The following is a 40827-nucleotide window of genomic DNA, read 5'->3' as shown; positions in this document are numbered from 1 at the left end:
ATGGTTTTTTTGTGAACGATGTCTGAGCGGAGGGGGATGTGAAGCTAAGGATGTTAAACAATGTGAAGCTGTCACCCTTCCAGATAGAAATGAAGCTCTGGATGTCGCAGTGGGAGCAGCTAATACTAAGGCTGTTCGCTTTCTAGTCGATGTTGCAAAAACAAATGTAAATGGAGTTAGTGGGGATTTTAAACAACAACCATTAATGGCCGCAGCTTATTATGGTACTGAAGAACACCAAAAAATAGCCTCTTTCTTACTTTTGAGGGGAGCAAATATCAACGCAACTGATTTGTCAGGAAATTATACTGCCTTACTAACGGCAATCTGGAAGGGTAATACTGATTTTGCTAAATTTCTTCTTGAGAAAGGGGCTGATCCATCAATCACAGCGCCAAACATGAGAAAGCGCACTGCATGTGAGGCGGCCCTAATATATAAGAGAAAGGAAATTATCCAATTTATCCCAGATTGTCTTTCTTTTGCTGAAAAAAATCTTAATTCGCTGGGTAAATAGTGTAAGAAAGGCAGGAAATCATTGTGCAAATTGGATGTTTTGGAATCAGTCATGGACTTTGCACTGATATATATGACATCTGGGGTGCAAGGGCTTCTTTTAGCGAGTAGTATTTCTGATGACATCGAGGATGTTTAGCATGGAAATGAATGCTAATGTCGGTGGATTACATAATGGACCTGCAGATGCATTAAGGCATTGCCATTGGATGTGTAGTATGACCAAAAATTTTGGGGCATTCATAGCCGATCAAATTGAACAGTATCATGAAACTGCGGGGAATAGAGCTGATATTCCGCAACCGAAAGACGAGGGATTGATGGACCTGGCCAATAATGCTGTAGGTATCTCCTGCGGTAATAATTCCGGATCAACATGTAGTGACTCCTGTATTAGTAAATATAATAATGGTGAACTTTTTGGTTATGGTGGAGGGAAATTATCACCAGACAATAAGACAAGCAGTTGGCCTAATTCACAGGTAAAAAATTATTAAACGTTATCTGTATTTTATTATAATCACTGCTTTTTCTGTGTTTTTCATGAGCAGTATGAGTTTATCTGGTATTGCAAGGATGAATTTTCAGGGGCAAAGGGAGTTTAAAAATATATTAAACTTCTTCACTGAAAATAAGTATCCATTCACAATTATTGAGAATCAAAAAGTTGAAAGAGGAAATGGAAGTTTTATACGTTTGAAAGTAAAGGGGTTTATGACAGCATGTGGCAAGGTTGATGTAGTATTGTTTTTTTTTGGGGAAAAGTTAGCCACAATTTACTTGAAAAAAATCCCGATGGATAAAGATATGAATGTCTGTAGTAAAAAAGAATTAAATAGATATAAAAGTGGAAATGCTGACACGCAGATGTCCGTTGACTCCAAAGGAAGAGATATAATGTATAGTGACCCTGCCATCATCAACAAGATGAATGAATGGATCGAGAAGTGGTCATAGCTATATAGGCAGGCTCCTACGTGATATGGCGCGCCCGGCGCTACCGGATAACCGTATCATCGAAGATGAGATTTCATCTATCACTATGACGTGTATGGCAACGTGGTGGGTGGCAGTAATCCGCAGCGACTGTATCAACCCATCCGTATGCAGGCCAGCATTATGACGATGAACCGGATATTCACTACAACCGGCACCGTTATTATGACCTGGCTCAGGGGCGCTATATCAGTCAGGACCCGTTAGGGCTAGACATTTGGATTGAAGCTCAAGGGTCAGATGAACCTGTACTTCATCAGGGAGTGGTTCTACAGGTGGCGGAATCTCTGGATGAGAAATTTGATATTGATTTTAGGGTTTTTTTTCTATTACTGTATGGATTGCTGACAACATTACTGTAATGAATGAATATACCTACAATATACTTTCCTTTATAGCTATAGCCGCAGTTTTTTATCCATCCTGGTATAGGAGTATTTATCCATAAAAAATGGATGGTTATGGATTTCTCTTTCTTATTTGTATTTGATGGGGTGGGTATTATTTTATCAGTACATCACGATGAGATTATTAATTTTTTATTGAACTCTTACCCTTATCATCGCTTGGTTACTAATGCTACCAGTAGCATGTCAAACCTGGCGCGCTTGCTAAATTACTAAAATTAATAATGCTTCCTGTTCTATTCATTCATTAAGCAAACCACACCTATTTTTGATCCCATCCGTGTATTTACCCCTAAAGGGTGATGCCTCTACTCCCCCTTTGTCACCTATGTTAACACTCATAAAAACCAGGGTTGATGACTAAGCTTATCCACCCAACAAAACCTCATAAAAATTACGGAAATAGCATAATTATTTTGCTGGTTTCGCCGTCGCGACTCCGGCATTTGTGATGCAAGGATGTGCCTTATGGCTGATTTTTCCCGTCGTGGATTATTAACCGGCAGTTTTCGCCGCTCCGGTTCTGCTTTGCGCCCGCCCTGGAGCGGAGACGAAAACCATTTTCTAGTGGACTGCACGCGCTGCGATGCATGCCTGTCGGCGTGTGAAACCCATATATTAAAACGCGGCCAGGGCGGCTACCCCGAAGTTAACTTTACCCACGGTGAATGCACTTTTTGCTACGCCTGCGCGCAAGCGTGCCCAGAAAAAATCTTTCTTAAGCGTGAGGTTTCCCCCTGGGAACATACCTTGTCGATTGGCGATAGCTGCCTGGCTAAAAACAGCGTCGAATGCCGCAGTTGCCAGGACAGTTGCGAAACCCAGGCTATTGGCTTTCGCCCCTCTGTGCAGGGCATCGCACAACCTCTACTCAATCATGCCGATTGCAGCGCCTGCGGTGCCTGTATCGGCGGTTGTCCGGTTTCAGCCATCACGATGAGACATGCAAATGCAAACTGACTGGCACGTCTGTGGCCTGGTCGTTCAGGCCCATCCACACAATATTCTCGCGGTCAGTCACGCATTGAACGAACTTCCGGGCAGTGAAGTGGCGTTAACCGATGCCGGGCTCGGCAAATTGGTGGTGGTTATGGAAGCAGCGCGCAGTGATGTGCTGCTGAATCAAATTGAGTCAGCACGCAATATTGCGGGTGTGCTGGCGGTGTCGCTGGTTTATCACCAGCAGGATGAGCAAGGTGAGGAAACACCATGAAACTCAGTCGTCGTAGCTTTATGAAAGCGAACGCCATTGCTGCTGCGGCGGCCGCTGCGGGTCTAAGCGTGCCAGGCGTTGCCAATGCCGTTGTCGGGAAACAAGATGCCATCAAATGGGATAAAGCTCCGTGCCGTTTTTGTGGCACCGGTTGTGGCGTATTAGTCGGCACGCAAGATGGACGCGTGGTGGCAAGCCAGGGCGATCCGGATGCACCGGTGAACCGTGGCCTGAACTGCATCAAAGGCTACTTCCTGCCAAAAATCATGTATGGAAAAGACCGCCTCACGCAGCCCCTGCTGCGCATGAAAGACGGCCTGTACGATAAAGAAGGCGAGTTCGCGCCCATCAGCTGGGATCAGGCCTTCGACATCATGGAAGAAAAATTCAAAACCAGCCTGAAGGAAAAAGGGCCGGAAGCGGTCGGGATGTTTGGTTCCGGTCAGTGGACGGTTTGGGAAGGTTACGCCGCCTCTAAATTATTCAAAGCGGGTTTCCGTTCTAACAACCTGGATCCGAACGCGCGCCATTGCATGGCTTCTGCGGTGGTCGGTTTCATGCGTACCTTCGGCATGGATGAACCGATGGGCTGCTACGACGACATCGAGCAAGCCGACGCATTCGTGCTGTGGGGCTCGAACATGGCCGAGATGCACCCGGTGTTATGGTCGCGTATCACCAACCGTCGCCTGTCCAATGAAAATGTGAACGTCGCGGTTCTCTCTACTTTTGAGCACCGTAGTTTTGAGCTGGCCGACAACGGCATGGTGTTCACCCCGCAAAGCGATCTGGCCATCCTTAACTACATCGCTAATTACATCATTCAGAACAATGCGATTAACGAGTCGTTCTTTAAGCAGCATGTGAATCTGCGCAAAGGGGTGACGGATATCGGTTATGGCTTGCGCCCGACGCATCCTCTGGAAAAGGCGGCCAAAAACCCGGGTTCTGATGCCTCGGAGCCAATGAGCTTCGAGGATTACAAAGCGTTCGTTGCCGAGTACACGCTGGAAAAAACCGCTCAGATGAGTGGCGTGCCGACAGACCAACTTGAAGCGCTCGCGCAGTTGTATGCTGACCCGAACAAGAAAGTGATTTCTTACTGGACGATGGGCTTCAACCAGCATTCACGCGGCGTCTGGGCGAACAACCTGGTTTACAACATCCACTTGTTGACCGGCAAAATCTCCCAGCCTGGCTGCGGGCCGTTCTCGTTAACCGGTCAGCCTTCAGCTTGTGGTACCGCACGTGAAGTCGGTACTTTCTCCCATCGCCTGCCAGCCGACATGGTGGTGACCAACGAGAAGCACCGTCAAATAGCGGAAAACATGTGGCAGCTACCGGCGGGAACCATACCGGCGAAAGTCGGCTTACATGCCGTGGCGCAAGACCGTGCGCTGAAAGACGGCAAGCTCAACGTTTACTGGGTGATGTGTAATAACAACATGCAGGCCGGGCCGAACATCACCGAAGAACGGATGCCGGGCTGGCGCGATCCGCGCAACTTTGTGATTGTTTCCGATCCTTACCCAACGATCAGCGCGCTGAGTGCTGATCTGATCTTACCGACCGCGATGTGGGTGGAAAAAGAGGGCGCTTATGGCAACGCCGAGCGCCGTACTCAATTCTGGCGTCAGCAGGTGAAAGCGCCGGGCGAGGCAAAATCGGATCTCTGGCAGTTGGTCAACTTTGCCAAACGCTTCAACGTCGAAGAAGTATGGCCTGCCGAACTCGTGGATCAGAAACCGGAATACCGTGGCAAAACGCTGTTCGACGTGCTGTTCGCCAACGCGAACGTCAGCAAATTCCCGATTACTGAACTGGCGCAAGATCAGCTCAATGACGAATCACACGAGTTGGGGTTCTATCTGCAAAAAGGGCTGTTCGAAGAGTACGCCGCCTTCGGGCGTGGTCACGGGCACGACCTCGCACCGTTTGATGATTACCACAAAGCACGCGGTTTACGCTGGCCAGTGGTGGACGGCAAAGAGACGCTCTGGCGTTACAGCGAAGGCCACGATCCGTATGTGAAAGCGGGCGAAGGCTTCAAGTTCTACGGCAAACCAGACGGTAAAGCAGTGATTTTCGCCTTGCCATTCGAGCCTGCAGCAGAGTCGCCGGATAAAGAATACGACCTGTGGTTATCCACCGGACGTGTTCTGGAACACTGGCATACCGGCAGCATGACGCGTCGCGTACCGGAACTTCATAAAGCCTTCCCGGAAGCGGTGTTGTTTATTCATCCGCTGGATGCAAAAGCGCGTGACTTGCGCCGTGGCGACAAGGTCAAAGTGGTTTCTCGCCGTGGTGAAGTGATTTCGATTGTGGAAACACGTGGTCGTAACCGTCCGCCGCAGGGGCTGGTGTATATGCCATTCTTCGATGCCGCTCAACTGGTGAATAACCTGACGCTGGATGCGACCGATCCGCTTTCCAAAGAGACGGATTATAAGAAATGCGCCGTGAAACTGGCGAAGGTGTAAGGGGATAACATCATGAAAAAAACCATCCTGACGAAGACTTTCTTTCAATGGATTGCGGCGTTTACGCTGCTGGTCAGCGGGGCGTTGTGGGCGGCAAACGGGGTCGATTTGACGCCGTCCCCTGAAGTTTCCGGCACGCCGGAAGGTTCAATCCATATGCCGAAACAGCAGGGACGAATGGCGCTCAATTACGTCAACCAGCCGCCGATGATCCCGCATAGCGTCGACGGCTACCAGGTGAGCAAAAATACCAACCGTTGTCTGCAATGCCACGGCGTTGAACATTATCGCACCACAGGCGCGCCGCGCGTCAGTCCGACGCACTTTATGGATAGCGATGGCAAAGTGCTGTCAAACGTCGCACCGCGCCGCTATTTCTGCCTGCAATGCCATGTTCCACAAACCGATGCGGCACCGATTGTCGAGAACACCTTCACGCCGTCTAAAGGCTTTGGAAACTAGAGGCCATTATGGATAAATCAACCCGTAAACCGGGCATCATCCGGCGTGTATGGCAGTGGTGGCGTCGCCCGAGTCGCCTGGCATTAGGCACGTTACTGCTGATTGGTTTCGCTGGTGGGATTATTTTCTGGGGTGGATTTAACACCGGCATGGAGATGACCAACCGCGAAGAATTTTGTATCGGTTGTCATGAAATGCGCGCCAATGTCTACGAGGAGTATATGCAGACCGTGCATTACAACAACCGTAGCGGCGTGCGTGCCACTTGCCCGGATTGCCACGTCCCGCATGAATGGGGGCCGAAAATGCTGCGTAAAATTCAGGCCAGTAAAGAGTTGTATGCCAAAGCGTTTGGCTTAATCGACACGCCACAAAAGTTTAATGACCATCGGCTAGAGATGGCGCAAACCGAGTGGCGCAGGATGAAAAACAACAACTCGCAAGAATGCCGGAACTGCCATAACTTTGATTACATGGACTTCACCGCCCAGAAAACCGTCGCGGCGAAAATGCATGATAAAGCAGTCAAAGACGGGCAAACCTGCGTGGACTGCCATAAGGGGATTGCGCATAAGTTGCCGGATATGAATGAAGTGAAAAACGGCTTCTAACCTGTTACCACCCTCATCCTAACCTTCTCCCTGAGGGAGAAGGGACTGGTTCGTTTTTCTCCCTCTCCTGAGGGAGAAGGGACTGCACGTTTTTCCCCCTCTCCTGAGGGAAAAGGGACAGGCTCGTTTTTCTCCCTCCCTGAGGGAGAAGGGACAGGCTCGTTTTTCTCCCTCTCTGAGGGATAAGGGACAGGCTCGTTTTTCTCCCTCTCCTGAGGGATAAGGGACAGGCTCGTTTTTCTCCCTCTCCTGTGGGAGAAGGCCGGGGTGAGGGGAATCAAATTGACGCCAGACTACGTAGCGGCCTATGATGATCGGCTCCCCTAACTCACTGTGGAGACGGTATGTCGATTAAAATTGAAGTCATCAAAGATAAAATCCTCTCAGATAATTACTTCATCCTGCGCAATATCACCTACGATCTATACCGTAACGAAGCCGACGCTATCCGTCACAAACGAGAAGTCTATGACCGGGGTAACGGTGCCACAATCCTGCTTTATAACCGTGATAAAAAAACCGTGGTCCTGACGCGTCAGTTCCGTGTCGCGACCTGGGTTAATGGCAATGCCGATGGCATGTTGATTGAAGCCTGTGCTGGCCTGTTAGATGCCGATGAGCCGGAAATCTGTGCGCGTAAAGAAGCGATTGAGGAAACGGGTTATGAGGTTGGCGACGTCGAAAAATTATTCGAGCTGTATATGTCGCCTGGCGGCGTCACCGAACTCATTCACTTCTACATGGCAGAATATAGTGAGGCTCAGCGCGACAACGCAGGTGGCGGGATTGAAGATGAAGATATCGACGTGCTCGAACTCACCTTCAAACAGGCCATGGAAATGGTAGCAAGTGGTGAAATTCGTGATGGGAAAACGGTAATTCTGTTACAACAGCTGAAATTACGCGGAATCATGGATTAAAATCATTGAAATTCAATGGGTTGATGTTTGGTTATTTTAACAATATCTATCCGATAAATCCGATTGAGCACAAACGTTAACCAGACGAAGATATCGCCGTTATCTGTACATTAATCTCTCTTCGTCTTCTCAGGATATGTGTCGCCAATGTTTCTGCGCAAACAATCGCTGTTTTTCTTTTTATTCTTTATAGCGAGCTCTGTTTTCGCGGCAGCGTCACAAAAGTCGTTTTCCGACTGGCAAGTCACCTGCAACAACCAAAATTTTTGTTCAGCCCGTAACACCGGGCTGCATCAAGGCCTGGTCATGACGCTGACACGCAGCGCCGGTGCGCATACGGATGCGACGCTGCGAATTGATTTAGGCAACATGACCACTACTGAACTGAAAGCGCCGCCGATTGCCCCACATTTACTGGTCGATGGCGAGCCGCTGGTGCTTGATTTGGCAAAATGGCAGGTCACTCCCCATCATCTCAAAACGGGTGATGCCGACTCGATTAATAGTTTCCTCGATAAAGTCGTTAACGCGGACGCCATTACCCTGAGACAAGGGAAAGGAAATATTTCGCTTAGCGGACTGAAAGCATCGTTGCTGTTTATTGATAGTCAGCAACAACGAGTAGGCAGCGAAACCGCGTGGATTAAAAAAGGTGATGAGCCGCCACTGAGCGTACCGCCCGCGCCGCCACTGAAAGCCGTCAAGCTGACTAACCCAACGCCGACACCTCTCACGCAACAAGAACTCAACGATGTAATGGATTACGGTACCTGGCGCATGAGCAGTAGCCAGTGCTCGTTAGATCCCGCTCGCCGGGATGTGCGCGTGTTTGCCCTCAGTGATGACAAAGCGCTGCTGATGATTGGCTGTGAGGCGGGGGCTTACAATATTGTCGATCTCGCGTGGGTTGTCTCACGCCAGAAGCCGTTTGCGGCGCGGCAAATCCGTCTGAATCTGCCGTTCACGCCAGGCAGTGGTAACACAGAGCTTGAACTGATGAACGTCGGATATGACGAAACCAATAAAGAGCTGACCACCCTTGCGAAAGGGCGCGGTATCGGTGATTGCGGCGTCGCGACGCGCTGGCGTTTTGATGGGCAACGTTTCCGTCTGGTGCGATATGCAGAAGAGCCAACGTGCGATGAGTGGAATGGGAGTGCGGCGTGGCCAACACTTTGGGTAACTAAGTAATAGTACAACCCCCCTCATCCCAACCTTCTCCCTGAGGGAGAAGGAGAAAACCGATCTCCCCCTTTGGCTCAGGATTCGGTTTTCTCCCTGAGGGAGAAGGAGAAAACCGATTTCCCCCTTTGGCTCAGGATTCGGTTTTCTCCCTCTCCCGTGGGAGAGGGGTGGACTAATTGGCCATCGCCGGCTTGTTACGCGGTTTTCCCCCTCTCCCGTGGGAGAGGGTCGGGGTGAGGGCAAAAGTGAGATTACTTCTCCAACACTTTCTTCGCTTTCGCCACCACATTCTCAGTCGTAAAACCAAAGAACGGGAAGAGTTTATCGGCCGGTGCGGATTCTCCGTAGGTAGTCATGCCAACAATCGCGCCTTTCAGCCCGACATACTTGTACCAATAGTCGGCAATACTGGCTTCTACAGCGACGCGAGCGGATACCTCCGACGGCAAAACAGATTCCCGATAGGCTTCGTCCTGGGCATCAAAAATATCCGTTGAAGGCAGTGAAACCACACGCACGTTATGCCCTTCGGCTGCGAGTTTATCCGCCGCCAGCATCGTGATTTCTATCTCAGAACCGGTCGCTATCAGAATGACATCCGGCGTGCCGTCACTGTCTTTGAGAATATAACCCCCACGGCTGATGGCGCTGACCTGCTCTGGCGTTCGCTCCATTTGTGCAAGATTCTGGCGCGACAGGATCAGAGCCGTCGGGCCGTTATGCCGCTCGATGGCAGTCTTCCACGCCACCGCAGCTTCCACCTGATCGCACGGACGCCAGGTACTGAAGTTAGGCGTCATGCGCAGGCTTGCCAGTTGCTCAACAGCCTGGTGGGTAGGGCCATCTTCGCCCAGACCAATCGAATCGTGGGTATAGACCATGATTTGGCGGGCTTTCATCAGCGCCGCCATACGCGCCGCGTTTCGTGCGTATTCAACAAACATCAGGAAGGTCGCGGTATAGGGCACAAACCCACCATGGTGAGCGATGCCGTTGGCGATGGCCGTCATACCAAATTCGCGCACGCCGTAGTGAATGTAATTCCCGGCGATGTCTTCTTTAATCGATTTGGACTCTTTCCAGATGGTCAGATTACTCGGGGCCAAATCGGCAGAACCGCCCAGCAACTCTGGCAAACTTGGGCCATAAGCATTGAGCGTGTTTTGCGAGGCTTTACGAGTCGCAATTTTTTCCGGATTCGCCTGCAATTTCTCAATGTAGTTTTGCGTGGTTTCCTGCCAGCCTTCGGGCATTTCACCGTGCATCCGGCGATTAAATTCAGCCGCAAGTTCAGGATGTGCTTTCGCATAAGCGGCAAATTTATCATTCCAGGCCGCTTCAACTTGCTCACCTTTTTCTTTAGCATCCCAGGCCTGATAAATCTCTTTCGGGATTTCGAACGCCGGATAGTTCCAACCCAGTTGTTTGCGGGCGAGAGCGACTTCCTGTTCACCCAGAGGCGAACCGTGCGCCTCTTCTTTACCGGATTTATTAGGCGAGCCGAAACCAATGACGGTACGGCAAATAATCAGCGAGGGTTTATCTTTGACGCTTTGCGCTTCCTGAATCGCTTTCTTCAGTGCTTCGGGATCGTGACCGTCGATCTCATGCACCACATGCCAGTGATAAGCCTCAAAGCGTTTGGCGGTATCGTCGGTAAACCAGCCTTCGGTTTCGCCGTCAATTGAGATGCCATTGTGGTCATAGAAGCCAATCAGTTTGCCAAGACCGAGCGTGCCGGCAAGGGAGCAAACCTCATGGGAGATGCCTTCCATCAGGCAGCCATCACCCATAAATACGTAGGTAAAGTGATCGACAATTTCATGATCGGGGCGGTTGAATTGCGCTCCTAAAGTGCGCTCGGCAATTGCCAGACCGACCGCATTGGCAAGCCCCTGGCCTAGCGGCCCGGTGGTGGTTTCAACACCGGGTGTGTAACCAATTTCTGGATGGCCAGGGGTTTTGGAGTGAAGTTGGCGGAAGTTTTTTAACTCCGACATCGGTAAGTCATACCCGCTCAGATGCAACAGACTGTAGAGCAGCATCGAGGCGTGACCGTTAGAAAGAACAAATCTGTCCCGATCGGCCCATGTGGGGTTCGTAGGGTTATGGTGCATGAAGTCGTTCCATAACACTTCGGCAATATCTGCCATTCCCATCGGTGCGCCCGGGTGACCTGAATTCGCTTTTTGTACCGCGTCCATACTCAGGGCACGAATGGCGTTAGCAAGCTCTTTTCGAGATGACATGTTTCACTCCGTGGTTGTCGTTCAAAGTTTCGCAGCGAGTAAATCTTCCAGTTTGCGCTGATCGATTGCGAACAGGCGGATGCCTTCTGATAGTTTTTCGACGGCCATTGGGTCCTGATTATGTTCCCAGCGGAAATCAGCTTCACTTATCGGTTCTGGCCGGCGGAAGCCCTGCGAAGTCGGTACCAATTTACGCACGACAGGTTCATCACTATCCTGCAATTGCTGCAGCAGGTTAGGGGCGATAGTCAGGCGGTCGCAGCCCACCAACGCCAGAATTTGCTCGGTGCGGCGGAAACTCGCACCCATCACAATGGTGCTGTAGTTATGCTGCTTAAAGTAATCATAGATATTGCGCACCGATTTGACGCCCGGATCTTCTTCAACCACATACGGGTCCATCGGTTTGCGCGCCTGATACCAGTCGTAGATGCGGCCGACGAACGGTGAAATCAGGAATACGCCTGCTTCGGCACAGGCTCGGGCCTGGGCAAAAGAGAACAGCAGCGTCAGGTTGCAGTCGATACCTTCTTTTTGCAGCTCTTCAGCGGCACGAATACCTTCCCAGGTTGAGGCAAGCTTGATAAGCACTCGAGACTTATCAATGCCAAGCTCTTCATACAGAGCAATCAAATGGCGGGCTTTAGCGATGCTTTTTTCTTTGTCGAAAGAGAGGCGGGCGTCGACTTCCGTCGAGACACGTCCTGGGATGCTTTTCAGAATTTCCGCACCGAAATTAACCGCCAGTTTGTCGCAGGCCTGCACCACTTGCTCTTCCTGGGTGCCGCCGCGTTGTTTGCCGTAAGCAAGGGCATCATCGATGAGTGACTGATAGTGCTCTAACCCCGCGGCTTTCAGTAATAACGAGGGGTTGGTTGTGGCATCAATAGGCTGGTAGTGACGAATAGATTCGATATCGCCGCTGTCGGCCACAACGGTGGTGAATTTTTTGATACTGTCTAGCTGACTCATAACTATCTCCTTGAAATACCCGTCATACTTCAGGATGCATTTGCGTTGGCTACGTTTATTCGCCCGAATCACTTACCTGAGTAAGCTTAGCGGGACTCGTTCACTTGCCGCCTTCCTGCATCACGAATTATTTAAGGTATACATTGTGTTACCTGAATACTCCGTGTCATTCGCGACGAAAATTCATCGTTGGCATAACTAAAAAGCATAGCAGATAGGCATGGCATTGTTGTTAATGACGGGTAACATAGTCTCTCTGATTTACTAACATTTTTGCCAGACGTTGCTGATAGTATGGCGATGTTCAAAGTTTAGAACGCGCGCAAGCGTGATACTACGTGGCCTTACCAAGACCTTATTGACCCTTGAGAGCTATAAGAAAGGAACGAAGAAATGGATGAACAACTGAAGCAAAGTGCCCTCGATTTTCATGAATTCCCCATTCCCGGAAAAATTCAGGTATCTCCTACCAAACCTCTAGCCACTCAACGTGATCTGGCATTGGCTTACTCTCCGGGTGTTGCTGCACCTTGTCTTGAGATTGAAAAAGACCCACTGGCTGCCTACAAATACACGGCTCGCGGCAACCTTGTTGGGGTGATTTCCAACGGCACCGCGGTGCTGGGACTGGGCAATATCGGTGCGCTGGCTGGCAAGCCGGTAATGGAAGGCAAGGGTGTTCTGTTCAAGAAATTTGCCGGTATCGACGTGTTCGATATCGAAGTTGATGAGATGGATCCGGACAAACTGATTGAAGTTATCGCAGCGCTCGAACCGACCTTTGGCGGCATCAACTTAGAAGATATCAAAGCCCCGGAGTGTTTCTACATCGAGAAAAAACTGCGTGAGCGCATGAACATCCCTGTGTTCCATGACGATCAGCACGGGACTGCCATTATCTGTACCGCTGCGGTGCTAAACGGCCTGCGCGTAGTTGAGAAGAATATTTCTGACGTTCGCCTGGTGGTTTCCGGTGCGGGCGCTTCAGCCATCGCCTGTATGAACCTGCTGGTGCAACTGGGTATCCAGAAACACAACATCGTGGTCTGTGACTCAAAAGGCGTTATCTACAAAGGCCGTGAAGAAAACATGGCAGAAACCAAAGCGGCTTACGCGGTGGACGATAACGGTAAACGCACGCTCGATGAAGTGATTGAAGGCGCGGATATCTTCCTCGGCTGCTCTGGCCCGAAAGCCATGAGCCAGGAGATGGTCAAGAAAATGGCGCGTGCGCCACTGATTCTGGCGCTGGCGAACCCGGAACCTGAAATCCTGCCTCCGCTGGCAAAAGAAGTGCGCCCGGATGCGATTATCTGTACCGGTCGTTCTGACTTCCCCAACCAGGTGAACAACGTGCTGTGCTTCCCGTTCATCTTCCGTGGCGCGCTGGATGTCGGCGCAACGGCTATCAACGAAGAGATGAAACTGGCGGCGGTTCACGCGATTGCTGAGCTGGCTCACGCCGAGCAAAGCGATGTCGTAGCATCTGCATATGGTGAAGAAGAGCTGACGTTCGGCCCAGATTATCTGATCCCTAAACCATTCGACCCGCGCCTTATCGTGCAAATTGCCCCTGCCGTAGCCAAAGCAGCAATGGACACCGGTGTGGCAACGCGCCCAATCAAGGATTTCGACGCTTACCGCGAAAAACTGACCGAGTTTGTCTACAAAACGAACTTGTTTATGAAGCCAATTTTCTCACAGGCACGTAAAGATCCTAAACGTGTCGTGCTGGCTGAAGGTGAAGAGGCGCGTGTGCTGCATGCGACTCAGGAACTGATAACGTTAGGTCTCGCGAAGCCAATTCTGATTGGTCGTCCAGCCGTTATCGAAATGCGTCTGAAGAAACTCGGCTTGCAAATGCGTGCTGGCAAAGACTTTGAGATCGTCAATAACGAATCCGATCCGCGTTTCAAAGAGTACTGGAATGAGTACTACAACATCATGAAACGCCGCGGCATCACCCAGGAACAGGCACAGCGTGCGGTGATCAGTAACACTACGGTTATCGGTGCGATCATGGTGCATCGTGGTGAAGCTGACGCGATGATTTGCGGCACCATCGGCGAATACCACGAACACTTTAGCGTGCTGGAGAAACTGTTTGGTTATCGCGAAGGGGTGAAAGCTGCGGGGGCGATGAACGCTCTGTTACTGCCAAGCGGCAACACCTTTATTGCTGATACCTACGTCAATGACGACCCAACACCAGAAGAGCTGACGGAAATCACCCTGCTGGCTGCTGAAACAGTGCGTCGTTTTGGTATCGAGCCGAAAGTCGCGCTGTTGTCGCATTCCAACTATGGTTCTTCGGATTCCAAAGCGGCCTGCAAAATGCGTGCAACGCTTGAGATGGTGCGTGAACGTGCGCCAGATCTGGAAATCGATGGTGAGATGCATGGTGATGCGGCGCTGGTGGAAAGTATCCGCAATGAACGTATGCCAGACAGCCCTCTGAAAGGCTCAGCCAACATCCTGATCATGCCGAACGTGGAAGCCGCACGTATTAGTTACAACTTACTGCGTGTTTCCAGCTCAGAAGGGGTGACGGTCGGGCCAGTATTGATGGGCGTGGCGAAACCGGTGCATGTGTTAACACCGATTGCGTCTGTTCGTCGTATTGTGAATATGGTGGCGTTGGCAGTAGTGGAAGCGCAGACCGTTCCATTGTGATGATTTGGTGGATGACGCTTACGCTTATCCACCCTACATTGGTCTGGTAGGTCGGATAAGCGATTAGCGTCATCCGACTAGGGCAATGTTAAACCCAGTCTTTAACCGGCAAGAAATCACGATACAAGGCAGCCTCCGGGCTGCCTTCTTCTGGCTGGTAGCTATACTCCCAACGCACTAACGGTGGCATCGACATTAAAATCGACTCTGTGCGCCCGCCAGTCTGCAAACCAAATAGCGTTCCGCGATCCCACACCAGATTAAACTCTACGTAACGGCCACGGCGATAGAGCTGGAAGTCGCGCTCACGCTCGCCCCACGGCAAAGATTTGCGACGTTCTACAATCGGCAAATACGCATCCAGATAACCGTTTCCTACGGCCTGCATAAAGCTAAAGCAATGGTCGAAATCTGGCGTATTCAGGTCGTCGAAGAACAAACCGCCAATCCCACGCTGTTCATTGCGATGCTTAATAAAGAAGTAATCGTCACACCACTTTTTGTAACGCGGGAAAACGTCTTCACCAAATGGCTGACACAACTCACGCGCCGTTTTATGCCAGTGAATCGCATCCTCTTCAAACCCGTAAAACGGCGTCAGGTCAAAACCTCCGCCGAACCACCACACAGGGTCACAACCCGGCTTTTCAGCTATAAAAAAGCGCACGTTGGCGTGGCTGGTGGGCACGTAAGGATTCAGTGGATGCACCACTAACGACACGCCCATTGCTTCAAAACTACGCCCGGCCAGTTCCGGACGATGTGCTGTCGCGGAGGCGGGCATGGCATCGCCATGCACATGAGAGAAGTTCACGCCCGCTTGTTCGAAAATAGCGCCGCCGCGTAACACCCGGCTGCGGCCACCACCGCCGCCTTCTCGCTGCCAGCTGTCTTCTTCAAATAAGGCACCGTCGACGGCACTCAGCTGCTGACAGATGGTGTCCTGCAACTGCAGCAGGAATTGTTTTACGGCGTGAATATCAGGCGTGTTCATAGGCATCAACGTTTTTTACTGTGAGCTTTCTGGTTATCAAACCAATTGAAGTAGCTAATGATGCCAGAGGCAATAGCATTAGCAATTTTCTGACGAAACGCGGCAGTGCCGAGCAGCTTCTCTTCGCCGGGGTTAGTAATAAACGACGTCTCGACTAATACCGAAGGAATTGACGGCGATTTCAGCACCACAAACGCGGCTTGTTCGGTGCTGCGGCTGTGAAGTTTATGCACCGGTTTAATCTGCTTGAGGATATGCGACCCGAGCGTCAGGCTATTTTTGATGGTATCGGTTTGCACCAGATCGAACAGAACCTGTTGGAGATACTGATCTTTGTGCTTCACCTTACTGCCAGCAACGTCATCGGCGGCGTTTTCTTTATCAGAAAGATATTTCGCCATCGCACTACTGGCACCGCGATTGGAAAGGGCAAACACCGACGCACCGGCAGCCGTAGGGCTGGTAAAGCCATCGGCATGAATCGACATAAACAAATCCGCACCATGTTTATGGGCGATTTCTACGCGATCGTACAGTGGGATAAACTCGTCACTGGTACGTGTGAGTTTGGCCTCTATTCCTTTGCTTTTTAATATGTTGCGCACATTCTTGGCGATGGCCAATACAACGTGTTTCTCTTTGGAACCATTATGACCAATCGCACCGGTATCAATACCGCCGTGGCCTGGATCGAGCATCACCACCCGACGAGCACCTGATTTTTTGGTCGGTTTGCTGTGGTTAGTGGTGGTTTTGAGAGGTTTAGACTCTGGGCTTGCCAAAGCCTTATTTACACCCGTTAACGTTAAGGCAGCCAATCCAGTAAGCAGTAACTGGCGGCGGGTAGTCAAATGCGTCAGTGATTTAATTTTGCTCATGCGGCTAATATTTTTATCTTTAAAATTGCAGATAAGCATTTATAGCGTATCGGCAAAGGGTAAACGACAAGCATTTTTGGGATTTTCATTACCAAAAATGAATGAGTGGCTAGTATGCCATTTTTTAGCTGGTTATTGGCGAATTGGTCGCTTACCTTCATAATTACTGTTTTTACACTTTCAGGTGGCTAATACCATGGAAATACGTGTTTTTCGCCAGGATGATTTTGAAGAAGTCATTACGCTTTGGGAACGTTGCGACTTACTGCGTCCGTGGAACGATCCTGAAATGGATATTGAACGTAAGCTCAATCATGACGCGGATCTGTTCTTAGTCGCTGAAGTGGGCGGCGCAGTGGTTGGTTCACTGATGGGCGGTTACGACGGGCATCGCGGGTCAGCTTATTACCTCGGCGTTCACCCGGAATATCGGGGGCGCGGTATCGCTAATGCCTTGCTTAGCCGACTGGAAAAAAAGCTTATCGCACGCGGGTGCCCAAAAATTCATATCATGGTGCGTGAAGAAAACGACCTGGTGATTGGCATGTACGAACGCCTTGAATACGAGCAGCAAGATGTGGTGCTACTCGGCAAGCGCCTGATTGAAGATCAAGAATATTAATGTCATTTCTGTATCCACCGTCGGATTACGATACCCACGGTAATCTGAAAACTCCCATTTTGTTCTGGTGCATCCTCCTGCTGCAGGCACGAACCTGGTTTGTATTGGTGCTTGCGGCGGCGTCTCGCCAGCAGGGAGATGCCATTCTCGGCGCGTTCTATCCGGACCGTGATACTTTTTGGTTTGGATTACTGCCCGGCATTCCCGCCGCACTGGCCTTTATGATGAGTGGCCGTCGCCATTTACATCCCCGGTTATGGGGAATGTGGCGCTGGGTGCTGGTGGCCGCGCAAGGCGTGGTGTTGGTCTGGCAACTGTTGTTGTTATGGCAGGGTGAAGAGTTGACCGGCGTGACATTATCGCTGCTGATAGCCGATGTCTTTGCCTTGTGGTGGCTGTGTCGCAGCCGCCGTTTACGCGATTACTTCACCATTAGTGGTGAGTAACCTGGCACTTTTGGGAAAGTTTGCACTCCAAAGCGCGTACCCATGCTTAATAAGGAATTACTGATGAAAACACTGCGCCTGATGTTAATAGGTTTGCCACTGGTTCTAAGCGGCTGTTCGACCTTCGCCTCGGTCAACTGGTCCGCGGCAAATCCATTGAGCTGGTTCGGTTCGTCGCTTGAAGTAAGCGAGCAGGGTGTGGGTGAGTTAACTGCCAGCACGCCAATGGATGAGAAAGCCGTCAGCAGTGGGTTGAACGATAACTATCGTCTGCGTAGCGGTATGAAAACCGATAACGGCGAGATTGTGCGCTTCTACGAAGCCATGACGGACAAAACGGTGAAGGTTGTCGTTAACGGCGAGAAAGGCACGGTCAGCCGTGTTGATGTGCTGGACAGCGATATTAAAACTGACAGCGGCGTTAAGATTGGTACGACGTTTAGCAGCCTGTATGACAAAGCGTTTGGTTCGTGCGTCAAAGCCTCGGGTGATGACAGCGACAGCGTGGAGTGCAAGGCACCCAACAGCCAGCATATTAGCTATCTGTTTAGCGGCGAATGGCATGGCACGCCGGAGTTGATGCCATCTGACGATACCCTCAAAAACTGGAAGATCAGCAAAATTATCTGGCGTCGATAAAAATTCGTCCCAGGTTTGCGTCTTCTCAAGAAGGCGCAATCGTATTTGGGTATCATAAGGGAATAAACGCCACGCATAGTGGCGTGTTTTTTTTAGGAGGATTCATGTCTGGTGTTCAATCTGGCATTTTGCCGGAACATTGCCGCGCTGCCGTCTGGCTGGAAGCGAGTTTTCAGGGCGATTTCGATGCACTTCGTCAGGGCTGCAAAACCTTTAATCAATCGCTAACCACGTTACAGGAAAAATTCCCTGATGCGCATTTAGGCGCAGTCGTGGCGTTTGGTCATGACTTATGGCGCGATTTAAGCGGTGGCGTCGGTGCGACAGAGCTAAAAAACTTTGCGCCATTAGGCAAAGGCCTGGCACCGGCGACTCAGCATGATGTGATGATCCACATTCTTTCCCTACGTCATGATGTGAATTTCTCTGTGGCACAAGCTGCACTCGCTGCATTCGGCGATACGCTGAAAATTGAAGAAGAGATCCACGGTTTCCGCTGGGTTGAAGAACGTGACCTTAGCGGTTTTGTGGATGGCACGGAAAACCCGCAAGGCGAAGCAACGCGTCGTGAAGTTGCCGTTATCAACGACGGTGTCGATGCGGGTGGCAGCTACGTTTTTGTACAGCGTTGGGAGCACAACCTGAAGCAGCTTAATCGCATGAGCGTGAGCGATCAGGAAATGATCATGGGCCGTACCAAAGAGGCCAATGAAGAGATTGATGGCGACGAACGCCCGGAGACCTCGCACCTGAGCCGTGTTGATCTGAAAGAGAACGGTAAAGGGCTGAAAATCCTGCGCCAAAGCTTGCCATATGGCACTGCAAGCGGCCCGCACGGTTTGTACTTCATCGCCTATTGCGCGCGTTTGCATAACATCGAACAGCAGTTGTTGAGCATGTTTGGTGAAACCGACGGTAAGCGTGACGGCATGTTGCGTTTCACGAAGCCAGTGACCGGTGGTTATTACTTCGCGCCGTCTTTAGACAAACTATTGAACCTGTAGAATTAAATGGTGGATGACGCTGGCGCTTATCCACCCTACAAAGGCATTAAACCCTTCATATATCAAACCGATACCCTAAATAATTCGAGTTGCCCAAAGGCGACAAGTCCGTAAGTCCCCGGGAGCATAGATTACTATGTGACTGGGGCGAACGGATGCAGTCAACGCATGTGCAACTTGAAGTATGACGGGTATAGATCCCTTTCTTATTGCAAATCACCAAACGATATATAAAACCGTTACAGCTTTGACACTCGTTATAAATACACTGGTAACCATAAAGTTCGGCGGTTATCACATTTATAAGGGTGCCTAATGGTCAATACGTCAGTCAAAAAAGTCTGGAGTGCGCTGGTTGTTTCTGCGTTGCTGGCAGGTTCAGCTCACGCGACAGAACTGCTGAACAGCTCTTATGATGTGTCTCGCGAGCTGTTTGCTGCCCTGAATCCTGCCTTCCAGAAACAGTGGGCTGCGGAAAATAACGGTGACAAGCTGGAGATAAAACAATCTCATGCCGGGTCATCAAAACAAGCTCTGGCGATTTTGCAGGGTTTAAAAGCTGACGTTGTAACTTATAACCAGGTTTCCGATGTGCAGATCCTGCATGACAAAGGCAACCTGATCCCAGCCGACTGGCAGACCCGTTTACCGAATAACAGTTCGCCGTTCTATTCCACCATGGCCTTCCTGGTGCGCAAAGGTAACCCGAAAAACATCCACGACTGGAGTGATTTGGTTCGTCCGGACGTGAAACTGATATTCCCAAATCCAAAAACCTCAGGTAACGCGCGTTACACCTATTTAGGCGCATGGGGAGCGGCGAACAAAGCTGACGGTGGCGATAAAGCCAAAACCGAGCAGTTCATGACCCAGTTCCTGAAAAACGTTGAAGTTTTCGATACCGGTGGCCGTGGCGCTACGACGACATTTGTTGAGCGTAACCTCGGCGACGTGCTGATTAGCTTTGAGTCTGAAGTGAACAACATCCGCAAACAGTACGAAAAAGACGGTTACGAAGTGATTGTTCCAAAGGTCAACATTCTGGCTGAGTTCCCGGTGGCGTGGGTGGATAAAAACGTCAAAGCCAACGGCACTGAGAAAGCGGCGAAAGAGTATCTCAACTTCCTGTACAGCCCGGCTGCGCAAACCATCATCACTGACTATTACTATCGCGTGAATAACCCGGAAGTGATGGCGAAGCTGAAGGATAAATTCCCGCAGACTGAATTGTTCCGCGTGGAAGATGAATTTGGTGGCTGGCCAGAAGTGATGAAAACCCATTTCGCGAGCGGTGGTGAGTTTGACACCTTGCTCGGCAAGGGGCGTGAGTGATGTTTGCTGTTGCCACAAAGCGGGTGTTGCCAGGCTTCACGTTAAGCCTTGGCACCAGTTTGCTGTTCGTTTGCCTGATTTTGCTGCTGCCACTCAGCGCGCTGGTTATGCAGCTTTCCGAGATGACGCTGGCGCAATATTGGGAGGTGATCACCAATCCACAGGTGGTCGCCGCCTATAAAGTGACGCTGTTGTCTGCGGGTGTTGCCTCTGTTTTCAACGGCTTCTTTGGCATGTTGATGGCGTGGATCCTGACCCGCTATCAGTTCCCGGGGCGTAGCCTGCTTGATGCTTTAATGGATTTACCGTTTGCCTTACCGACGGCGGTGGCGGGTTTAACGCTTGCCGGGCTGTTTTCGGTCAACGGTTGGTACGGCGAATGGCTGGCGCAGTTTGGTATCAAGGTGACTTACACCTGGTTGGGGATTGCCGTGGCGATGGCATTCACCAGCATCCCGTTTGTGGTGCGAACCATTCAGCCGGTGCTGGAAGAGTTAGGGCCAGAATACGAAGAAGCGGCTGAAACCCTGGGCGCAACGCGCTGGCAGAGTTTCCGTCGCGTGATTTTACCCGAGCTGTCTCCCGCTTTGATGGCGGGTGTGGCGCTGTCGTTTACGCGTAGTCTGGGCGAATTCGGCGCGGTGATTTTTATCGCCGGTAACATCGCCTGGAAAACCGAAGTGACGTCGCTGATGATTTTCGTGCGTTTGCAGGAGTTTGATTACCCGGCAGCCAGCGCCATTGCCTCGGTTATTCTCGCGGCGTCACTGCTGTTGCTGTTCTCCATTAACACGTTGCAAAGTCGCTTTGGTCGGCGCGTGGTAGGTCACTGATGACGGACGTAACTGAATTGAAAAGCTATCGCCGCACCGGTTTTAACTGGGGTAAATGGGTACTCATTGGCCTTGGAGTATTGATTTCGTTCTTGCTGCTGGTGGTGCCGGTAGCCTCTATCTTTGCCCAGGCCTTCTCAAAAGGGTTGATGCCTGCGCTAAACAATATTGTCGACCCGGATATGCTGCACGCTATCTGGCTTACGGTGATGATTGCCCTGATTACCGTACCGGTAAACCTGGTGTTCGGTATTCTGCTCGCCTGGCTTGTGACGCGCTTTGATTTCCCAGGCCGCCAGTTGCTGTTGACGCTGCTGGACATCCCATTTGCCGTTTCACCGGTAGTAGCGGGTTTAGTTTACCTGCTGTTCTACGGTTCTAACGGCCCGCTGGCGGGCTTTATGGACGCGCATAACATCCAGATTATGTTCGCCTGGCCGGGCATGGTTCTGGTGACGATTTTTGTCACCTGCCCATTCGTGGTTCGTGAGCTGGTGCCGGTGATGTTAAGTCAGGGCAGCCAGGAAGACGAAGCGGCGATTTTGCTCGGGGCTTCGGGCTGGCAGATGTTCCGACGTGTCACGTTACCGAATATCCGCTGGGCGCTGCTTTATGGCGTGGTGTTAACCAACGCCCGTGCCATTGGCGAGTTTGGTGCGGTGTCCGTGGTGTCCGGTTCTATCCGTGGTGAGACTTTCTCGCTGCCGCTACAAATTGAATTGCTCCAGCAGGATTACAACACCGTCGGCTCGTTTACTGCCGCCGCGTTACTGACCCTGATGGCAATCGTTACGTTGTTCTTAAAGAGTGCGTTGCAATGGCGCCTGAATAGTCAGGAAAAACGTCTGCAACAGGAGGGAAATCATGAGCATTGATATTACCAATATTAAGAAATCTTTTGGTCGCACCCAGGTGCTGAACGATATCTCTCTGGATATCCCTTCTGGTCAAATGGTCGCGCTGTTAGGGCCATCCGGCTCAGGTAAAACAACGCTGCTGCGCATTATTGCTGGCCTTGAGCATCAAAACAGTGGGCGCATTAGCTTCCACGGTACCGATGTCAGCCGCATTCACGCCCGTGAGCGTAAAGTCGGTTTTGTATTCCAGCATTACGCGCTGTTCCGCCATATGACGGTGTTCGATAACATCGCCTTTGGTCTGACGGTCTTGCCACGCCGCGAACGCCCGTCGTCTGCGGTTATTAAACAGAAAGTCACCCGTTTGCTGGAGATGGTGCAACTGTCACATCTGGCTGACCGTTACCCGGCACAATTGTCTGGTGGACAAAAGCAGCGTGTAGCGCTGGCGCGGGCTTTGGCGGTTGAACCACAAATCCTGCTGCTTGATGAGCCGTTCGGTGCGCTGGATGCTCAAGTCCGTAAAGAGCTGCGTCGTTGGTTGCGCCAGTTACACGAAGAGCTGAAATTCACCAGCGTGTTTGTCACGCACGATCAGGAAGAAGCGATGGAAGTCGCCGACCGCGTGGTGGTGATGAGCCAGGGGAATATCGAACAGGTTGATACGCCTGAAGCGGTCTGGCGTGAGCCTGCGACTCGCTTCGTGCTGGAGTTCCTCGGCGAAGTTAATCGCATGAAAGGGACGGTACGCGGCAGCCAGTTCCACGTTGGAGCGCACCGCTGGCCGCTGGGCTTTACACCTGCACATCAGGGCGCGGTCGATTTATTCCTGCGTCCGTGGGAAGTGGATGTCAGCCGCCGTACCAATCTGGATTCGCCACTGCCGGTGCAGGTGCTGGAAATCAGCCCGCGTGGCCACTACATGCAATTAGTTGTTCAGCCGCTGGGCTGGTATGACGAACCTTTAACGGTTGTGCTGCGCGAAGACCATGTTCCTGTGCGTGGCGAGCGTTTGTTTGTCGGCCTGCAACATGCGCGCCTGTATGAAGGCAAGAATCGAATCCAGGGTGTAGACCTGGCGCAGACTGCCTGATAAGTTTACCGAACAACACGACACGCAAAGGCGGCCCACGTGGCCGCTTTTCTTATTTTCAGGCAAGTATGTGGGCAGGCAAGTGATCACCTTAGAAAGCACGATTGGCAATACGCCTCTGGTTAAATTACAGCGCACTGGGCTTGATAACGGCAGTGAAATTTGGGTCAAGCTTGAAGGGAATAATCCCGCAGGCTCCGTCAAAGATCGCGCCGCGCTCTCCATGATTGTGCGGGCGCAAGCGCGTGGTGAAATCTCGCCAGGCGATACGCTCATCGAGGCGACCAGTGGGAATACCGGCATTGCGCTGGCGATGATTGCCGCTCTGAAAGGCTACCGCATGAAGTTGCTAATGCCAGACAACATGAGCATGGAACGCAAAGCGGCGATGCAGGCTTATGGCGCTGAACTGATTCTGGTGACCAAAGAGCAGGGTATGGAAGGCGCTCGTGAGATGGCGCGTTTGATGGACGAGCGCGGCGAAGGGAAAGTTCTCGATCAGTTTAATAATCCTGATAACCCGTATGCGCACTACAGCACGACCGGGCCAGAAATCTGGCAACAGACGCAAGGCCGTATCACGCACTTCGTATCAAGTATGGGCACCACCGGAACAGTAACGGGTGTCAGCCAGTTTATGCGTGAACAAGAAAAGCCAGTCACCATTGTCGGTCTACAACCCGAAGACGGCAGCAGCATTCCGGGGATCCGCCGCTGGCCAGAAGAGTGGCTGCCGAAGATTTTCAATCCGAACCTGGTTGATGAAGTTATCGATATGTCACAGGTCGAAGCCGAGAGAACGATGCGTCGGCTGGCGCGCGAAGAGGGGATTTTTTGCGGCGTCAGTTCTGGCGGAGCAGTGGCCGGTGCGTTACGTGTCGCGCAGGCAAACCCGGGTTCGTTGGTTGTGGCGATTATTTGCGACCGCGGTGACCGTTATTTATCCACCGGCGTCTTTGGCGAAGAGAGTTATTCGCAAGGTTCGGGAATTTAATTTCTAAATGTTAATAATGTAGGGTGATAAGTAACACCCTACAAAACCTTTTCCTCGTCATCCCTCCCCCTCATCTTAATTATTCAGCAAAAATGATAGTAACGTCACGGTGACTTACGCAGCAGTGCCATTTTTGCGTAATGACTTGTCATTAATATTCCGCTCTAATATCTCTATCACCATGATGTAATAAATAATTAGCAGGTGAATAGATGGAAATTAAGCAGCCAAAAGATTTTTTTCTTTCAGAGGCACATGCCTTCTGTTTATTTATGTTGAATAATCAGGAAATGGCGGATTTACATGGTCATGATTTCGATGAACTGGTTATAGTGCGTAGCGGTAGTGGCTTCCATATTATTAATGATCAGGTGGAGTTGGTATATGCGGGCGACTTCTTTTTTGTATCAGCGAATGACACTCACTATTATGAATCGACCAATAATCTTTCCCTGATTAACCTCTTATTTCATAAAGATCGGCACTTTAGCTTTATACATAATATTGATGTATTGCTCGATGTTGTACGAGAAACGACACGACCATCGACCAGAGAACTGTTCTCTTTAAACGAAAGCGAGCTGGGGAAAATCGTCGGGTTAACCGAAGGGGTAACAGCCAGACGTGATGATCATTTTGATACGGTTTACTTTTCTGCCACAGAAGCTGCCATTCTAGAAATCGTCTCTTTGCTGTGCCGCTGCATTGCACACCGAAAAGAAAGAAATCGCAATAGTGAAAGCAGTGGGCAAAAGATGCTGAATTTTGTTCGGCAAAACTATTTGCGAAATATCAATTGGGACAGCCTGTGTGAAGACTGTGGCATGGGTAAACGCACCATGTTTCGTTTCTTTAAAGAAATGACCGGCACCACACCTGAAAAATTCCAACAAATTTGTTGTCTGTTAAAAGCTCAGGAGATGTTACGCACTACCGATCGGCCAATTAAAGATGTGGCATTATTTTGCGGATTTATAAATGCCTCACGTTTTACCGATGTGTATAAAAAGAGATTTTCCCGCACTCCCTCACAGGAAAGGCAATTAAGTTTTTCAATTGTAGAATCATAGCTGTATTTTACACATTCATTTTTTTTGTGGGAATAAGTAATACATGACGTAAGTAATAATTTAATGGAGTCAATGTTATGGATAAAACAAAATTTGTTAACCCCTGGTATGTGGGGGCTGTTTCGGGAATGGCATCTTATATCGACTCGGCCGCCATTGTTTCCAATGGCACAGCGTTAGTTATTTATCAGAAAGCGATTGGCATCACGTCGGCTGATATTGGTGTGCTTTCCGGCGTATTAACCCTTTGCATTGCTATTGGTGCGTTTTTAGGAGGGCGGCTGGGCGACCGTCTCGGTAGACGAAGTGTATTTATTACCACGATGGCAATGATTTTTTTTGGTTCGCTGATGCTGGCATTTGGCAAAGTCTTTGTTGTGCTCCTTGCCGGGACGATGTTTGTTGGTCTGGCGACAGGGGCTGATTTACCCGTTTCGTTGGCGACCATTGCAGAAGCGGCCAATGATAAAAACCGTGGCAAGATTATAGGATTATCTAATCTGCTGTGGCTCGTAGGGATAAGCACCACCATGGGGATTTCAGCCGTCGTTGGGGGCTGGGGGCAACTGGGTGCACAAATTATGTATCTTCATGTGGGCATTGTCGCCGCCGTGTTGCTGTTGCTACGTTGGACGATTCCTGAATCACCAATGTGGCTGCTTGCTCGTGATGAGAAACGCCTGGGCACGGCAACGATCCGCGCGCAAAAGTCATCGTTTAAAGATTTACTGCATGGAAAATATTTATGGCCATTTGTCGCGTTATGTTCTTTTTATACGTTAGTGAATCTTGCGGCAAATACGGGCGGGCAATTCGGGACTTATGTCGCCGTGAATGTCGTCGGCATTACGGTTGAAAAAAACTCGTTGTGGAATTTGTTGTTAATGCCTGTAGGAGTATTGTCCGGTTTGTTATTTATGAAGATGGTGGATACCTCAAAAAGAATGCTTGTTTTTAGCATTGGTGCATTCTTTTTTGCTGGCGGATTTTTCATGCCGGTATTACTTAATTTCTCACCGTTATCGTGGTTCTGCTTCCTTTTATTCACGGCTACCGGCAGTGGAATGGCCTTTGAAGGTATTATGAAAGTATGGTCACAGGAATCATTCCCGACCATGCTCCGTTCAACAGCTCAGGGGGCGATTGTGGGCGTGGCGCGTTTATCGTGTGCGTTATTAGCCTTTGTGACACCTGTTTTACTCGATGCCGGGCCAGTGGCGCTTTATATCATTCTTTCTGCAACTGTTGCCATCGGTATGTTTATTGGATGGCTGTGTTTCCATCGCCAACAAAGAAATGAATTTTCCAGCGAAGGCGAAATGGTTGTGGAAAAAAATATTAGTGTCTCTGCATTACCTACCGAAGCGATTCAGACGAAATAAATATTGGGTCTGCCAAATTATGAGTTATCAAGGAGTCTGTCATTATGCTGTCAATTAAAAAGGTCACGCTTGATTATGAGTTGGCTTTATCGGGTGTTGATGAATTTCCCGTCATCGGTTGGGAGATAGAAAGTAACCGAAGAAATGTGAAGCAAGTTTGTTATCAGTTGCAGATAAGTCATGATCAATATTTCGACGCTATTTTATTTGATAGCGGAGAGATAATCAGCGACACCTCAGTCAATGTTAATATTAATAATGTTTTACTGGATCCCTCAACACGTTATTTTGTAAGAGTAAAAATTAAAGATAACCATGGCGAGGAAAGCCTGTGGAGTTCAGCTGCGGAATTTATTACCGGGCTTCTGGATACACCCTGGTCAGGTGATTTTATTTCTGCGGAAACTCATTCTGACAAAGATAATTCAAAAGTCACACTATTAAGAAAAGCCTTTTCACTCAACAAAGGCAGTGCGATTGCATCCGCTTATTTGCATGTATCGGCTTTAGGACTTTATCGTTTTTATCTTAATGGAAGTAAAGTTGGTAATGATGAACTGACTCCCGGCTGGACGAGCTACCATAACCATTTGCTTTATCAAACCTACGATTTAAGTGAGCAACTCAAGCCGGGCGATAACGTTATTGGCGCTGAACTGGGGGCTGGCTGGTATAAAGGCGATATGGGGTTTACCCGTGACCGCAATTATTATGGTGAGCAAACCGCACTCATCTGCCAACTGGTGATTCATTATAAGGATGGAACCCGGCAGGTTGTGGTAAGCGATAATTCCTGGTGTGGCGAAGATTCACCGATTCTGTTCTCAGAGATTTATGACGGTGAAATCTTTGATGCGAGCCTTGAGCATGAGGGGTGGAACAATATTGGCTTTGATAACGCTCTATGGCGGCCCGTCAGCCTTGTTTCTTTTGATAAAAAAGTACTCACCGCTCAGGGTGCCTGCAAAGTCAAAAAAATCGCCGAGCTGGAGCCCGCCTCGATCATCACCACGCCGCAGGGCGATACGGTTATCGACTTTGGACAAAATCTCAGTGGTTGGGTTGAATGCAAAGTTAATGGCAAGCAGGGTGACAAAGTTATCCTGCGACATTTTGAGACGCTGGACGCCCAGGGCAATGTCTATCTGGAGAATCTTCGTTCAGCGAAACAGCGCGTGGAGTACGTTTTAAAAGGCGGTGCGACGGAGGTTTATCACCCTCGCTTTACCTACCAGGGTTTTCGCTACGTTAAAGTTGAAAGCTACCCAGGAGATGTAAGACCTGAGAATTTCAAAGCCGTGGTGCTCCATTCGGATATGGCTCAAACCGGGCATTTCAATTGTTCGAATGAGGATTTAAACCAGCTCCACCACAACATTTTGTGGGGGCTGAAAGGCAATTTCATTGATGTCCCGACCGACTGCCCGCAGCGTGATGAAAGGCTGGGCTGGACAGGGGATGCGCAGATCTTTTGCCGCACGGCCAGTTACCTGATGCACACGCGTAATTTCTTTGCGAAATGGCTCAGGGATCTGCAACACGACCAGACACCAGAAGGCGGAGTGCCGCATGTTGTGCCTGATATCCTCACCGGGCATTGCGCGAACGATATTAACCTTGCCGAGGGCGGAACGCACTCTGCGGCTGCGTGGGCGGATGCCGCCGTTATCAATCCGTGGACGATGTACCTGATGTATGGCGACACCCGTGTTCTGGAGAACCAGTATCAGAGTATGAAGGGCTGGGTGGACTTTATGCTCACGCATTCAGAGAACCTGCTCTGGCGCTATAAATTGCAGTTTGGTGACTGGGTTGCGCTGGATGCTAAAGAAGGAAGCTATTTTGGTGCGACACCAACGGATCTTGTCTGCACGGCTTATTTTGCTTACTCCACGCAGTTGTTCAGCCAGGCTGCCAAAGCACTCAATCGTACTGAGGATTTTGAGCGCTACAGTGCCTTGCATCAGCAAATCGTCCAGCGTTTCCAGGATGAGTTTTTCACTCCGTCAGGCAGGCTTGCAGCAAGAACACAGACCGCGCATATTCTGGCTCTCTATTTTAACCTGGTGCCAGAACCGTTCCGCGAACGCACCGTGAATACGCTGGTTGAACTCCTGCGTGAGCATGATGGTCATCTGGTGACCGGTTTTGTGGGTACCCCTTATTTTTGCCATGCGTTAAGCCAGAATGGGCGGGAAAAAGAGGCGTGGGAACTGTTGCTCAAAGAGGATTTCCCTTCCTGGCTATATCAGGTAAAAGCCGGTGCAACGACCATTTGGGAGCACTGGGATGGCATGAAGCCTGATGGCTCGATGTGGAGCGCGGACATGAACTCGTTTAACCATTACGCGTATGGTGCGGTGGGGGAGTGGTTATATCGGTCAGTAGCAGGGATTGAGACTGACGCCGCCGAAGCGGGCTTTAAGCACGTGATTATCGCGCCGACGATTGGAGGCAACGTTTCCTGGGTGGATGCGGCTTATGACTCAGTTTACGGTGAAATTAAGGTGAACTGGCAAGTGAAAGAGAGTAGTGCGGGGGACATCGTGACGTTGAAGGTTAAGGTTCCGCATAACTCGCATGCAACCATTAAAATTTCAGGCATCGGAGAACTGCTGTTAGCTGAGGATATGACCTTTAAGCGGCAAGAAGATGCCGGGTATGCAGAGATAGGATCAGGAGAATATAAGGTCGAATATCTGCGCGCATAAAACGGAATGCCAGACACAGGCGAAAAAAAACCGGAAATGGCTATTTCCGGTTTTCTTATTCATTGCAGGGAGATGACCTGCCGCTAGAATCTTACTTCTTGATGCGGATTACTGGGGTCTCGCCCACAGTCACGCTACCAGTTAGTTTGATCAGCTCTTTGATTTCGTCCATGTTGGAGATAACAACCGGAGTCAGGGTAGACTTCGCTTTCTCTTCCAGCAGGGCCAAATCGAACTCGATAACTACATCGCCTTTCTTAACACGCTGGCCTTCTTCAGCGATGCGTTTGAAGCCTTCGCCTTTCAGTTCAACAGTGTCGATACCGAAGTGAACGAACAGCTCAATGCCGCTATCGGATTCGATAGAGAAAGCATGGTTAGTTTCGAAGATTTTGCCGATGGTGCCGTCAACCGGAGCAACCATTTTGTTGCCAGTCGGTTTAATTGCAATGCCATCACCAACGATCTTCTCGGCGAACACCACATCTGGAACATCTTCAATATTGACGATTTCGCCAGAAAGTGGGGCAACAATCTCAATGGTACCGGTGTCTTTTTTATCATCAGAAACCAGAGATTTCAGTTTATCAAACAAACCCATGATCTTCTCCTAAGCAGTAAATTGGGCCGCATCCGGTGGATTAGCAGATTGTTTTTTCTTCAATGAACTTGTTAACCAGCGTCATTAACTCGTCCGTTGTCGGTTGAGCAAGAGCTTGCTCTGCTAACACCTTCGCATCTTCGAAGTTCGTGTTACGAATAATCTTCTTAATGCGCGGGATAGAAATGGCACTCATACTAAATTCGTCCAGACCCATACCCAGCAACAGAAGTGTAGCACGTTCGTCGCCTGCAAGCTCACCACACATACCGGTCCATTTACCTTCTGCATGAGAAGCATCAATAACTTGCTTAATCAGAGTCAGTACGGATGGTGACATTGGCTGGTAAAGATGTGAAATCATATCATTACCACGGTCAACTGCCAGGGTGTACTGCGTCAGATCATTGGTACCGATACTAAAGAAGTCGACTTCTTTGGCCAGATGGCGAGCAATTGTTGCTGCAGCCGGGGTCTCAACCATTACGCCGATTTCGATAGTTTCATCAAACGCTTTGCCTTCTTCACGCAACTGCGCCTTCATGATTTCAATCTCAGCTTTCAGTGCACGCACTTCTTCAACAGAGATAATCATTGGGAACATGATACGTAATTTACCGAAAGAGGAAGCACGCAGGATAGCGCGTACTTGTGCGTGCAGGATCTCTTTACGATCCATTGCGATACGAATCGCACGCCAGCCCAGGAACGGGTTCTCTTCTTTCGGGAAGTTCATGTACGGCAGCTCTTTGTCGCCACCGATATCCATGGTACGTACGATAACTGCTTGCGAGCCACAGGCTTCAGCAACAGCTTTGTACGCCGCGAACTGCTCATCTTCAGTTGGCAGTGAATCGCGGTCCATGAACAGGAATTCTGTACGATACAGACCTACACCTTCTGCACCATTGCGCTCTGCACCGTCGATATCACGAACAGTACCGATGTTTGCGCATACTTCTACCTGATGACCATCGAGAGTGATTGCTGGCAGATCTTTCAGTTTTGCCAGTTCAGCTTTCTCAGAAGCAACCTGTTGCTGTACAGCACGCAGGGCTTCGATCTCGTCGTTGGTTGGGTTAACGTAAACTTTATTGTTAACAGCATCGAGGATCAGGTAATCGCCGTTCTTCACCTGGTTGGTTACGCTACCGGTACCAACGATCGCTGGCAGTTCAAGAGAACGCGCCATGATGGAGGTGTGGGAAGTGCGGCCACCAATATCGGTGATGAAACCCAGCACCTTTTGCAGGTTAAGCTGTGCGGTTTCTGACGGAGTCAAATCTTTAGCAACCAGGATAACTTCATCCTGAATAGCGCTAAGGTCGATAATTGCCAGACCAAGGATATTACGCAGCAGACGTTTACCGATGTCACGTACGTCAGCCGCACGTTCTTTCAGGTATTCATCGTCCAATTCTTCCAGCGCGATAGCCTGGCCTTCGATAATTTCGTGAGCTGCAGCGTCAGCAGTCACTAATTTATCAGTGATAAGGGCTATGATTTCCTGCTCAAGCTCTTCGTCTTCCAGCAGCATAATGTGCCCTTCGAAGATAGCTTCCTTTTCTTCACCGAAGGTCTCGCCAGCTTTAATTTTGATCGTTTCTAACTGTGCTGACGCTTTCGCGCGTCCGCTTAAGAAACGTTCAACTTCCTGCGCGACTTTGTCGGCAGAAATTTTCTTCCGGTCGATGACAATTTCATCTTCCTTCAGCAAAAGTGCCTTGCCGAAAGCGATACCCGGGGATGCTAAAATGCCTGAAATCATAACCCTACCTTACTTGTGACTGATATTTACGAAGAACCCAGAACTTACTCGAGTTCAGCCATCAGTTTTACCAGATGCTCAACTGCTTTCTGATCATCTTCGCCTTCAGCGGAGATGGTCACTACTGTACCTTGGGTCAGGCCCAGAGTTTGCAGTTTGAACAGGCTTTTTGCGCTTGCGCTTTTGCCGTTGGAGGTCACAGTGATCTCAGAAGTGAAGCCTTTAGCTTCTTTAACAAACTGAGCAGCAGGGCGGGTATGCAGACCGTTTGGAGCGGTAATGGTAACTTCTTGCTGGAACATTGTATTTCCCCAACTTATAGGTTTAGTGTTGTGGAACTAAAGTCTAGCCTGGTGGCAAAACTTTAGCCTGTATAGTTAGCGTCAGCGTTAACTGTACTTTACGTGACATAGGATGCTTTCGGGAACCACGAAATGTGCTCTGACTTTTGCCATGCGCTTCGCGGCTCGCTCGTCATTAATCATTATGCCGTTAAATCTGATTTTGCACCAAATCGATAAATCGATTCAGCAGACGTATCTCACATTACGATTAATTTCGCGCATCAAAATAATTTGCTGGATAGATACCAGACCTGACTGTGGGACGCAATGCCAGGTAAGCCAAAAGTTTGACGGATGCCACAAAAAAGCACCCATTTGGGTGCTTTTTTACTCAAATTGACCTGACGGGCATCACTGTTGCAGTTCTTTTTCAGTGAAAAGATCCGCGAACAGGGCAGTACTCAGGTAGCGCTCCCCGGAGGATGGCAGTATAACCACAATGTTTTTATTGGTAAATGCTTCATCTTCTTGAAGTTTTAACGCAGCAGCGACCGCCGCACCGGATGAAATACCCGCAAGAATACCTTCTTCTTCCATCAAAAGACGTGCGGTAGAAATGGCTTCCTCGTTTGTGATAGCGATAACTCTGTCGATCAGTTTCAAATCGAGGTTGCCAGGAATGAAACCGGCGCCGATGCCCTGAATTTTATGTGGGCCTGGTTTGAGTTCTTCACCCGCCAGAGCCTGTGCGATAACAGGAGAATCTGTCGGTTCGACTGCAACACTGATGAGATCGGTTTTGCCTTTGGTGTTTTTGATATAACGGCTCACGCCTGTCAGCGTACCGCCAGTGCCGACACCGGCAATGAATACGTCCACTTCGCCGTCGGTATCTTCCCAGATTTCAGGGCCGGTAGTTTTTTCGTGAATTTCTGGGTTTGCTGGGTTACTGAATTGCTGTAACAGAAGGAATTTTTCAGGGTTGCTGGCAACGATTTCTTCAGCTTTCTGAATTGCACCTTTCATGCCTTTCGCGCCTTCTGTCAACACCAGGTTAGCACCCAGTGCTTTCAGCAATTTACGACGTTCGATACTCATGGTTTCAGGCATGGTCAGCGTCAGCTTGTAACCACGCGCCGCCGCAACGTATGCCAGTGCGATACCAGTGTTACCACTGGTTGGCTCAACTAACTCGACGCCAGGCTTGAGTACACCGCGTTTCTCGGCATCCCAAATCATATTGGCTCCGATACGGCATTTGACGCTAAAGCTCGGGTTGCGGGACTCTACCTTCGCCAGGATGCGTCCATTACCGATGCGGTTCAGACGAACCAGCGGCGTATGACCGATTGTCAGAGAGTTGTCTTCATAGATCTTGCTCATAGCCCGTCCTTAACTGTATGAAATTTGGGAAACCTCATCAGCATACCTGCTTAGAAGTTATGCGGAAGTAAAGAAATCGCATATCTATATGTAGAAGGGAAATAAGCAGAAGCAAGAAGGAATAAGAAAGAATAAGGAGCGGCAAAGACCGCTCCTGGAAAACTACTTCCACATGGCGTGTTTAGGGCGATAGCAATCCACCCACATCGCGGTTGCACCACAAACGGCCACCGGCATGATGACGAGGTTCAGGAAGGGGATTAGAGTAAACAGACTCACCATTGAACCAAACTGCATGTTAATGACTTTCTTCTCACGCAGCGAAATTCGCATCTCTTTGAACGGCACTTTATGGTTATCAAAGGGATAGTCGCAATACTGTATCGCCAGCATCCACGCGCTAAATAAGAACCATAAAACCGGCGCAACAGTTTGGCCGATACCCGGAATGAAATAGAGCACCAGCAGTATCAGCGCGCGTGGCAAGTACCAGGAAAGCTTCTGCCATTCACGTTTCATGATGCGCGGAACATCCTTCATGATGCCTAATACGCCGGTATCGGGCGGAGTCGCTCCAGTAAGACGCGCTTCAAGCTGCTCAGCAAGCAATCCGTTAAATGGGGCGGCAATCCAGTTGGCGAGGGTTGAGAAGAAATAGCCGAATACCAACAGGATAGAGATAACCGCCAGCGGCCAAATCAAATAGCTTAACCACTGCAACCAGTCTGGCACGTAGGACAACAAGGTCGGCACCCAAACATCCAGGCGGGTAAACAGCCACCAGAATGCACCACCCATTAAGATAATATTGACCAGCAGCGGTAAGAGCACGAAACGTTTGATTCCAGGCTCACGGACCAGCTTCCAGCCCTGCGAAAAATAATAAACGCCACTGCGTGGCACGGTCCCTGACGTTGAAACCATAATCTGAACGAACTCCTTTTTGGTCATTGCGGTGACATGCCTATCCATCATAACTGACTGTCAGGAGAAAAACTTATTAGGAAATGGTCGAAAAATCAGCAAAAAGTCGATTTCAGTCCATCTTTATGCTGAGAAAACCGTGTGCGGACTTGCACTTGAGCAGATGGGCAAATACTCTTAGTGAGTAAATGTTTGCCGCGGTGGCAAGGTGTTAGAACAACAGAGAATATAATGATGCAGGATTTGCGTCTGATATTAATCATTGTTGGCGCGATCGCCATAATAGCCTTACTGGTTCACGGTCTGTGGACGAGTCGTAAGGAGCGTTCATCCGTTTTTCGTGATCGTCCATTAAAGCGCATGAAGTCTAAGCGTGACGAATACGAGTCGGATGACGACGAGGCTGACGATGAGCAAGATGATGGAGTAGGTGAGGTGCGTGTGCGTCGGGTGACACCTGCGCAAGAAACAGTGACTCGCGAGCCAGAAATGCCTCGTCAGCCACAAGCGCCTCAACATCAGTATGAGCCACCTTATGCTTCTGCTGAGCCACGTCAGAGTTCGCCTGTGCGTCAACCTGAACCGGCCATGCCGCGTCAGGAAGCGCCAGTTGCTCCGACACATCACCAGCCAGCACCTCAACAGTATGCACAGCCAGTGGGACATCAACCGGCTGTACAAGAACCTGTTGCGCAGCCAGTGGCCCCGCAAGCCCCGATTCAACAGCCGACTGTGCAGCCTGTTCAGCATGTCGAGGCTGCCCCTGAACCGGTTGTTGCACAACCGGCTCCGACACCAGAACCACCGGCACGTCGCAAAGAAACGGTGATTGTTCTTAATGTCTCGGCTCATGCAGGCAGCATGATCAACGGTGATGTGCTGTTAAACAGTATTCAGCAAGCGGGTTTTATCTTTGGCGAAATGAACATTTTCCACCGTCACCTCAGTCCTGATGGTAGCGGCCCGGTTCTGTTTAGCCTCGCGAATATGGTTAAACCCGGTTCGTTTGACCCTGAAAGCATGACGAATTTTGCTACACCTGGTGTGACAATCTTCATGCAGGTGCCGTCTTATGGCGACCCAGCGCAGAACTTTAAGCTGATGCTCCAGTCAGCTCAGCATATTGCTGATGAAGTAGGTGGAGTTGTCCTGGACGACCAACGTCGCATGATGACACCGCAAAAAATGCGCGAGTATCAGGACCGCATCCGCGAAGTGGTAGAAGCTAACGCTAGCCACTAGAATTCGTCCTGAACATATTAATACCTGAACCCCCGCATGCGGGGGTTTTTTATATTGATGGTAATAGCTATGCATACAATCGAACAAAAAATTACTCAACTGCGAACCACGCTTCGCCATCATGAATACCTTTATCATGTGCTTGATAACCCAGAACTCCCGGATGCGGAATACGACCGCCTGATGGGGGAATTGCGTTCTCTGGAACAAGCGCATCCTGACCTCATCACCCCAGATTCCCCGACGCAGCGCGTGGGTGCCGCACCGCTCAGCGAATTTACCCAGGTTCGCCACGAAGTGCCGATGCTATCGCTGGATAACGCCTTTGATGAAGCGAGCTATCTGGCGTTTAACAAACGTGTTCAGGACCGTTTGAAAAGCACTGAAGCCGTTACGTTTTGTTGCGAGCTGAAACTCGATGGCCTGGCCGTTAGCCTGCTCTATGAAGATGGTGTGCTGATACGCGCCGCCACCCGCGGTGACGGGACAACGGGCGAAAATATCACGGCTAACGTGCGTACAATCCGCTCCATCCCGCTTAAATTGCGTGGCGAGAATATTCCCCGCCGCTTCGAAGTACGCGGTGAAGTGTTCCTGCCGCAGGCGGGTTTTGAAAAAATTAATGAAGAAGCGCGTCGTACTGGTGGGAAAATTTTTGCTAACCCGCGCAACGCGGCGGCGGGATCGTTACGTCAACTCGATCCTCGTATTACCGCCAAACGTCCGTTAACTTTCTTCTGTTATGGCGTTGGCCTGCTTGAAGGCGGTGATTTACCTGCCAGTCATTATGAACGTTTGCAGCAGTTCAAAGAGTGGGGATTGCCGGTCAGTGACCGCGTTCGTCGGTGCAAGACCGCAGAAGAAGTGCTGGCGTTTTATCACCAGGTTGAGGCCGATCGCCCAACATTAGGTTTTGATATCGACGGTGTCGTGATCAAAGTAGATTCGCTGGCTTTGCAAGAAACACTTGGCTTTGTCGCACGCGCACCACGTTGGGCCGTGGCGTTTAAATTCCCGGCTCAGGAACAGATGACGTTTGTTCGTGATGTCGAATTCCAGGTAGGACGCACTGGCGCGATTACGCCTGTTGCGCGCCTTGAGCCTGTTCAGGTTGCGGGTGTGCTGGTCAGTAATGCGACGCTGCACAATGCCGATGAAATTGAGCGTCTGGGCTTAAGGATTGGCGACCGCGTGGTGATTCGTCGCGCAGGCGATGTTATCCCGCAGGTTGTTGGCGTGGTGGAATCTGAACGTCCTGACAACACCACCGAGATTGTCTTCCCGGCACATTGTCCGGTTTGTGGATCTGACGTTGAGCGTGTGGAAGGCGAAGCGGTCACGCGTTGTACTGGTGGCCTGATTTGCGGCGCTCAGCGCAAAGAAGCGCTCAAACACTTTGTCTCTCGTCGTGCGCTGGATGTGGACGGGATGGGCGATAAAATTATCGACCAACTGGTTGAGAAAGAGTATGTCCACACACCTGCTGATCTCTTCACGCTAACGCCTGGTAAACTCACTGGGCTTGATCGAATGGGGCCGAAATCCGCGCAAAAGGTGGTAGATGCACTGGAAAAAGCGAAAGAAACCACCTTCGCTCGTTTCTTATATGCACTCGGTATCCGCGAAGTGGGCGAAGCGACAGCCGCAGGTTTAGCTGCGCATTTTGGCACCCTGGATGCCCTGGCGGCTGCCAGTATCGAGGAGTTGCAAAAAGTCCCTGATGTCGGGATTGTCGTCGCGACCCACACCTTTAACTTCTTTGCCGAAGAGAGCAACCGCGAAGTTATCCGCCAGTTAACGGAAGAAACGGGCGTTCACTGGCCAGCGCCGGTTATCATCAAAGCCGAAGAGATCGACAGCCCATTTGCCGGTAAAACGGTGGTACTGACCGGCTCGCTCAACATTATGTCTCGTGACGATGCGAAAGCGCGTTTGCTGGCGTTAGGTGCAAAAGTTGCCGGTAGCGTGTCGAAGAAAACGGATCTGGTGATCGCGGGCGAGGCGGCCGGTTCTAAACTGGCTAAAGCTCAGGAACTGGGCATAGATGTGATAGATGAAGCCGAAATGATTCGCTTATTAGGTGAATGATATGGATAAAGAACAGCTTATTGAGATAGCCAATACGGTGATGCCCTTCGGCAAGTACAAAGGCCGCGTGCTGATTGATGTACCGGAAGAGTATCTGCTGTGGTTTGCTCGCAAAGATGAGTTTCCACAAGGCCATCTGGGTGAGCTGATGAGACTCACTTTGCTGATTAAAACTGAAGGGTTGGAGGGGCTGGTGAAGCCCCTTAAAAGACACTAATTAAGCATTGTCGGTGGCAGCTTTGGCTGCCACTTTTGTTTCTTGCTGATAACGCCTTGCCAGCACTGCGCAAATCATCAGCTGCAACTGGTGAAAGATCATCAGTGGTAGCACCATCATCCCCACGGTTGCGACCGGGAACAGAATGTTCGCCATCGGAATACCATTCGCCAGGCTCTTTTTCGACCCACAGAACACAATAGTAATTTCATCTGCCTTACTAAAGCCCATACGTCTGGCAACGAAGATATTGAGGCTGATGACAATTGCCAGCAATACCAGACTCACCACCACGATAAATAGCAGTGAACCTAAGCCGACTTTGTGCCAAATCCCATGTCTTACCGCCTCGCTAAACGCCGAGTAGATAACCAAAAGAATAGATGTCTGGTCAGTCTTACCAATCCATTTTTTATGGCGAGCCACCCAGTCACCAATCCATGGACGAGAAAGATGCCCGGCGATAAAGGGCACCAGTAACTGCAACATGATACTGCCAACTTGCTGCAGGCTTCCGCTTGCGCCATGGACATGCATCACCATGCCCACTAATAGCGGCGAGAGGAAAATCCCAAGCAGGCTTGATGCAGAAGCTGCGCACACGGCGGCGGCGACATTCCCTCCGGCAAGAGAGGTAAAGGCAATCGCAGACTGCACGGTGGCAGGCAGGATGCAAAGATACAAAAAGCCGGTGTAAATTTCAGGACTGACGTTGACTGGTGCCCACCAGGCAAACAAAACGCCCAGTACAGGGAAGAGAACAAAAGTGCTGCACATCACCCATAAATGCAAACGCCAGTGGCTGCTACCGGCAATGATCGCTTCACGAGAAAGTTTGGCACCATGCATAAAGAACAGCAGGGCAATCGCCGCAGTGGTGAGTCCCTCAAAGAAGCCAACAAAACTGCCCTGAGCGGGAAAGAAAGACGCCAGCAAAACGACAAAAATTAGCGTCAGTGTGAAGGGGTCGAGCACGCGAAAAAGTTTCATCTTCATTCCTCAAACTGATGTAGGGCTATTGTGCTTTCCCTACTTTTAGAAATAAAATTGATTTATTAGATTAATTGATGAATTAAATCGATGAATTATTCTCTGCGTCAGTTAAAAGTGTTCATTGCTGTGGCTCATGCCGGAAGTTTTAGCCGGGCAGGGGAGCAAATTGGCTTAAGCCAGTCTGCAGTCAGTCACAGTGTGAAAGAGCTGGAAAGCGAAATTGGCGTAAAGCTACTGGATCGCACCACGCGTGAAGTGGTGCTGACGGAAGCGGGCCAACAGCTGGCGGCGCGCCTCGAACGCTTACTTGAAGAACTGACCAGTACCTTGCTGGATACACGCAGCGTGGGCCATCAGCTAAGCGGGACGGTGCGGGTTGCGGCAAGCCAGACAATCTCTGCTCATTTAATGCCACAATCTATCGCGGCGGCGGCACTGGAATATCCCGCTATCCGCTTTGTGCTTCATGACCGCCCACAACAGTGGGTGCTGCAAAGTATTCGCCAGGGGGAAGTCGATTTTGGCATCGTTATCGACCCCACTCAGGCAAGCGATCTGGAGTGCGAAGCGGTATTGTCTGAACCTTTTTTATTGCTCTGCCGTAATGACCATCCATTTGCGAAGCAGGCTCAGGTTTCATGGCAGGCATTACAAGGTGCGAATTTAGTGTTGCAGGATTACGCCTCAGGCAGCCGCCCATTAATCGATGATGCGCTGATGCGTCAGGGCATTGAGACAAATATCGTGCAGCAGATTGGTCACCCAGCGACACTCTTCCCGATGGTTGAAGCGGGAATCGGCATTAGCGTTCTCCCGGCACTGGCATTGCCATTGCCACAAGGCAGCTCGCTTGCTGTCAGGCCGCTTGTTCCCGTCGTAGATCGGCAATTAATGTTGGTGCGCCGCAAGAATCGTTCACTTTCACGTGCGGCAGAGGCTATCTGGCAGGTAGTAGGCCAGCAGGCGCAGCAGTTAACCGCTGCTCGCCTGGGCGACCCACTTTTTAATCATGATCAGATGTAGATATCAATCTGGTTAGATTCAGACGGTTTATTCACACCTTCGACTTTCGATTGCGACTGTTGTTGCTTTTGCAGGGCTTTTTCCGCTTGCTGTTGCTGCAACTGTGCCAGTTGCGCTTGTAACATCTCAATCTGCACCTGAATCAGCTCTTGCTGCTTCTGTTTTTCTTCAGTGCTACCGCTGCCATTGGAGATATCTTTAGCTTGTTGCGTGAGTTTGGTGATTTGCTGCGTGATACGAGTGATTTGCGAAGACAGGTCATTGCCCGCAGAATTTGCTGATGACGCAGTAGTGGTCTGCAAGGAAGGTGTTGAGGTGCTAATGGTATTGCTCATGATTTTCCCTTGAAAGAATGCCTGGAACAAATATCGGCCAGGTCGGGATAAATCTTGAGGTTTAAAGCGGGCACCTGCCATTTCTGGGAGGTTTTCAGGAATCGCGCATAGTAAAATACGCTCAGTGTTGCAGAAACGAAAAAAGCGCCAAAAGGCGCTTTTTTCTGAATATGGTGGGGCGTGCAGGATGACTCGTCTCTTAAAGAGACTCGCCCTTCGGGTCTTCGCCGCAAGCGGCAATGCTGTTTCGCTACGCTCAACTCGAACCTGCAGCAGGTTCGAACCCTACACGACTTACGTTCAGTGTTGCAGAAACGAAAAAAGCGCCAAAAGGCGCTTTTTTCTGAATTTGGTGGGGCGTGCAGGATTCGAACCTGCGACCAATTGATTAAAAGTCAACTGCTCTACCAACTGAGCTAACGCCCCG

Annotated in this window: 38 protein-coding genes, 1 tRNA gene, 1 other RNA gene and 1 pseudogene; 28 read left to right on the top strand and 13 right to left on the bottom strand. The window is 50.2% G+C overall.

The genetic code is table 11. The features are described 5' to 3' along the window. The 11 genes and pseudogenes from WBL83_RS21555 to WBL83_RS21505 all read left to right on the top strand — a co-directional run. Window positions 1-517, top strand: a 517-nt coding sequence (locus tag WBL83_RS21555; protein WP_424591048.1) for an ankyrin repeat domain-containing protein, incomplete at its 5' end; no start/stop codon positions are given. Between the two features lie 139 nt (window positions 518-656). Further along, complete coding sequence (locus WBL83_RS21550) at window positions 657-1013, top strand: DUF6973 domain-containing protein (RefSeq protein ID WP_424591047.1); 357 nt, start codon at window positions 657-659, stop codon at window positions 1011-1013. Beyond that, complete coding sequence (locus tag WBL83_RS21545; RefSeq protein ID WP_424591052.1) at window positions 1006-1473, top strand: YdcD family protein; 468 nt, start codon at window positions 1006-1008, stop codon at window positions 1471-1473. Before WBL83_RS21550 ends, WBL83_RS21545 begins: the two co-directional genes overlap by 8 nt. A gap of 149 nt (window positions 1474-1622) precedes the next feature. Continuing rightward, window positions 1623-1874 (top strand): annotated as a pseudogene (locus WBL83_RS21540) (RHS repeat-associated core domain-containing protein); the annotation flags it as partial. A 513-nt stretch (window positions 1875-2387) separates the two neighbouring features. Further along, window positions 2388-2879, top strand: coding sequence for a ferredoxin-type protein NapF (gene napF, locus WBL83_RS21535; RefSeq protein WP_424591046.1), 492 nt, complete (start codon window positions 2388-2390; stop codon window positions 2877-2879). After that, complete coding sequence (gene napD / locus WBL83_RS21530) at window positions 2869-3132, top strand: chaperone NapD (protein ID WP_424591051.1); 264 nt, start codon at window positions 2869-2871, stop codon at window positions 3130-3132. The genes napF and napD overlap by 11 nt, the downstream gene beginning before the upstream one ends. Then, complete coding sequence (gene napA, locus WBL83_RS21525; protein ID WP_424591045.1) at window positions 3129-5615, top strand: nitrate reductase catalytic subunit NapA; 2487 nt, start codon at window positions 3129-3131, stop codon at window positions 5613-5615. Before napD ends, napA begins: the two co-directional genes overlap by 4 nt. A gap of 12 nt (window positions 5616-5627) precedes the next feature. After that, a complete protein-coding gene (gene napB / locus WBL83_RS21520; protein WP_424591044.1) occupies window positions 5628-6077 on the top strand; it encodes a nitrate reductase cytochrome c-type subunit in 450 nt (149 codons plus the stop codon). 8 nt (window positions 6078-6085) lie between these two features. After that, window positions 6086-6688, top strand: a complete 603-nt coding sequence (napC, locus tag WBL83_RS21515) for a cytochrome c-type protein NapC (protein ID WP_424591043.1) — start codon at window positions 6086-6088, stop codon at window positions 6686-6688. Between the two features lie 344 nt (window positions 6689-7032). Next, window positions 7033-7608, top strand: coding sequence for a GDP-mannose pyrophosphatase NudK (gene nudK, locus WBL83_RS21510; protein WP_424591042.1), 576 nt, complete (start codon window positions 7033-7035; stop codon window positions 7606-7608). A 147-nt stretch (window positions 7609-7755) separates the two neighbouring features. Next, window positions 7756-8799: a DUF1176 domain-containing protein gene (locus WBL83_RS21505; protein WP_424591041.1), complete on the top strand. Its 1044-nt coding sequence runs from the start codon at window positions 7756-7758 to the stop codon at window positions 8797-8799. A 245-nt stretch (window positions 8800-9044) separates the two neighbouring features. Here WBL83_RS21505 and tkt read toward each other — a convergent pair whose 3' ends face one another. Next, complete coding sequence (tkt, locus tag WBL83_RS21500; RefSeq protein ID WP_424591040.1) at window positions 9045-11042, bottom strand: transketolase; 1998 nt, start codon at window positions 11040-11042, stop codon at window positions 9045-9047. Window positions 11043-11063: 21 nt separating this feature from the next. Next, window positions 11064-12014, bottom strand: a complete 951-nt coding sequence (tal, locus tag WBL83_RS21495; protein ID WP_424591039.1) for a transaldolase — start codon at window positions 12012-12014, stop codon at window positions 11064-11066. A 393-nt stretch (window positions 12015-12407) separates the two neighbouring features. On the opposite strand from tal, the gene maeB reads away from it, so the two are divergent. Continuing rightward, the gene (gene maeB / locus WBL83_RS21490) at window positions 12408-14687 is read left to right on the top strand and encodes an NADP-dependent oxaloacetate-decarboxylating malate dehydrogenase (RefSeq protein WP_424591038.1); all 2280 of its coding nucleotides are present in this window, start codon (window positions 12408-12410) and stop codon (window positions 14685-14687) included. An 88-nt stretch (window positions 14688-14775) separates the two neighbouring features. On the opposite strand, the gene hemF is transcribed toward maeB, so the two are convergent. Next, complete coding sequence (gene hemF / locus WBL83_RS21485) at window positions 14776-15681, bottom strand: oxygen-dependent coproporphyrinogen oxidase (protein WP_424591037.1); 906 nt, start codon at window positions 15679-15681, stop codon at window positions 14776-14778. Between the two features lie 5 nt (window positions 15682-15686). Beyond that, window positions 15687-16559 carry an N-acetylmuramoyl-L-alanine amidase AmiA gene (gene amiA / locus WBL83_RS21480; protein ID WP_424591036.1) on the bottom strand — a complete coding sequence of 291 codons (873 nt, stop codon included), beginning with the start codon at window positions 16557-16559 and terminating at the stop codon, window positions 15687-15689. A gap of 196 nt (window positions 16560-16755) precedes the next feature. On the opposite strand from amiA, the gene WBL83_RS21475 reads away from it, so the two are divergent. From WBL83_RS21475 to WBL83_RS21420, 12 genes are all read left to right on the top strand, one after another. Further along, window positions 16756-17181, top strand: coding sequence for a GNAT family acetyltransferase (locus WBL83_RS21475; RefSeq protein WP_172588658.1), 426 nt, complete (start codon window positions 16756-16758; stop codon window positions 17179-17181). Next, window positions 17181-17627, top strand: a complete 447-nt coding sequence (locus WBL83_RS21470) for a DUF2919 domain-containing protein (RefSeq protein ID WP_424591035.1) — start codon at window positions 17181-17183, stop codon at window positions 17625-17627. The genes WBL83_RS21475 and WBL83_RS21470 overlap by 1 nt, the downstream gene beginning before the upstream one ends. Before the next feature lie 63 nt (window positions 17628-17690). Then, entirely contained in the window at window positions 17691-18266 is a 576-nt protein-coding gene (locus WBL83_RS21465) for an RpoE-regulated lipoprotein (RefSeq protein ID WP_424591034.1), read from the top strand. Between the two features lie 104 nt (window positions 18267-18370). After that, complete coding sequence (locus WBL83_RS21460) at window positions 18371-19270, top strand: Dyp-type peroxidase (protein WP_424591033.1); 900 nt, start codon at window positions 18371-18373, stop codon at window positions 19268-19270. Window positions 19271-19585: 315 nt separating this feature from the next. Beyond that, complete coding sequence (locus tag WBL83_RS21455) at window positions 19586-20602, top strand: sulfate ABC transporter substrate-binding protein (protein WP_424591032.1); 1017 nt, start codon at window positions 19586-19588, stop codon at window positions 20600-20602. Then, window positions 20602-21435 (top strand): sulfate/thiosulfate ABC transporter permease CysT, encoded by an 834-nt coding sequence (gene cysT / locus WBL83_RS21450; RefSeq protein WP_424591050.1) that lies wholly within the window; start codon window positions 20602-20604, stop codon window positions 21433-21435. Before WBL83_RS21455 ends, cysT begins: the two co-directional genes overlap by 1 nt. Beyond that, complete coding sequence (gene cysW, locus WBL83_RS21445) at window positions 21435-22310, top strand: sulfate/thiosulfate ABC transporter permease CysW (RefSeq protein ID WP_424591031.1); 876 nt, start codon at window positions 21435-21437, stop codon at window positions 22308-22310. The genes cysT and cysW overlap by 1 nt, the downstream gene beginning before the upstream one ends. Beyond that, window positions 22300-23385 (top strand): sulfate/thiosulfate ABC transporter ATP-binding protein CysA, encoded by a 1086-nt coding sequence (gene cysA / locus WBL83_RS21440; RefSeq protein WP_424591030.1) that lies wholly within the window; start codon window positions 22300-22302, stop codon window positions 23383-23385. Before cysW ends, cysA begins: the two co-directional genes overlap by 11 nt. 82 nt (window positions 23386-23467) lie before the next feature. Then, on the top strand, window positions 23468-24379 hold the full coding sequence (gene cysM / locus WBL83_RS21435) for a cysteine synthase CysM (protein WP_424591029.1): 912 nt from the start codon (window positions 23468-23470) through the stop codon (window positions 24377-24379). Window positions 24380-24591: 212 nt separating this feature from the next. Beyond that, entirely contained in the window at window positions 24592-25449 is an 858-nt protein-coding gene (locus WBL83_RS21430) for a helix-turn-helix domain-containing protein (protein ID WP_424591028.1), read from the top strand. A 77-nt stretch (window positions 25450-25526) separates the two neighbouring features. Further along, a complete protein-coding gene (locus WBL83_RS21425) occupies window positions 25527-26831 on the top strand; it encodes an MFS transporter (protein ID WP_424591027.1) in 1305 nt (434 codons plus the stop codon). A 44-nt stretch (window positions 26832-26875) separates the two neighbouring features. Further along, window positions 26876-29542: a family 78 glycoside hydrolase catalytic domain gene (locus tag WBL83_RS21420; protein WP_424591026.1), complete on the top strand. Its 2667-nt coding sequence runs from the start codon at window positions 26876-26878 to the stop codon at window positions 29540-29542. A 91-nt stretch (window positions 29543-29633) separates the two neighbouring features. On the opposite strand, the gene crr is transcribed toward WBL83_RS21420, so the two are convergent. The 5 genes from crr to cysZ all read right to left on the bottom strand — a co-directional run bounded on the left by crr (window position 29634) and on the right by cysZ (window position 34502). Further along, complete coding sequence (gene crr / locus WBL83_RS21415) at window positions 29634-30143, bottom strand: PTS glucose transporter subunit IIA (RefSeq protein WP_034459029.1); 510 nt, start codon at window positions 30141-30143, stop codon at window positions 29634-29636. Between the two features lie 40 nt (window positions 30144-30183). After that, window positions 30184-31911: a phosphoenolpyruvate-protein phosphotransferase PtsI gene (ptsI, locus tag WBL83_RS21410; RefSeq protein ID WP_424591025.1), complete on the bottom strand. Its 1728-nt coding sequence runs from the start codon at window positions 31909-31911 to the stop codon at window positions 30184-30186. Window positions 31912-31955: 44 nt separating this feature from the next. Next, complete coding sequence (ptsH, locus tag WBL83_RS21405) at window positions 31956-32213, bottom strand: phosphocarrier protein Hpr (protein WP_034459025.1); 258 nt, start codon at window positions 32211-32213, stop codon at window positions 31956-31958. A gap of 393 nt (window positions 32214-32606) precedes the next feature. Beyond that, on the bottom strand, window positions 32607-33578 hold the full coding sequence (cysK, locus tag WBL83_RS21400; protein ID WP_424591024.1) for a cysteine synthase A: 972 nt from the start codon (window positions 33576-33578) through the stop codon (window positions 32607-32609). Between the two features lie 162 nt (window positions 33579-33740). Further along, a complete protein-coding gene (gene cysZ, locus WBL83_RS21395; RefSeq protein ID WP_424591023.1) occupies window positions 33741-34502 on the bottom strand; it encodes a sulfate transporter CysZ in 762 nt (253 codons plus the stop codon). Between the two features lie 231 nt (window positions 34503-34733). Between cysZ and zipA the strand changes: the two genes are divergently transcribed. From zipA to WBL83_RS21380, 3 genes are all read left to right on the top strand, one after another. Then, window positions 34734-35744 (top strand): cell division protein ZipA, encoded by a 1011-nt coding sequence (gene zipA / locus WBL83_RS21390; protein WP_424591022.1) that lies wholly within the window; start codon window positions 34734-34736, stop codon window positions 35742-35744. A gap of 69 nt (window positions 35745-35813) precedes the next feature. Next, window positions 35814-37832: an NAD-dependent DNA ligase LigA gene (ligA, locus tag WBL83_RS21385; RefSeq protein WP_424591021.1), complete on the top strand. Its 2019-nt coding sequence runs from the start codon at window positions 35814-35816 to the stop codon at window positions 37830-37832. 1 nt (window position 37833) lies between these two features. Next, window positions 37834-38049, top strand: coding sequence for a DUF3820 family protein (locus tag WBL83_RS21380; protein ID WP_034459012.1), 216 nt, complete (start codon window positions 37834-37836; stop codon window positions 38047-38049). On the opposite strand, the gene WBL83_RS21375 is transcribed toward WBL83_RS21380, so the two are convergent. Continuing rightward, entirely contained in the window at window positions 38050-39039 is a 990-nt protein-coding gene (locus tag WBL83_RS21375; protein WP_424591020.1) for a bile acid:sodium symporter family protein, read from the bottom strand. A 90-nt stretch (window positions 39040-39129) separates the two neighbouring features. Between WBL83_RS21375 and WBL83_RS21370 the strand changes: the two genes are divergently transcribed. Then, window positions 39130-40065 carry a LysR family transcriptional regulator gene (locus WBL83_RS21370; RefSeq protein ID WP_424591019.1) on the top strand — a complete coding sequence of 312 codons (936 nt, stop codon included), beginning with the start codon at window positions 39130-39132 and terminating at the stop codon, window positions 40063-40065. Here the strand turns inward: WBL83_RS21370 and WBL83_RS21365 are convergent. The 3 genes from WBL83_RS21365 to WBL83_RS21355 form a co-directional block, all read right to left on the bottom strand. After that, entirely contained in the window at window positions 40056-40400 is a 345-nt protein-coding gene (locus WBL83_RS21365) for a FlxA-like family protein (protein ID WP_424591018.1), read from the bottom strand. The genes WBL83_RS21370 and WBL83_RS21365 overlap by 10 nt on opposite strands. Window positions 40401-40571: 171 nt before the next feature. Further along, a non-coding RNA gene (locus WBL83_RS21360) (RtT sRNA) lies at window positions 40572-40705 on the bottom strand. A gap of 45 nt (window positions 40706-40750) precedes the next feature. Further along, window positions 40751-40826 (bottom strand) — tRNA-Lys (locus WBL83_RS21355). Window position 40827 lies beyond the last annotated feature (1 nt).

The organism is Buttiauxella sp., assembly GCF_049686335.1.
Taxonomy (GTDB): Bacteria; Pseudomonadota; Gammaproteobacteria; order Enterobacterales; family Enterobacteriaceae; genus Buttiauxella.
Note: the sequence above shows the minus strand (reverse complement) of the source record. Positions and strands in the feature narration are given on the sequence as shown.

Bases quoted from the DNA above. Each gene is read 5' to 3' on its own strand.
- WBL83_RS21365 (WP_424591018.1), bottom strand. From the start codon at position 40,400: ATGAGCAATACCATTAGCACCTCAACACCTTCCTTGCAGACCACTACT.
- napD (WP_424591051.1), top strand. From the start codon at position 2,869: ATGCAAACTGACTGGCACGTCTGTGGCCTGGTCGTTCAGGCCCATCCA.
- tkt (WP_424591040.1), bottom strand. From the start codon at position 11,042: ATGTCATCTCGAAAAGAGCTTGCTAACGCCATTCGTGCCCTGAGTATG.
- WBL83_RS21475 (WP_172588658.1), top strand. From the start codon at position 16,756: ATGGAAATACGTGTTTTTCGCCAGGATGATTTTGAAGAAGTCATTACG.
- WBL83_RS21430 (WP_424591028.1), top strand. From the start codon at position 24,592: ATGGAAATTAAGCAGCCAAAAGATTTTTTTCTTTCAGAGGCACATGCC.
- napC (WP_424591043.1), top strand. From the start codon at position 6,086: ATGGATAAATCAACCCGTAAACCGGGCATCATCCGGCGTGTATGGCAG.
- WBL83_RS21550 (WP_424591047.1), top strand. From the start codon at position 657: ATGGAAATGAATGCTAATGTCGGTGGATTACATAATGGACCTGCAGAT.
- WBL83_RS21455 (WP_424591032.1), top strand. From the start codon at position 19,586: ATGGTCAATACGTCAGTCAAAAAAGTCTGGAGTGCGCTGGTTGTTTCT.
- cysZ (WP_424591023.1), bottom strand. From the start codon at position 34,502: ATGGTTTCAACGTCAGGGACCGTGCCACGCAGTGGCGTTTATTATTTT.
- tal (WP_424591039.1), bottom strand. From the start codon at position 12,014: ATGAGTCAGCTAGACAGTATCAAAAAATTCACCACCGTTGTGGCCGAC.
- maeB (WP_424591038.1), top strand. From the start codon at position 12,408: ATGGATGAACAACTGAAGCAAAGTGCCCTCGATTTTCATGAATTCCCC.
- nudK (WP_424591042.1), top strand. From the start codon at position 7,033: ATGTCGATTAAAATTGAAGTCATCAAAGATAAAATCCTCTCAGATAAT.
- cysW (WP_424591031.1), top strand. From the start codon at position 21,435: ATGACGGACGTAACTGAATTGAAAAGCTATCGCCGCACCGGTTTTAAC.
- napB (WP_424591044.1), top strand. From the start codon at position 5,628: ATGAAAAAAACCATCCTGACGAAGACTTTCTTTCAATGGATTGCGGCG.
- WBL83_RS21375 (WP_424591020.1), bottom strand. From the start codon at position 39,039: ATGAAACTTTTTCGCGTGCTCGACCCCTTCACACTGACGCTAATTTTT.
- cysK (WP_424591024.1), bottom strand. From the start codon at position 33,578: ATGAGCAAGATCTATGAAGACAACTCTCTGACAATCGGTCATACGCCG.
- WBL83_RS21470 (WP_424591035.1), top strand. From the start codon at position 17,181: ATGTCATTTCTGTATCCACCGTCGGATTACGATACCCACGGTAATCTG.
- amiA (WP_424591036.1), bottom strand. From the start codon at position 16,559: ATGAGCAAAATTAAATCACTGACGCATTTGACTACCCGCCGCCAGTTA.
- hemF (WP_424591037.1), bottom strand. From the start codon at position 15,681: ATGAACACGCCTGATATTCACGCCGTAAAACAATTCCTGCTGCAGTTG.
- WBL83_RS21370 (WP_424591019.1), top strand. From the start codon at position 39,130: ATGAATTATTCTCTGCGTCAGTTAAAAGTGTTCATTGCTGTGGCTCAT.
- WBL83_RS21420 (WP_424591026.1), top strand. From the start codon at position 26,876: ATGCTGTCAATTAAAAAGGTCACGCTTGATTATGAGTTGGCTTTATCG.
- WBL83_RS21465 (WP_424591034.1), top strand. From the start codon at position 17,691: ATGAAAACACTGCGCCTGATGTTAATAGGTTTGCCACTGGTTCTAAGC.
- ptsH (WP_034459025.1), bottom strand. From the start codon at position 32,213: ATGTTCCAGCAAGAAGTTACCATTACCGCTCCAAACGGTCTGCATACC.
- ptsI (WP_424591025.1), bottom strand. From the start codon at position 31,911: ATGATTTCAGGCATTTTAGCATCCCCGGGTATCGCTTTCGGCAAGGCA.
- WBL83_RS21380 (WP_034459012.1), top strand. From the start codon at position 37,834: ATGGATAAAGAACAGCTTATTGAGATAGCCAATACGGTGATGCCCTTC.
- cysA (WP_424591030.1), top strand. From the start codon at position 22,300: ATGAGCATTGATATTACCAATATTAAGAAATCTTTTGGTCGCACCCAG.
- WBL83_RS21460 (WP_424591033.1), top strand. From the start codon at position 18,371: ATGTCTGGTGTTCAATCTGGCATTTTGCCGGAACATTGCCGCGCTGCC.
- napA (WP_424591045.1), top strand. From the start codon at position 3,129: ATGAAACTCAGTCGTCGTAGCTTTATGAAAGCGAACGCCATTGCTGCT.
- zipA (WP_424591022.1), top strand. From the start codon at position 34,734: ATGATGCAGGATTTGCGTCTGATATTAATCATTGTTGGCGCGATCGCC.
- crr (WP_034459029.1), bottom strand. From the start codon at position 30,143: ATGGGTTTGTTTGATAAACTGAAATCTCTGGTTTCTGATGATAAAAAA.
- cysT (WP_424591050.1), top strand. From the start codon at position 20,602: ATGTTTGCTGTTGCCACAAAGCGGGTGTTGCCAGGCTTCACGTTAAGC.
- ligA (WP_424591021.1), top strand. From the start codon at position 35,814: ATGCATACAATCGAACAAAAAATTACTCAACTGCGAACCACGCTTCGC.
- WBL83_RS21425 (WP_424591027.1), top strand. From the start codon at position 25,527: ATGGATAAAACAAAATTTGTTAACCCCTGGTATGTGGGGGCTGTTTCG.
- napF (WP_424591046.1), top strand. From the start codon at position 2,388: ATGGCTGATTTTTCCCGTCGTGGATTATTAACCGGCAGTTTTCGCCGC.
- WBL83_RS21505 (WP_424591041.1), top strand. From the start codon at position 7,756: ATGTTTCTGCGCAAACAATCGCTGTTTTTCTTTTTATTCTTTATAGCG.